Origin of the sequence: Kribbella sp. DT2 (assembly GCF_049844575.1) — a bacterium.
Lineage (GTDB): Bacteria > Actinomycetota > Actinomycetes > Propionibacteriales > Kribbellaceae > Kribbella.
In genome coordinates, this window is the sequence record NZ_JBNCLH010000014.1 from 56,394 (window position 1) to 111,819 (window position 55,426).

Here is a 55,426-nt window from a genome sequence, read left to right on the forward strand (position 1 = left end):
AGGACCTCCGGACCGCGACCGTGCCGCTGGTGCAGGACCTGGTGAACGTCACCGGCACGCTGACCGATCCCGTCCGCGACGTCCGCTTCGACGGCATCACGTTCGCGTACTCGACCTGGCTGGCGCCAAGCAGCGACGACGGCGTCGTCGAGGGGCAGGCCGGCTTCCGGATCGTCGGCACCGGCCACCCGGACTTCGACGAGACCCGGCCGCACTGGCAGAAGACGCCCGGCGCGGTGAACGTCGGCTACAGCCGCGACGTTGCCTTCACCAACAGCACGTTCACGCACCTCGGTGCCGTCGGCCTCAACCTGAACACCGGCGCGCAAGGCACCGTTGTCCGCGGCAACATCGTGCGGGACGTCGCCGCGACGGGGATCCAGGTCGGCGGGACCGACGTCGTCGACCACCACCCGGACGACGTACGGGCGATCACCAAGGACACGCTGGTCAGCAACAACCTGATCACCAAGGCCGCGGCCGACTACAGCGGATCGCTGGCGATCCTGGCCGGGTACACCGAGCACACGGTGATCGAGCACAACGAGATCCGCGACCTGCCGTACTCGGGGATCTCGATCGGCTGGGGCTGGGGACTGACCGACCAGGGCGGCAACCCGGCCTACCCCGGCAATGCCGGGATCCCGGTCTCCCCGACCCCGACGACCGCGAAGAACAACGTGGTCCGGGACAACGCGATCAGCGACATCATGAAGAACCAGGCCGACGGCGGCGGGATCTACACGCTCGGCGCGCAGCCTGGGAGCGTGGTGTCGGGCAACTACATCCGGAAGACACCTGGACCGGCGTACGGCGCGATCTACCACGACGAGGGCAGCAAGGGGTTCACGACCACCGGCAACGCGCTGTGCGAGGTCGCGGAGCGGTGGATCTTCCTGAACCACGCGCTCGGGATCGATGCCCGGCGCAACTTCACCAGCACGCCGGTGTTCCTGGCCCAGGCCGGGACGGTCGACTCGACGATCGCCGACAACACGGTGGTGCCGGGGTGCGAGCAGCTGCCGGCGTCGATCGTGAACACCGCGGGGCTCGAACCGGCGTACCAGCATCTTGATCCGCAGCCTGTGCCGGGCGATCGCGTTGCGCCGACGAAGCCGGGGAAGCCGACGGTGACGACCAGCTTTCCGATGGTCGCCGACGTGAGCTGGCCGTCGGCGACCGACGCGGTCGGAGTCACCGGCTACACGGTGTTCCTGGACGGTCGGCCGGTCAGCGCTTCGGATGGGCTGAGTGCCCGGGTCACGGGGCTGCAGACTGGGCGCCGGTACACCTTCAGCGTGTCGGCGCGAGATGCTGCGGGCAACGAGTCCGGGCGGAGTGTCAGCGTCGGCGTGACGATGCCGGCGGCGGTGAACCTTGCGCTGGGCAAGCAGGTCACGGTGTCGTCGTACTCGGAGCCGAACGTGCCGGCGCTGGCCGTCGACGGGAAGCTGTCGACGCGGTGGGCGCAGGGGCTCGGACTGCCGGATCCGTCGTGGATCCAGGTCGACCTCGGGGCGCTGTACGACGTGAGCGGGGCGGTCACGACCTTCGAGCTGCCGCGCGGATACCAGTACAAGCTGGAGGTGTCGCCGGATGGCGACGACTGGACGCTCTTCGAGGACCACACCCGCGAGGCGACGACGCAGCCGGACAACTACGCGTCGGCGCCGGGGGTGGTGCGCGCGCGGTACCTGCGGCTGACCGTCACGGGGTCGAGCGGCAACGGCGGCAGCATCTACGAGCTGCGCATCTATGGTGGTTCCTGATGAACGACACCTACCGGCCGGGCTACGAGACGGTCGCCGAGCGGTTGCTGGCCTACATCGCCGAGCAGGGTCTGCAGCCGGGTGACCGGCTGCCCACCGAGAAGGGCCTGGCCGAGATCCTCGGCACCGGGCGGTCGGTGACGCGCGAGGCGATCAAGGTGCTCGCGGCGGTCGGTCGGCTCGCCGTACGGAAGGGCGCGGGGATCTACGTGTCCGTGCCGTCGAACCAGGACGCCGACAACCAGGTCTCGTACTTCCAGCCGACCGATCTCGCGCATGTGGCGATGTTGTTCGATCACCGCCGGCTGATCGAGTCCGCGTCCGCGCGGCTGGCCGCGTTGCAGGCGCGGCCCGCGCTGGTGCACGCGATCCGTACGGCGGCCGAGGCGTCGGTCGCGGCGGCCGGGGACGCGGAGGCGTTCCGGCTGCACGACCGGGAGTTTCACGACGCGGTGGCCGAGGCCTCCGGCAACGTTTTCCTGCGCGCCGCGGTGACGTCGCTGCGGGACTTCAAGGAGCAGTCGGACCGGCTGCTGTTCGCCGGCGCCCTGCCCGGGTCGCTGGAGGTCGCGGCCGAGCAGCACGTGCAGATCGCTTCCGCGATCGCGGCGGGTGACGGCGACAAGGCGGCGACGGCGATGGTGCAGCACATCGACACGACGCAGGCGCAGTTCGAGCTGCGGATCCGGGACCGGCTGAAGGGCGGAGTGCGGTGAGCAGGATCGAACGCGTCGAGGTCGAGCTGGTCGAGATCCCGGCGGCTTTTCCGTTCCGCTGGCGCGACGGGCTGCCCGGGTCCGAGCCGGCGCTGCAGGGCGGCGTACTGACGATCACGACGTCCGACGGCGTCGTCGGGCGTGCGCCGACGCCGCGCGGGGTGATCGCCGCCGACCTGGTCGAGCGGCGGGTGCGCGACGAGCTGATCGGCCAGGACTCCTTGCACCGCGAGTGGTTGTGGCACCGGATCTGGGAGCTGGACCGGATCGAGGAGTTCCCGCTGTACTTCCTCGGGCTGGTCGACATCGCGCTGTGGGACATCGCCGGGCAGGTCGCCGGACTGCCTGTGCACGCGCTGATCGGGACCTACCGGACCAGCCTTCCGGCGTACGCGTCGACAGTGACGTACTCGTCGGTCGAGGAGTACCTCGACATCGCCGACCAGTGCCTGGACCGCGGCTTCACCGCGATCAAGCTGCACGCCTGGGGCGACGTACGGCGTGACGCTCAGCTCGCCACGAAACTTCGCGAGCACGTCGGCGACGACGTCGAACTCATGTACGACGGCTCCGCCGGCTTCGACCTGCCCGACGCGGTCCGCCTCGGCCGCGTGCTCGGCGACCTCGGCTTCCGCTGGTACGAGGAACCGATGCGCGAGTTCAACCTGACCAGCCACCAGTGGTTGTCCGAACGCGTCGACATCCCTTTGCTGGTGGGCGAAACCAGCGACGGCGCCCACTTCAACACCGCCGACTTCATCCAGTCCGGCTGCGCGACGTACGTCCGTACGTCGGCCGCCCTCAAGGGTGGTATTACCGGAGCGTTGAGGATCGCCCACCTCGCCGAGAGCTTCGCCCTCCGCGCCGAGGTCCACGGCATGGGCGTCCCCAACCAGCACCTCTGCATGGCGATCCCCAACACGACGTACTACGAGGCCCTGGTCTGGGGAAACCCCATCATCACCGATCCGTCGGTCGGCCCCGACGGCCTGATCACCGCCGGGACCGCACCAGGGCTGTCCTAGGCCTTGCCGACCAGGACCCACATGTAGTCGTGGTTCTTGACCGGGAAGGTGGCGGTCTTGTTGCTGACGTCGGTGGTCTTCTTGCAGTCGGTGGTGGTGTAGCGCCAGCGGACGACCTGGACGCGCCAGGACTGCTTGAGCTGGTGGAGGCGGCGGACCTTGTTCTTGGGGACCTCGGCGGTGTAGGACCAACTGTCGGAGACCGAGTGGGACTTGCCGACGGTCTTGGAGTACTCGGACCTGATCTCGGCGATCACCGCGTCGATGCCGACGCCGAGGGTGCCGCTGACCGACGAGTTGGATTCCGACGTCGCGGTCTTCTGGTACGTGATCCGGCCCGGGCCTTCCATCCAGTCGCTGTAGAGGTTGGTGCCGATGTAGACCTCGTGGCCGCCGCGCACGAACCAGTTGATCTCCTTGGTGTTGCACTTCTTCGCCGCGGCGGCCGGTGCCGCTTCGGCGCCCAGGGCAACCATCCCGGGCGCCAGCAGACCGGCCGTCGCCGCCGTGATCCCCAGCATCGTGCGAACACGCATCGCGAACTCCTACCTCGAGGTGAACGTCCTTGGTAGGAAACTTACGAACTTTCATCGTTGTATAGACATTATATTGCGGTCACGATGCGTCACAGTCGTGTTACTTGTCCAACGCTGAATCAGTGACCAGGGCGATCACCTGCGCCTTGGTGATCCCGCCGGGCTGCCGCTGCCGGCCGGGGTTCTGGATCACCACCGAGGCGAGGTTCCCGTCGGGCTGCAGGTAGGCGGCGGCGAGCATGTACTTCTGCTTGCCTCTCCCCTTCGGCGGCACGCCCTCCGCGTACCAGACCTTGCGCCCGTCGGGCGTTGTCGTCTCGGTGCACGTCAGGCCGCCGAGCTGGTCGGAGCACTTGCTCACGAAGTACGCCGAGTCGACGCTGATCAGGACGGTCTGCCGGGCGGCACCCGACTGCCAGGTCTCGGTCAGGCCGAACTGCGCCGGCACGGTGCTGCTGTACTCCTGCTTAGTCGTGCCCCCGGTGAGCACCCGGACCGCGGCGGCGTGAACCTCGGCCGCACCCGGCTTGAACGTGCCGAGCTCCTGCTCGACGATCCGCTCCTCCTCCGACCTCGGTGGCAGTGTGACACGAGGGTCGGTGACCAGCGCGAAGAGCTTCGCGTCGGTGATGCCCATGTCGTGCACGGGCGTGCTGGAGTTGTTGCCGAACAGCGGGTTCACCGACGCCGAGACGTACTCTCCGTTCGGCTTCACGTAGGTGAGCTCCACGGAGTCACCCCGGCGCCCGAGCAACGCGGGACGGCCGTTCGGCAGGGTGACCGTGCGGCAGATCAGCCGCGGGGTGAAGGCGAGCGACCCGCACCGGTGACTGACCGACGCCATCGACGCCGCGACCGCGATGCTGGCGTAACCCACACCCTCCTGCCCCGCGATCTTCCAGCCACCCCGGAGACTGCCGCGCCGCAGTCCCTGATCGTGGTAGAGCGTCGCGCCACCGTTGCTGGTGTAGTCGAGATGCTTCCGGGCCGGATCGAGATGCTGCTCGAGGGCGCCGCGCAGCGCGCGGTCGAACGCCCGGTCCTGCGCCTGCCGAGCGGCGGCGATGCCGGCCGAGGTGATCGCCTGGGGGGGCGTTGCCGTCGACGTCGCGGTGGTCGTTGTGGTCTTCGCCGCCGGCAGGTCGCCGGTCACCGGGCCCGCGTTCGGGCTCAGCCACCCGGCCATCCCCACCGTGATCGCACCGACCAGCGCGGTCACCCCCACGCCACCGAGTCCGGCCAGGGCACGCCGGCGACGCAGGCGGCGCTGCCCGGCCAGCAGGTCGTCATCCATCGCACGCGGCAACAGGTCGTCCTGCCACGCGGCGGCCTCGGTGAGCTGGTGGCCCAGCTCCTTCTCGTCGATCATCGGTCCTGCCCTCCTACCGTCCCGAACTGGGGAGTCAGCAACTCGGTCAGCCGGGCGAGCGCCCTGGCGTTCTGGCTCTTGACCGTTCCCGGACTGCAGTGCAGGTCCGCGGCGGTCTCGTCGATCGACATCCCGAGAAAGTGCCGGAGTACGACGACCCGGCGCTGCCCGAGCGGCAGGGTCGCCAGTGCGGCCAGGACGGCGCTGCGGTCCTCGACCGGGTCCGGCGGCACCGGCACCTCGTCCAGCCCGTCCAGCCCAGGGGCCTCCCGGCGCCACGGCCGCCGGCTCTCGTCGATCCCGGAGTTCACCAGGATCCGCCGGACGTAGGCGTCCACGTTCCCGGCCCGCTGCACCCGCGGCCAGGCGACGTACAGCTTCATCAGCGCGGTCTGCACCAGGTCCTCGGCCTTGTGCACGTCACCACAGAGCAGGTACGCGATCCGGCGCAGCTGTGTCCGTCGTTGCCCCACGTACTCGCTGAACTCGTCGTCCCGCGAAGCCATCCGGTTGTCCCCTCACTCGGTCTGTCACCGGTGAATACGAGACGGGCGACTCCCAGGTTGTCAGACCGCCGGGTGACCGACCGGTAATGCCATGATGTGCGGCATGGAGCTGAAGATGTCCGCGTCGTACGACGCCACCCCTGAGGAAGTCTTCGCGATCGTCACCGACGCCACCTTTCGCGAGCAGGCCTGCGAGAAGACCAAGGCGCTGTCGTACGACGTCAAGGTCAGCACGACCGGCGACGACACCGTGGTGCGGGTCGAGCGCAAGATGCCGGCGGACGACGTACCGGACATCGCGCGCAAGTTCGTCGGCGAGACGCTGACCGTGGTGCAGACCGAGACCTGGCACGCGGCGAAGCCGGACGGGTCGCGGGACGCCGACGTGCGCGGCGAGATCGCCGGGACGCCGGTGACGCTGAAGGGCAACGCGACGATCCGGTCCGAGGGTGGCAAGACCGTGCAGGCGATCACGCTGGACGTGAAGGTCGCGGTTCCGCTGATCGGCAAGAAGATCGAGCCGTTCGTCGTCGAGGCGATCCGGAAGGGGCTGGCCAAGGAGCACGAACTCGGCCGCGCCTGGCACGACGGCACCAACTGACCCGTGTCGTTACCCGGCGGGCGCCGGCTCCGGTGGCACTCTGGAAGCGGACTGTCACCGGAGGTGAGCCTGTCGTGCGTACCAAGCGAAGGACTACCGCACCGTCGGCCGGCGAGGACGCGCAGTACTGCGTGTTCTGCGAGGCGACGGTGCTCTTCGAGCGGGTCGAGGCCGGGGACCACCCCGTCGACGACCCGGCCGGCGAGTGGATCTGCGTCAGCTGCGGCTCGGCCCTGCTGATCGGCCCACCGCTGCAGCACCTCGAACACACTGCCTGACCAGCTCGTACGCCGCAACGGTCGGTTGCCCCGGCCCGGGGCGGCGGCCGGGGCGACCTGGCGGCCCCCAGAACCGGGAGCGGATGTCGGCTCCCCTGCTGTCGACATCCGCTCCCGTACGTCCGAAGAAACTCGATGCGTCCGAAGGACCGAGCGCTATAGCCTCGGCTTCTTCGGACGCATGGCGGTTCTTCGGACGCAACGGGCTACAGCGGCGGGCCGAAACCACACAGGACCGGGCGGGCCCGGGCAGGATCCAGCGCGTTGGCCACGAGCTGCGCGACGGTCGGGTCGAAGGCCAGGCCGACGTGCCCGACCGGGTCCAGCGGGCAGGTGTCCTGGACGAACTGGTTCTTCACGCCGGTCTCCCGGACGAACGAGGTCTCGTGCGGCGTCACCAGCGCGTCCCACCGCGACGCGATCACCGTGTACTTGACGCCCGGCTGGGCGATCGGGCCGGCGTTCAGCCTCGTCACCTCGGAGCCCCCGACGATGATCTCGTCGCAGGCCGGGCAGCCGAAGTCGCGCAGCACCCGGTCGACCAGCGGCCGGAGCCCGAGGTAGTCGCCGACGCTGACCAGCCCGGCGAACGTCGTACCGTGCGTCGGCGGCGCCAGCGCGACGACCTTGCCGACCTTGCCGGCGTACCCGCGGACCTTCGGCCCGTAGAGGCTCTGGAACCCGCCCTCGGAGTGCCCGACGAGGTCGACCTTCGCGGCGCCGGTCGTGCTCAGCACCCGGTTCACGAACATCTCGATCTCCGCGGACGACTGCACGATCGAGACCGTGCCGCCGACCGGGATCGCGGGCGTGGCCTGGCCGTAGGTGAGCGTGAAGGCGCAGTAGCCCTTGGCCGCGAGGTACGGGCCGAGGAACGAGTAGTTGCCGGGCCCGTTGCCGCCGAGACCGTGCAGCAGGACCAGCGGGTTCGGGTGGGCGGCGGACGGTTTGCAGGCCCAGTTGTCGAACCCTGAGGACGGTGCCGCGGCGGCCGTCGTGGTGGTGCCGACGGCCAGCAGTACGGCGGTCAGCAGGCCGGCGCCGGCGCGTCGGAGGAGATGGGGTTTCATCGCGGCTCCCGAGGGGCAGTGTCATGGCGTGACGACAACGTGACCGACAGTGGAGCACGTCCACCGGTTCCCGACAAGAGTTCGTGTTCAGAAACATCCGCGCTGGTTACCGTCCGGGCGCACAGGGTAACGTCCAGCGCATGGGGCGAGTGATCAGAGGGTTGGACGCCGAGCAACGCCGCGCCGAGCGGCGGGAGCAGCTGCTCGACGCCGCCCTGAACCTGTTCGCCGCGCAGGGGTACCTGAACACGTCGATCGAGCAGATCTGCACCACGGCGTACGTCGGGACGAAGAGCTTCTACGAGGTCTTCGACAGCCGCGAGGCCTGCTACGTCGCGCTGCTGAAGCGCACGTCCGAGCGCCTCGAGGAAACCATGATCAGCCTCGCCGCGACCAACGCCGGCGGCAGCGAGCGCGAGGTCGCGCCCGGCCTGCTCTCGGCGTTCGCGCACGCGCTCGTCGACGACCCGCGGGTCGCCCGGGTCACCTTCGGCCAGGCCGGCGGGATCTCCGAGACCGTCGAGCGGCAGCGCCGGACCAACCGCCGCTGGGCGGCCGGCTTCCTCGAACAGCTCTGGGACCGGTACGACGGCCCGCCGTCCGAGCTCGACCGCCGGACCCGTCACGGGGTCGCGATCGGTCTGGTCGGCGGCCTGTTCGACCTGATCTCCGACTGGCTGCTCGACGCCGACCTGCGCGACAAGCTGCAGCTCGAGGACCTGATCGACGACCTCACGTCGTTCTACATCACGGTCCGGCGCGGCCTGATCGCGCGGAACTGAGTTGCCGGTCCGGCCCGGACAGGGTTCGATGGACCCCCGTGAGGAAAGCGCAATCCACGCCGTCGCCGCCCGCCGCTGAACCCAGCGCCGCGTGGTCGTACCGGCCGTTGATCTGGCTCGCGGTGGCGACGTTCTCGACGGGGATCGACGGCTACGTGCTGGCCGGTCTGCTGCCTGCCATCGCCGACGACCTGCACGTCGAGGCAGCGCTCGCCGGGCAGCTCGTCTCGGTGTTCGCGCTGACCTCCGCGCTCGCGGGCCCGGTGCTCGGCACGGTGACGAGCCGGTGGGAGCGGCGCGGCACGATCGGCCTGTCGCTGGCGGTCTTCGTCGTCGGCAACCTGATCGTCGGACTCGCCCCGAACTACCCGATCGCTCTCGGCGGTCGCGTCGTGGCCGCGCTCGGCGGTTGTCTGCTCAACGCCGCGGTCACCGGTTACGTGATCGCGCTGACGCCGGTCCAGCACCGGGGCAAGGCGTTGTCGTTCGTGCTCGGCGGCTGGATGACCGCGACCGCGCTCGGCGTACCGGTCGGCCTGGCGCTCGGGCAGTCGAGCTGGCGCTTCCCGCTGATCCTGGTCTCGATCGTCGGCACCATCGCGCTGGTCGGCATCCTGCTTCGGCTCCCCCAGCTGCATCTGCCTTCGGGAACGCTGGCCGAGCGGTTGCGCCCGCTGCGTCAGCCACGGCTACTGGCCGGGCTGCTCGTCACGACCGGCATCCTCTGCAGCAGCTACACGTGCTTCACGTACGCGACCATCATCCTGGCTCCGGCGTACTCCGGCGGCTGGGTGATCATCGTGATCATGTTCGGGTACGGCGTCGCGAGCATGCTCGGCAACGCGGTGACCGGCCGGCTGGTGGATCGCTTCACCGCGCTGCGGGTGCTGACCGTCGTCCTGATCGGCCTGCTCCTGAACGGGATCCTGGGCCTGGTCACGTTCGCGTTCGCCCCGCTCGGCGTGGTGGCGGTCCTCGGCCTGGTCTGGTTCTTTGCCGCAGGCATCGGAAACGGCGGAGCGGGCGTTCCTCAGCAGGCGCGGCTCGGCGCACTCGCGCCGGACTCCGCGGCGATTGTGATGGCCTTGAACGGCAGCGCCATCTCGCTGGGCTGCGCGCTCGGAGGCGGGCTCGGCGGCGTGACGCTGGCCGCCGTACCGACGTACGGGCTGCTGGCGGTGGCCGCGGTCATCCTGGCGATGACGTTGACGCTGCACCTGGTGGTCGCGAGGTCGCGGCCGGAGGAAGTGGTGCCCGAGACGGCCTGAGTCCCGGGCACCACCTGACCGGGGGTCAGCCCTGGTGCGGGTACCGGTAGTCGGTCGGCGCGGCGAAGGTCTCCTTGATCGACCGCGGGCTCGCCCAGCGGATCAGGTTCCACATCGAGCCGGCCTTGTCGTTCGTGCCGCTCGCGCGAGCGCCACCGAACGGCTGCTGGCCGACGACCGCGCCGGTCGGCTTGTCGTTGACGTAGAAGTTGCCGGCCGCGAAGCGCAGGTACTCCGCCGCGGTGGCGACCGCGTGCCGGTCCTGCGCGATGACCGCGCCGGTCAGCCCGTACGGCGCCGCGCTCTCCATCTGCTTCAGCACGGTCTCGTAGTCGCCGTCCTCGTAGACGTGCACGCCGAGGATCGGGCCGAAGTACTCGGTGGTGAAGATCTCGTCGGTCGGGTCGTCGGAGACCAGCAGCGTCGGGCGGACGAAGTAGCCCTGGCTGTCGTCGTAGGTGCCCCCGGCAAGGACCTCGATCGAGTCGCTGGCCTGGGCCCGGTCCAGCGCCGCCTTGTGCTTGGCGAACGCGCGGTCGTCGATCACGGCGCCGATGAAGTTCGACAGGTCGGTCACGTCGCCCATCGTCAGCGAGTCGGTCTCGGCCGCGATGTCGTCACGGATCTGGTTCCAGACCGAGCGAGCGACGTACGAGCGCGAAGCCGCGGAGCATTTCTGGCCCTGGTACTCGAAGGCGCCGCGGACCATCGCGGTCTTCAGCACGCCCGGGTCGGCCGACGGGTGCGCGAGGATGAAGTCCTTGCCGCCGGTCTCGCCGACCAGCCGCGGGTAGGTCTTGTACGACGAGATGTTGGTCCCGACCGTGCCCCACAGCGAGTGGAACGTCTTGGTCGAGCCGGTGAAGTGGATGCCGGCCAGGTCCGGGTGGGTCAGCGCGGCCTGGCTCACCTCGAGGCCGTCACCGGTGACCAGGTTGATGACGCCGGCGGGGAGCCCGGCGGCCTCGAACAGCCGCATCGTCCAGTGCGCCGCGAACTGCTGGGTCGGCGACGGCTTCCAGACCACGGTGTTGCCCATCAGCGCGGGCGCGGTCGGCAGGTTGCCGGCGATCGCGGTGAAGTTGAACGGGGTGATCGCGTAGACGAAACCCTCGAGCGGCCGGTAGTCGGTGCGGTTCCAGACGCCGGGCGAGGAGATCGGCTGGTCGCTGATGATCTGCCGGGCGAAGGAGACGTTGAAGCGCAGGAAGTCGATCAGCTCGCAGGCGGCGTCGATCTCGGCCTGCTGCACGGTCTTGGACTGACCGAGCATGGTGGCCGCGTTCAGGGTGTCGCGCCACGGGCCGGCCAGCAGGTCGGCGGCCTTGAGGAAGATCGCGGCCCGGTCGTCGAAGGACAGCGCGCGCCACGACGGCGCCGCCGCGAGCGCCGCGTCGACGGCCGCCTGGCCGTCGGCCTGCGTCGCGTTGCCGAGTGTGCCGAGCACGTGGGCGTGCTTGTGCGGCTGGACGACGTCGATCCGCGCGCCGCCGCCGAGCCGCTGCTCCCCGCCGATCGTGCAGGTCAGGTCGATCGCACCGGCGGCGTTGAACTCCTTGAGCTTCGCCTCCAGGCTGCCCCGCTCGGGCGAACCCGGCGCGTAGCCCCGGACCGTTTCGTTGGCGGGGGTGGGGACGGCGGTGACGGCATCCATGCTGCGCTGCTCCTCGATCGACTGGGGTGGGTACGCCGGTACGTGGCTGCGGGAGCGCGGTCCGGCCCGATCGGGGCTCGGTCGCGACTCGTTCGCGTCTTGCTCTATGACACAGCATGCTGCCACGAGCGGGCCTGGGACCACGAACCCGACTGGTCTTCCCTGTGGGTAGCGATTGATACAGATCAACCTAGTTTGGATTATTCGTTACGACTGGAGACTACGCGGTGGCCGCTCGGTCGAACAAGGTCGCCAGTTCGTCGGCGTAGATCTCACCGTCCAGCTCCGGATCAGCGTCGAACGCGGCCGGCAACGCGTCGACGGCGGCCCGCACCGTGATCGCCATCGGTCGGGCCGCGAAGGCCCGGAACTCCCCCGCTTCCTGACCGTCGCGCAGCAGGCTCTCGACGAAGTCGAGCATCGGCGCGTTCTCCGCGACGCCGTACCGGGGTGTGCCGTCGGGGCGCCGAAGGTTCGCGAACACCTCCGAGACCGCCCGCAGTTCGGTCCGGTGCGTCCAGGCGTATCGGACACAAGCGGCGACGTACACCCGGAGCCGTTCCCGCGGCCCCGACGCCTCGTCGAGCGCCGCCGCGACGACCGGCCCCGCCTCGCCGTACACCTGCTCGACGACCGCCTCCAGCAGTTCGGCCTTGGACCGGAAGTGGTAAAGCACGACGCTCTTGGTGATCTCCGCCCGGTCGGCCACCGCCTGGATCGTGGTCGCCGCGAAACCACTGTCGGCCAGCACCTCGATCGCGCAGCCCACGAACTGCCGCCGCCGTCCGGCCTCCGTGAACGACCTGGGCCGCCCGCCCTCCTTCACCATCCGCCGAACCTACCAATCCACCGCTGTTAGACCCGATGGTCTAAGATTAGACCAAGCGGTCGACTCGAAGGGACGGACCCCATGCGCAGCTCACGACGCACCCTGCTCCGCGGCCTGCTCGGCGGTGCCGGGCTGACCGTTGCCGCACGACCCGCCTGGGCCGGGCGACGGCGACCGACGTTCGTCCTGGTTCACGGATCGATGTCGACCACCGGATTCTGGGCGCCGCTGGTCCGTGAACTGGCCGAGCGCGGTCACCGGTCGCTCCCGGTCGAGCTGCCGGGGCACGGCATCCGGTCAACCCTGGCACCGGCGTACCAGGCACCTCAGGACGCGGATGCCTTCGCCCGCGCTCCTTCCAGCACGGCGGCGCTGACGCTCGAGGACCACGTCGAGCACGTCGTCGAGCTCATCCGGCAGGTGGCGCGCCACGGTCCTGTCGTCCTGGTCGGGCACAGCCTGGGAGGCAGCTCGATCACCCGGGCGGCCTGCGCGGTGCCCGATCTCGTGGACCACCTGGTGTACGTCTCCGCCTTCTGCTGCGTCGAGCTGAAGAGTCCGCTCGACTATCTCGGGACGGCCGAAGGCCGGAGCGGTGCAGCACCGGCCGTCCCCGCGACCGTTGACCAGAGCATGGTTCCGTCCGGTGTCTCCAGGACGAACTTCAGGAGCGGCGATCCCGCGTTCCTGCGGGCCCTGAAGGCGGCGGTCCTGGCCGACGTGCCGGCGGACCGGTTCCTGGCCGTCCTGAACGCGGCGACCCAGCCGGACGAGACGATCGGCGTCAGCCTTGCCGACGCCCGGATCGACCCGACGACCTGGGGCCGGATCCCGCGGACGTACGTTCGGCTCACCGCTGACCGGCTGGTGACGCCGGCGCTGCAGGACCGGATGATCGCGGAGGCCGATCGGCGAGCGCCGCGGCACCGGTTCGCCGTACGGGAGATCCGGACGAGTCATCTCGGCGTCATGCTCAAGCACGGTGAGCTCGGCCGGATCCTTGGGCAGGTGTCGGCATGAACGGCCAGGATCTGGCGAACTACGCGTTGTTCCCGATCGGGCTGGTGCTCGGCATCTTCGCGTGGCGCGCGGGGCGAGTGCGGCCGGCCATCGCGTGGCGCGGGCGGGAGGCCGGGCTCGGTCTCCTGATCGGCACGGTCGCGATCGTGGCGATCTTCGCGATCGAGGTCGCCGCCGGGCTCGCTAGGGTGACGGGAGCCTCCGGCGCGGTCGGCGAGATCCTCGTACTGCTCGTCTACCTGGCGATCCTGGGCACTGTCGAAGAACTGATCTTCCGAGGACTGCTGCTGGCCGGACTGCTCGAGCTGACCGGTCGCGCCTGGCTGGCCACAGGCATCACGGCCCTCCTGGTCGCACTCCCGTACACGCTAGCCGAGGGCGCGAACCCGCTGACCTTCCTGAGCGCGTTCCTGGCCGGCGTCATGTACGGCGTCGCCTACCTGCGGACCGGGCGGATCTGGCTGTCGGTCGGCCTGCGCACGGCGTGGAACTTCGTCCAGGGCCCGGTGCTCGGATTCACCGTCAGCGGCACGAGCATCGGCTCGGACAGCATCCTGCAGCTGGACACCGACGGCCCGACCTGGCTCGCCGGCGGCGCGTACGGGCCGGAAGGCGGCCTGATCGCGATCGCGGTCCGGCTTGCGGTGATCGCGTTCCTCGTCGTCGCGGTCAGACGATCTTTACCGTCCCCGTGATCGCGTGGGTCGGGCCGGTCCACCAGCGCAGCGTGCCGCCGGCCGGCTTCACCCAGGTCGACACGTGGACCAGCGACTGGTTGTCGTCGCGGGACACCTTGTACAGCACGCCGGCCGGCGAGGCCCCCAGGACCTCGACGTACGGGCGGTCGAACAGGACACGGTCCAGATCCTGTACTCCCGCCGCGCCCGCCGAGATCGGTACCGCCCCCAGTACCAGAACCACCCCGGCCGACCAGCGTGCTTTCATCCCGACCCCTCCCCTTGCCCACCTCGATGCACGGGAAGGCCGAGAAGTTGCGCCTTCAGTCGAACAGCTGCACGCTGCCCGTCGCCCAGCCGGGATCGCCGGTCCGGGCAAACGCGATCCATGCCTGGTGCATGCGGGTGGCGAGCCCGGCCGGTGGTTCGTCGGGGCCGAGCAGGCCGGTGGGTCCGTGCAGCCAAGGCTCGTCGGCGAGGTCGAAGACGAACGGGAGCTCGACGGTGTGGGTGGCTCCGAGCTTCCCGCCCAGAGCGGTCGAGCGGTAGCCGAAGCGGTAGGCATGAGTGCGGCCGGCCGAGAGCCGGCGATGCGCCTCGGTCAGTCGCGCGGTCCCGGCACCGAACAGCGTTTCACCGAGCGTGGCGGAGCGGACCTTGTCGAGGTTGCCCTGCGGGACGAGGTACAGGTTTCCCTCCTCGAGGTTGGTCCCGATCAGGAGGTCCACGTCGGCAGCCGGGCCGTTGGCCAGCGAGTCGGCGGGCTGCTCAGCCAGTACGACGCTGAACGGGCTGAGCCCGGCCAGCGGGTCGTCGGCGGTCTCGGTCCGCAGGTCCAGGCCCGCGAGCTTCGGGAGGATCTCGAGGAAACGCTCGTCGGAAATCTCGGCGAACGCGGCGGCCGTCGGCTCCAGACCGAGCGCTTCGGCGGCCGCCTGGGTGACACGGTTCGCCTGCTCGGGGGTGAAGGCGCCGGTCCCGCTGCCGCTCTGGACGATCGCGCGCTGGAAGAGGCCCTTGGCCTCCGGCGTCGCGAGCAGGGCCCCGACCAAGGTGGCTCCGGCGGACTGGCCGAACACCGTCACGTTCGCGGGGTCGCCGCCGAACGCGCCAATGGAGTCGCGGACCCACTGCAGGGCAGCGATGACGTCGAGCAGGCCGCGGTTGGCGGGGGCGCCTTCCAGGTCGAGGAAGCCGGGGATGCCGACGCGGTAGTTCAGCGTCACGAGCACGACGCCGTCGCGGGCGAACGCCCGGCCGTCGTACAGGGGGGCCTGGGTCGAGCCCGTGACGAAGCCGCCGCCGTGCACGAAGACCATCACCGGTCGCGGTGTGCCGCCGGCGGCCGGCGTACGGACGTCGACGGTCAGGTACTCGTCGCCGCGCACCCAGCCGGGTCCGAAGTACGGGGTCATGTCGAGCCGGCCGAAGTCGCGGGCCGGCTGCGGCGCGGTGGGCGAGGGTTGGGTCGCGTCGCGGACGCCGTCCCAGACCTGGTACGGCGTGGGTGGTGCGAAGCGGGCCGCGCCGACGGGAGCCGCGGCGTACGGGATGGCGCGGTAGCGCTCGCCGTACTGGTCGCGGACGCCGCGGACGGCGCCGGCAGGGGTCTGGATGATCGGGTCTGTCACGGCCGTTCCTTTCAGGAGATGCGGGCGAAGCCGGCCCAGTCCTTGATGGCGAACCTCGCGCCGTCGCGGACCACCTCGGCCGCGCCGTGGCCGCCCAGGTGGGCCGGCAGGACGAGCGCGTTGTCCTCGGCGGCACGGCCGAGCAGCTTGTGGCGGGTGGCACGGGACTCGACCGGGTTCTCGCAGAAGCAGCTGTTCGTCTCCGGCTCGACGATCTGCAGCGCGGTGTGCACGAGATCGCCGACGAAGATCGCGCGGTCGCCGCCGGAGGCCAGGTTCAGCACGGACGAGCCGGGGGTGTGCCCGGGGGCCAGCTCCAGCGTCAGGTTCTCGTCGATCCGGTAGGCGTCGTCCCACAGGTGGGTCAGCCCGGCCTCGTGGACCGGCGCCACGCTGTCCTCGAACACGTTCTGGTTACCGCGACCGAGCAGCGGCTGGTGACCGTTCGCCGGGTTCCAGAAGTCGAAGTCCCGTTGGGTCATCAGGTACGTCGCGTTCGGGAACGTCGGCACCCAGGTCCGCCCGTCGAGGCGGGTGTTCCAGCCGACGTGGTCGATGTGCAGGTGCGTGTTGACCACCAGGTCGACGTCCTCGGGCCGTACGCCGGCCGCGGCGAGGTTGTCCAGGTAGCCGGTCTCGAGGCGGCTCCACACCGGCGCGTACGGCCGGTCCTTGTGGTTGCCGACGCCGGTGTCGACGAGGATCGTTCGGCCGCCGCTGCGCAGCAGCCAGGTCTGGATGGCGGAGATGCACTCGCCGGTCTCGGGGTTCCAGAAGTCCGGGGCCAACCAGTCCCGGTGCTCGTCCCAGGAGCCGTCGGGGCTCTCGGGGAAGAAGGTGGCAGGGTCCATCTCGACCGTGCCGTAGTACTCCTTGACGCGGGTGACGGTAACGTCGCCCAAGGTGATCTGATCCATGCCGCCGAGTCTTGGGCGGGATCTTTCGAGCGACCAGACCCGTCCTGTCCTACCCCTCGCAGGGTGTGGTTCGGGTTTGGCCGGTCACGCACACTGGACCGATGGACGGACCTGGACCGCTCGGCGACTTCCTCGGCGCACGGCGCGCGCGGCTGCAGCCTGAGGACGTGGGACTGCCCGAAGTCGGGCCGCGCCGGCGGGTGCAGGGCCTCCGTCGGGAGGAGTTGGCGCTGCTGGCGGGTGTCAGCGTGTCCTACTACACCCGGCTCGAGCAGGGGCTGTCGCGCGGGGCGTCGCCGGAGGTGCTGCAGGCGATCGGCCGCGCGCTCCGACTGGACGCGCACGAGCAGGACCATCTCGAACGGCTGGCCGAGGCCGGGCGGCGGGCACCGCGGGTACGGCGGCCGCGGACCGAGAAGGTCACCGCCGAGACGCTGGATCTGATGCGGGCGCTGGACGGAGTGCCGGCGCTGGTGCTTGGGCGGCGTACCGACGTACTGGCGTGGAACGAGTTGGGGCACTCGCTGCTCGCGGGGCATGTCGATCGGGCGTCGGCCGACGACTCGGCGCAGCGACCGAACGTGGCGCGGCTGATCTTTCTCGACCCGCACAGCCGCGAGCTCTACACGGACTGGGACCGCAAGGCGCGGGCCGTGGTGGGCAACCTTCGGATCGTCGTCGGGCGGCACCCGGAGGACCCACGGCTGGCGGCGCTGATCGGTGAGCTGTCGATGAAGAGCCCGGAGTTCGTGGCGTTGTGGGCGGACCACCGGATCACGCCGTGCGACGCGGCGTCGTACGAGCTGCATCACCCGCTGGTCGGCGCGGTGACCGTGACGCAGCAGACGCTGGCCATCGCCCGGTCCCCGGAGCAGAACCTGATCGTGGTGACCACAGCCGCCGGCTCACCGTCGGAGGCTGCGCTCACCCTGCTGCGTCAGTTGCCGGCTACGACGGGATCGCTCATGCCGACTTCTTCGTAGCCTTCTTGGCCGCCGTCTTCTTGGCCGGCGCCTTCTTCGCGGCCGCCGTCTTCTTCGCCGGCGCGGCCTTCTTGGCGGCCGTCTTCTTCGCCGGGGCCGACTTCTTGGCCGGTTCCTCCGAGGACGATCCACCACCCGCACGACGCGCCTTCGCGGCCTCGACCGACGCCCTCAAGGCGGCGACCAGGTCGACCACCTCGGCGCCCTCGGTCTCCTCCTCCTCGGCCTCCGCCGGCAGCGGCACCCCCGCGGCCTTCGCCTCGACGACCTGCTCCAGCGCGTGCCGGTACTCGTCGTGGTACTGGTCCGGGTCGAACTCGCCGCGCAGGGTGTCGATGTACGACGCGGCCATCGCCTTCTCCTGCTTGCGGATCTCGATGTCCTCGTCCGGAGCGGCGAACGACGCGTCACGCACCTCGTCCGGCCAGAGCATCACCTGCAGGATCAGCACGTTCTCGTGCGTGCGCAGCAGCGCGAGGCTCTCCCGCGAGCGCAGCGCGACCTTCACCAGCGCGTACAGCTCTGATCCCTCGAGCGCGTCCCGGAGCAGCACGTACGGCTTCCCGCCGGGCCCGCCGTCCGCGGCCAGGTAGTACGACTTGCCGAGGTAGAGCGGGTCGACCTGGTCGGCCGGCACGAACTCGAGCACGTCGATGACCTTCTTGCTGGACAGCGGAAGGTCGGCGAAGTCGTCCGGCTCCAGCACCACCATCCGGCCGTCGGCCATCTCGTAGCCCTTGCCGATGTCGGAGTACGGGACCTCTTCACCGTCGATCGAGCAGATCCGCTTGTACCGGATCCGGCCGCCGTCGGCCACGTGCACCTGCCGGAAGGAGATGTCCTTCTCCTCCGTCGCGGAGTACACCTTGATCGGGATCGTCACCATCCCGAACGAGATGGCCCCCTTCCAGATCGCCTGTGCCATCGCCATCAGCTCCCTGTCAGCTCAACCGTCAAGCCTTGCCCCGCCGGCCTTCCGCGGCCAGGAGATCGGGGATCTCCTGCGTCGCGTACCACAGCAGGTCTTCACCTTCGCACGAGTCGAGGGCGAAGACAGCGTCTTCGTGATCCGGATTCGCGGTGTCACCGCGCGCCACGTCCCAGAGGTCGGCCGCCTTGCCGACGATCTCGGCCGCGCTCTCCGCGTCCAGGTGCACCGCCGCGACGGCGCTCCACGGGATCACCACGTGCAGCTCCAGCCGGGCGTCGCCCAGGTGGACGCTGCCGTCGGCGGGCGGCACGGCCGCCACCTCGCAGGCGATCACCACCCGTTTGCGCGGCGCGCCGGGATCGGCGGACAGCAGACCGACCGAGGCCTTCGCGGCCTGCGCCATCGCGGCGTACTCGAGCTCCTCGTCGTCGCCCTGGGTGTACCACTCGCGCAGCGCCGGCGTCACGGCGTACACCGTCATCGGCGCCGGGCCGACCTCGGCCGCGTGGCAGGCCGCGTCGAGCAGCGGCAGCGTGGACGGTACGTAAACCCTCATTGGCCCGCCTTCTTGGTGCTCCGGGGCTTCTTCCGGCCGCGCGTGGCCCGGTTCCGGCTGCCCTTGGTGGTGTCCAGCAACTCGTCCAGCGCGTCGGTGACGCACTGCGCGAACACGGCCAGGTCCGGCATCGCCGTCCGGTCCGCGTTCAGCCCGAACGAGACCTTGCCGTCGTACGACGTGACGCCGACCGACAGCCCCTGGCCGGGCATCAGCGGGACGACGGGGTACGACGCGAGCATCGGCGCGCCCTGGGCGTAGAGCGGGAACTGCGGCCCCGGCACGTTGGTGATCACGACGTCGTCGATCGGCCGGACCGTGGCGGTGGCGACCCGGGCGGCGAGCGCGTGCAGGGTGGTCGGGGCGAAGCCGGCGATGCCGACCAGCGAGCGGGCGCTGACCGCGCGCCCGGTGTCCTTGTGCACCTTGGTCTGGTACGAGATCTGGTGCAGCCGCATGACCGGCGAGTTCTCCCCGACCGGCAGGGTCACGGTCGAGGCGATCACCGACGAGCCGAGCGAGGTCGGCTCCTCGTCCTCGTCGTCGCGGATGCTCACCGGGACGACGGCGCGCACGCTCCGGGTCGGGCCGACACCTTCGCCCCGGGTCATCATCCAGGCCCGGAACGCGCCCGCGACGACGGCCAGGACCACGTCGTTGATCGTGCCGCCGTGCATCGCGCGCACGGTCCGGAAGTCCTCGAGATCGGTCTGCACGGTGGTGAACCGGCGCTGCCCGGAGGTCTTCACGTGCAGCGAGCTCTCCTGCGCGTGCCGCTGCGCGACCAGCGAGCCGACCACGTCGCCGATCACCTCACGCACCGAGGTCGACCCGGTCAGGCTGGCCATCTCGGCGCGCGCCAGCTCCAGCACGGCGGTCGGGTGCCGGGTCGCGTCGGCGAAGACGCCGGCCAGCAGCTCCAGCGCGGACGGCGGGTGGTCGGGCTGCCAGGTGTCGGTGGGCGTCTCCCGCGGGTGCGCGGTCGAGTCGAGCACGACCTGACCGATGTCGACCGTGCTGTTGCCGTCGACAAGGGCCTGGTGGGACTTGGAGATGATCGCGAACCGGTCGCCCTGCAGGCCCTCGACCAGGTACATCTCCCAGAGCGGACGCGCCCGGTCGAGGCGCCGGGACATGATCCGGGCGACCAGCTCGAGCAGCTGCGCGTGCGTGCCGGGGCGCGGCAGGGCGGAACGCCGTACGTGGAAGGTGATGTCGAACTCTTCGTCGTCGACCCAGACCGGCCCGGCGAAGCGGCCCGGCACCTGCTGGACCCGCTGGCGGTAGCGCGGCACGAAGGCGATCCGGTCGCGGATCAGCGCGACCAGGCTCTCGTAGTCGAACTCGTCGTCGGAGTGCACCGGCGGCTCGAAGATGTCGACCGTGCCGACGTGCATCGGCGTGGCCGGGGACTCGGCCTTGAGAAAGGTCAGGTCGAGCGACGACAACCGGTCCGGCATCCGCGGGTCCTTCCTTCCTCTGGGTGGTCCGCTCACCCTAGCCGCCCGCGCCGACAGTGAGCTGCGACACTACTGAAGGCGATCGTGACACGACTGATGGTCCTGGGCGGGAACCCGGCGCGGCCGGTGTTCGTAGCACCCAGTGGGCGTGTTCGGCGCCCGACAGTGTCCTACCTTGCCTGAAAGGCTCCTCGCATCATGCGTTCGACGTTCTCCCGCGGTACCGCTCTCGCGCTCCTGCCCGCCCTCGGCATGCTGGTCCTGGCCGGCTGCGGCGACGACTCCAGCGGCGGCTCGCCGTCGCCGAGCGCACCCGTGACGACGCCGAGCGACACGCCGTCGGTGACGCCCAGCGAGACCCCGGCCGACCCGAAGAACACCCCGTCGAACACCACGGACCCGTCCGGCGAGCAGGCCGACGTGACCATCAACGTCACCGTTGCCAACGGCAAGGTCAACCCGAGCGGCGACAGCATCAAGGTGACCGCCGGCCAGACCGTCCTGGTCACCGCGGTCAGCGACGCGGCCGACCAGCTGCACATCCACGGGTACGACAAAGAGCTCGAGCTGGCGCCGGGCAAGCCGGCCTCGGTCAAGTTCACCGCGAACATGAAGGGCACCTTCGAGGTGGAGACGCACGAGAGCGGCAAGCTGGTCGCCAAGCTCGTCGTCTCCTGACCTGATGACACCTCTTCTGCTGCCGCTCCACGGGATCGGCGGCCGGCAGGACCTGCCCGTCCCGTTCGGGCTGGCCGTCGGGGGCGCCGCGGTCGCGATCGCGCTGTCGTTCGTCGTACTGGGGCTGGCCTGGCGTACGTCGAAGTACCGGGGCAACGCCTCGGGCCGGCCGCTGCCGGACGGCGTCACCCGGACCGTTGACGCCGGGTGGTTCCGCTGGGTCGTCCGGCTGATCGGGCTGGCCGTCTTCCTGTACGCGATGGTCTCGCTGCTGTTCGGCGTCGACCGGCTGACCAACCCGATCTTCGGGTTCGTCTACATCCTGGTGTGGGTCGGGCTGGTGCCGCTGTCGCTGCTGCTCGGCCCGGTCTGGCGCACGCTCAACCCGCTGCGCACGATCCACCTGCTGATCTCGAAGCTGCTCCGCCAGCCGGCGTCGCAGGGTCTGCTCGAGCTGCCGAAGTGGGTCGGGCTCTGGCCGGCCGCGCTCGGCATCCTGGCGTTCACCTGGCTCGAGCTGGTCGCGCCCGACCGCGCGACGCTGCCGGTGCTGCAGGCCTGGATGGCCTTGTACGTCGTGATCACGCTGTTCGGCGCGATCCTGTTCGGCGACCGCTGGTTCGCCGCCGGCGACCCGTTCGAGGCGTACGCGACGCTGATGTCGCGGCTGTCCCCGTGGGGCCGGCGTGACGACGGCAAGATCGTGTTCCGCCGCCCGCTGGAGAACCTGGACGGCCTGAAGGTCCAGCCCGGTCTGGTCGGGCTCGTCGCCGCCCTGCTCGGCAGTACGGCGTACGACGGCTTCTCGAACTCGTCGGCCTGGATCGGCTGGGCGCAGAACTCCGGCTACTCGATGACCCTGCTCGGCACGGGGATGCTGATCGTGTTCATCCTGTTCGTGCTGGTCACGTACTCCGGCGCGACGCTGCTGGCCGGGCGGTTGTCGGACAGTTCCCGTTCGTCGCTGCCCGGGTTGTTCGCGCACTCGGTGGTCCCGATCGCCTTCGGGTACGTCGTGGCGCACTACCTGACGCTCTTCATCCTCGAGGGCCAGCGGACGCTCATCTACCTGAGCGACCCGCTGAGCAACGGCGCCAACGTCTTCGGCACCGGGCTGCTCGCGGTCAACACCGGGATCACCAACCACAGCACGACGATCTCGGTCATCCAGGTCCTCGCCGTGGTCTGCGGCCACCTGCTCGGTGTCGTCTCGGCCCACGACCGGGCGGTCGCGTTGTTCCCACGCCACAAGGCCTTGGCCGGCCAGATCCCGCTGCTGGTCGTCATGGTCGGCTACACGGCCGGCGGACTGCTGCTGCTGTTCTCGTCCTGATGTTCACGCCCGCGGAACGTTCGGCCCTCCGCGACCAGTTGGTCGCGGAGGCACGTTCCGACGCGCGGATCACCGGTCTCGCCCTGACGGGATCGGCGGCCGCTGGGGCTGAGGACGAGTGGTCGGACATCGACCTGTACCTGGGCCTGGCCGGCGATCCTCAGGACGTGCTCGACGAGTGGACCACACGCATGTACGCCGAGCACTCGTGCGTCGCGCACCTGGACCTGCGGGTGCGGCGTACGACGTACCGGGTGTTCTTCCTGGCCAGCACTCTGCAGGTGGACGTCGCCTTCGCGCCGGCCGCGGAGTTCGGTGCGCTGGGGCCGGCGTTTCAGGTCGTCTTCGGGGACGCCGTCGAGCAACCGGCGGGCGCCCCGCCTGATGCCGCCGGGCTGATCGGCATGGGCTGGCTGTACGCCTTGCACGCCAGGTCGAGCATCATGCGCGGGCGCGGCTGGCAGGCGGAGCACATGATCAGTGGTCTACGGGACCAGGTGCTCATGCTTGCTTGCCTTCGGCATCAGGTGCCTGCGGGCGATGGGCGTGGCTACCACCTGTTGCCACCGGCCCTGCTGCGACCGCTGGAGGCCACGCTCCTGCGGGCGATCGACCCCGCCGAGCTCGACCGGGCGTTCGGGGCGGCGATCCAGGTCTTCCTCGACGAGGTTGCCTTGGTGGACCCTGCTCTCGCTAGCCGGCTGAGCGCTCCGCTGCGGGAGCTTTCGCTCGCGACGTGATCGCCAGGACGACGAACGCGATCATTCCCAGGATCAGGTGTGAGTTGCCCGGGATGGACTGCCAGAAGGACCAGCTGAGCTCGCGGTCGTCGCGGAACGGGACCCACCAGATCGAGCGGAGCACGAACAGCCCGTACCAGAGCACGGCGGTGACGATCGCGGGGCGGCGACCCCACTGGCGGTCGACCGCGCGGATCAGGCTGATGCCGAGCGGGATGATCCAGACCCAGTGGTGGCTCCACGAGACCGGGGACGCGTAGAGCACGGCCAGCGCCATCACCGAGATCGCGGTGACGCGTTCGTCGGCCAGCCAGTAGCGGCGGGCCAGCCAGAGCACGAGCAGGCCGAAGACCGCGGACAGGACGAACCAGACCGGCTGGATCCAGCCGGCGTCGTCGCCGAGGCGGCTGAGGAAGCCCATGAACGACTGGTTCGCGGTGTAGGCCAGTCCGCCGACGCGGTTGGCGTTGCGCACGACGACGGTCCAGTACTCCCACGACTGGTTCGGTACGACGGCGAAGCCGATCGCCATCGTCGCGAGCAGCCCGAGCAGCGCGTTGCGGAACGCCCGCCACTGCTTGGTGACCAGCAGGAACGCCAGGAACGGCAGCGGTGTCAGCTTGATACCGATCGTCACGCCGACCCAGAAGCCCCGCCAGCGCGCGTTCTGCGGCCGGACGAGGTCGAGCAGGATCATTGCTGTCAGCAACAGGTTGATCTGGCCGAACTGGATCGTCTGCCAGACCGGTTCGAGCAGCAGCGACGCGAGCGTCAGGGCGGCCAGTACGGCGATTCGCCTGTTGCTCAGGTGTTCTGGCAGCAGGTTCCACGCGCTGTTGGGGAGCGCTGTGCGCCAGATCGCCGCGATGCAGAGGACGGAGATCGTCGTCCAGACCACCAGTGCGACACCCCACGGCACCGCGGCCAGCGGGACCATCGCGATCGCGGCGAACGGCGGGTAGGTGAACGGCAGGCCCGAGCCGGGCAGCTGCGCGTCGTACAGGGAGGCCCGGTCGAGCAGCACGGAGCCGCCCATCCGGTAGACGCGGAGGTCGATCATGCCGCCGAACAGACCGTACGCCCAGGCGCCGAGGGCAACGAACGCGGCGCAGCCGAGCACGGCGACGACGATCCAGCGGCGATCAGTCCGGTGGATCTCGGGGGAGGTCGTGGTCACGTGAGGTCGACTCCGAACAGGGTCTCCAGCTCGCGCAACGTGTCGTCGTACGCGGTGTGGTGGATCGCGGTCATGCCGAGCTTCCGGGCGGCCTCGACGTTCAGCTCGAGGTCGTCGACGAACACGCACTCGGCCGGCGGAAGGCCGATCCGCTCGGCGGCGAGCAGGTAGATCTCGGGCTCGGGCTTGCGCAGCCCGACCTCACCGGAGATCACCAGGTCGTCGAACATGCCTTCCCAGGTGTCGACCGGGTAGCTGTTGCCCCACGAATTGGACAGCAGGGCGGTCTTGATCCCGTGCCCCTTCGCCCGCCGTACCAGCGCCGTCATCCGCGGCTCGTGCTCGAAGTGCGCGAACATCCGCTCGATCAGCCCTTCGGCCCGCAACGGCGTCCCGTCCCGCGTCAGCAGCAGCGCCGCAAGCTTCCGCTCGAAGTCCGGTACGGCGATCTGCCCACGCTCCAGCGCGTGAATCGGGTTGATCTCGGCCTCGGCCGGGTCGGCCCCCAACCACTCCACCACAGCCTTGAAGTAGGCCTCGAAATCAAGGTTGTCCAACTCGGCCCACCGCCCGAGCGCCACGTCGAGCCCCGACGTCAGCACCCCACCCCAATCAACCAGCAGCCCCCGCAACACCTTGTCGTCAGACATGCGCGCAAGACTACTCACGCCCCCGCCTGCCCCCGGCATCCAGCCCGGCGGAAGGTCAGTGAGCGTATTCGACCGTCACGTCGCCCGACGAGGTCTTCGCGGTGATCGTCCGGGTGGCCGCCGGATCCGTCCTGACCTCGGCCTGCTCGTCGCCCGACGACGTGTCGGTATCGACCTTGTAGGTCTCGGTCCCCTCCGGAACCACCACGGTGACATCCCCCGAAGTCCCCTGCGCCCGCACCTCGTCCGGCGCGGCAGCGAACGTCAGGTCGACCTTCCCCGAGGTCGTCTTCCCGTTCACCTTCGTCGCCGTCAGCGCATCGCCCTCGATGTCGCCCGACGTGGCGTTCAGCGTGATCTCCCCACCGACCGCGTGCACCTCGATGTCCCCCGAGGTGGTCTTCAGCGTCCCGACCTCGGCAACGTCCGACACCTTGATCGTCCCGCTCGTGTTGTCGACCGACACCACGAGATCCTTCGGCACGGTGATCACGTAGTCCGTGTCGCACCCGAAGGACAGGAACGTGCACCCGCTCGACTTCACCTCGAGCGTGCCGTCGCGGTAGCTCTCGTCCGGGTTCCTCCCGAACACGCTCTTCTTGAACTTCCGGTCGACCTTGATCTCCGGCCCGTCGCCCGCCACCACCTCGATGTCCGAGGACTTGCTGACCACCGTCAACGAGGTCCCCTGCACCGGGTAGCTGTCCCGCGTCGTCTTGGCTTCGTCGGTCAGGTTGGTCAGCGCCCAGTAAGCGCCCCCGAGAATCAGCGCCACCGAGATCGCGATCCCGAACCGCCGCTCAGGCGTCATCGCCCCACCAGACCGCCCCTGCACCTCGGACATCGCGCTCCCTAACTGCTTCCCTGCTGACCCCTCACCCTGACACACCCCCAGCCCGCTGTCGGCGGGGTTTCCCCCCGAAAACACCCCAGTCCACCCTGAGTCCCCCCACTCGCGGCCCGCTCCCCCGCCGGTCCCCACCCAGCCGCCCCACCTCGCCAGTCCTCACCCCGGCCGCCCACCCAGCCGCCCCACCCCGCCAGTCCTCACCCCGGCCGCCCCACCCGCCAGTCCCACTCCGCACCCTCATCCCGTGCTGCGCACCACCTCGTACGCCGCCCACCCCACCGTCACCCGACCGGAAGCAGTCCCCGCTCGGCGAAGACCTTCTTCGCGGTGAACGTCGCGTTCAGGGCGCGCGGGAACCCGCAGTAGACGGCCGAGTGCAGCAGCGCCTCGCTGATCTGCTGCGGGGTGAGGCTAGACGTTGCAGCGCGCTCTAACTCAACCCCCGGAGCTCAGATGGTCCTTCTCGACCCCGGCGGCCAACTGCTGGAAGGCCTTGCGAAGCTTGCTGGACTTGGCGGTCTCGAGCAGGCTCCGGCCGTGCGTGAGCGCGGCATCCGTCGCCGCCAGGTCCAACGGCAGGAGCGCCGCCGGCCCCACCCCCGCGTACTGGACGAGCGCCTCGGCAGCGGCATCCGCCGGGGAGCTACCGAGCGATCCCGAGCGCACGCGGTTCACCACCACGCGGGTAGTTGCCGACGGCACCATCGCTCGGAGCTCGTGCAGTGCGCGGATCAAACGAGTCAGCCCGACCGGATCCGCCGTACCGACGACGATCACCTCGTCGGCCTCCTCCAGCGTCGCGAGCGTCGCGCCGTTGCGCCGCGGCGCGAGCGTGTCGAACGAGATCTCCTCGTCACTCTCGATGCAGAAGCTCACGTCGACCACCGTGCACGGCGCCAACTGCCGTGCCGTCGACCAGACCGACTCCAGCGCCGTCGGCCGCAACTCGGTCCACCGGTCAGCGCGACTCAACCCCGTCAGCACCAGCAGGTAGTCAGCAACACCCCGCGCGTGCCGAGCCAGCAGTTCCACATCGAGCGAACCACTCCCCGCCGACCGCGCAGCAGCGGCCAGCCCCGACGTCTCGTCGAGAATCCCCAGCATCTGCGCCACCGACCCGCCGTACACGTCGGCGTCGGCCAGCAGCGTCGGGATCTGCCGCGCCGACAGCTCAGTCGCCAACCCGACCGCGACCGTGCTCCGCCCCGGCGCCCCCGTCGGCCCCCAGACGGCGAGCAGCCTTCCCTTGCCCGACGGGTCGTAGTGCCGCTCGGGCGGCGTTGTCCCCGGCGGCACCGGAATGAACCCACCGGCGAAGTGCGAGACCGTTGTCGGCGGCCCCGAATCGACCGCGTCCGTGATCGCGCGCCCGAGGTCCTCCCCGCTCACGTCGGCCGGCAGGATCCGCTCGATCCCCATCCGCGCCAGCCGATCCTCGGCACCACTCGGCTCACCGTTGTCCGACGGATCGACCAACGCCAGTACGACGATCCGCCGCGCGTGCAACGCGGCCACCGCGTCCGACGTGAGCCGCGGCAGATCCTCCGCGAGCAGAACAGCCCGAGCCTGCCCACTCGCGGCCGCGGCCATCACGTCAGCAATGTCCACGCACCGACGCACGATCCGAATCCCCGGCGCCTGCTCGGCACGCCGTACGACGTCCGCCTCCCACGGCGCACCAGTCACCGCCAGCAGCACGGGTACAGCCATCAGCGGCCCCGTCGTACGAGGACTGGTTCGCCGGAGCTCATCGCGGCGAGCGCGGCGGGCAGTTTGGGAAGGTCAGCGGGGTCCAACCCGACCAGCACCTGCCGGCGCGCCGACCCGCCTGCGACGCCCTTGACGGCGTCGATCTGGCTGACGCGGACGGTGTCCCAGAGCTTCCGGGCCGGTTGGGCGGCGTCCTTCGGGACGACCCAGATGTCGACCTGGTCGCCGACCGCAGTGTCGGCTGGCAGGCGGCCGGCGGCGATCGCCAGCGGGAGCTCGGTGCGGTCGTTGTCCGTCTGAGTCACCGCTGCCTGACGCGGGACGAACTCGCCGGCCTTCACCGGGCGAACCATCACCAGGCCCTGCAGGTCGGCGTCGGCCGTGACGTACTGGCTCGCGGCATCGCTGCTCGTGAAGCGGACCCGGACCGTGGTCAGGTCTTCCGAGGTCAGCTTCGTACCGGCCGGGAGGTCGCGGTCGGCGGCCCAGATCGCCGTGGTGTCGTCGGCGGACGACAGCAACTTGGCGCCCGCCAGCGCGGTGATCGCGACCAGCAGCACGCCGAGCACGAGCCGGCCGTCCCGCCACCGGGCTCGGCGGTTGCGCTGCGGCGGCGCCGACGGCACCGCGAACCCGCTGCGAACTGGACTCTGCACCACGTCTGACTCTTTCCTGTCACCTGTCGGTCGCGCTCCGGAGCCGCCCATTGTGCCAACTCCGTCGCCCTGCGTGCTTTCGGTTGTCCACAGCGTCGCCGCGCAGCTGCGACCTGGGGACAAACTCAATCGTCCGGGGGCCAACCATGGCAAACTTAAGGAACCGGAACTGCAGGAAGTTGCAGTTCCCACCCCTCCACGTCGACCAGCGAAAGGGCGTCAGGACGAATGCCTGCACCGCGCTTCCTCCAGCTCTCCGACGTCGCCGAGGTCCTGAACATCTCGGCCAACCAGGTCTACGCCCTGGTCCGCCGCGGCGACATCCCCGCCGTGAAGATCGGCGGCCGCGGTCAGTGGAGGGTGGAGGCGACCGAGCTGGAGAAGTACATCGAGCGGCTGTACACGGAGACCCGCCAGTTCATCACCAGCCACCCGTTCGGCGAGGAAGCCGAGCAGTCCGAGGACGTCAACCAGTAGCCGACACTCGTCGCTCTGGTGTGAGGACGATCCGGGCGGGGAGCCGCGGCAGGCTCGGCTAGCGGCGTCTGAGGGCCGAGAGGGCCTGCGTGGGGACCAGTCGGGTGTTGTAGACCTCGGTACGGCGACGCGGCGCGTCCAGGGGATGCTCGGCGATCTCGAGGAAGTCGGCGCCGACGCGGTCGACGGTGCCGGTGATCGGGTGGGCGTGCGGCCCGGCGCAGAAGAGCGTGACCGGCGAGCGGTCGCGGGCGATTCCGCGGAGTAGGTGAGCGAGGCCCAGCTTGCCGGCGACGGCACCTTCGGCCGGCTCGGCCCAGGGGCCCAGGCCGTGCACCGAGGTGAGGGCCTCGACGGGGATCAGCCATTCCTCGAACCGCTCGGCCTCCACGAGCAGGCAGTCCTTGCCGACCCGGACCAGTTCGCCCTGAACCGGCTCGGCGTGCGTCAGCTCGACCCGGACGATCGTGCCGACCGCCCCACGGAGGCGGTCGAGCAGCGTGATCTTGCCGACCTCGGCCCGGATCCGCTCGGCGACCTCGCCGTACAGGTCGCCGTCCTGCAGCGCCGCGAACTGCGACTCCAGGTCCTCGAACAGAGCATCCAGACGCATGCGCTCGAACCTACCCGCTCGAGCGTTCATCAGCACTCTCCGTGCTCGACTTCTACTCTCCGTCGTCATGCTGTCGGCCTTTGACTTGCCAAACCCTGCTGAGAGCGGTCTATATTGGTCAAGCCAACGCAAACTCACGCAAACGCATAGGTCGAGGACGAAAGCAGGTGAACGCGATGATCCGGGGGCTCAAGGCGGTGATCGCGCTGGGTGCACTGGCCGGCGCCGGCTTCGCCCTGCGCTGGGTGACCGCCGGAGCCATGGCCGAGGCGTCGACGCGCGACCTGATCTCGATGGCGTTCGTCACCGTCGCCGCGGTCGCCTGGACGGCGTACGCGTGGCTGCTGCTCGCGGTCGTCGCCACGGCGCTCGAGCAAGCGCCCGGCGTACTGGGTCGTGCCGGGGCTGCGCTGGCTGGGCGGATCACCTCGCAGACCTCGCGGACGCTCCTGCGCTCGGCGCTGGGGGTCGCCGCTGTCACTCCGCTGACCATCGGGGTCGCGCATGCCTCACCTGCCAACCCGCCGCAACACTCGACGACCTCCGGCGCTGCCGCTTGGCGCGCGACCGAGCCGGCGTCGACTGTCCGGCTCGATCAGCCGACCTCACCGAACGAGTGGCGGCTCACGGAGAAGCCTTCGAGCGTGCGCCTGGCTGATTCGCCGGCGGAGGCCGCGGGGCGCCCGCAGTACGAGCCGAGCTCGAAGATCGAGATCGGCCAGCCGGGCGGCGACGCCGGCACGAACCGTCCCACCGGCCCGGCGACTCCTGCCCCGGGCGATTCGTCCAACACCCGTACGAGCGAGCAGGCAGTTCCCCAACCGGGCGGCGAGGCAACTCCCCGTCCAGGTGGCCAGACAACTCCTCGTCGGGGTGATCAGGCCAGGCCCGGTTCTGGCGATCAAGCTGCATCCCGTCCGGGTGACCCGACCGCTACCCGCGGGGAGCCGGAGATTCGGGTGCCGGATCGGCCTACCGATGGGGCTCCGGTTCGGTACACGGATCTCGGGAGCGGGCGGCACGTGGTGCTGCGGGGCGAGTCGCTCTGGTCGATCGCCGCTGCCGAGCTCGGCGCCGGAGCTTCGGACTCAGCCGTCGCCGCCCGGTGGCCGCAGTGGTACGCCGCGAACCGCGCGGTGATCGGCCCCGACCCCGACCTGCTCCTCCCCGGCCAGGTGCTCCACTCCCCGCCCTCCCTCGACCGTCCCGTGCCGCAGACCCCTCAGGAGAAGTGACATGACCACCAGACGCAACCTCACAGCCGTCCCCCACCCGTCCACCTCCACGAGCCAGGCGCCGGCCGAAGAAGTCCTCACGGACGGCACCTCTCCAGCCGCTGCACGCGAAGCAGGTACAACCGAGCTCACAACCGCAACCGACCGTGGCCCCGTGAGCACGACCGCCCCGACGGGTGTCGTAGGTGGAACAGCTGTCGCGGGGTCCGAGGGCCGCGGTCGATCAAGCAACGCGGGAGCCGATGGCCGGCGTGGAGCGGCGGAGGGTGGCGGGCCTCGGACTTATCCGATGGGGGCTACGGGGATTCGGGCGAGGCAGGAGGCTCTGCCCACTCATGGGGCCTTGGCGCTGCAGTACGAGGTGGATGAGGTGGAGGTACAGGCTCGGCCGGTACTGCGGCTGGTGCCGGCGGGGCCCGCGGTGCCGGACGTGCGGGATTGGGCGGCCCGGTTGGTGCAGGCGATCGCGGAGACGGTCGGTGGGGATCGGCCGGTGAGTCAGCTGCTGCGGTGGACGGACACGGCGGTGTACGTCGACGTGCATCGGCGGGTGCGCCTGCTCGGCCTGACGACGACCGCGGGGAAGCGCGCGGCGAAGGGTCGGAGCGCTGTGCGGTCGGTCCACGTTTGCCAGCCGGACCGAGGAGTGGCCGAGGTCGCCGCCCATCTGCGGACCGGCGGACGCTCTCGTGCGATGGCATTGCGACTGGAGATCCGCCGAGGCCGTTGGGTTTGTACGGCGCTGGAGCTCGGCTAACCAGCCGGTGACCACCAGCTTGCTGGTTGGATGGGTGGGGTGAGCGAGCAACCAACTGCCCGTACGCCGCTGCGGCACAACCCGCTGAATGCTGTGACCGCTTCGGTCGAGCGGATGACGGATGGGGCCGGCAGGTCGGTTGTTCGCAAGGAGCTTCGGGCGCCGACGCCCGGGGTGGGGAGTACGGGGATCGCGGCTTCCTGGGCGGGGTCTCTGGATCCTCGGCACTGGAACTACTGGCGTCGAGAGGTCGAGGTCTACCGGGACGACGCTTTGCGGGAGCAGGTGAGGGCGGCTGGGCTTTGGCTGCCCGAGGGGGAGGTCGAGGAGTTCGACGGCGGGGCGGTGTTGGTGCTGGAGGATGTTGAGGGTACGCCGGGGACCGCGTTCTCACTCGAGGACCATGCGGCGCTGGCTCGGGGGTGTGGGCGGTGGCAGGCGCGGCCTGGTGACGACGTCGGGTGGACGTCCGTCGGGTTCTTGCGGGATTACTCGACCAGCCGCGTGGTGCCCTGGGAGTTGCTGGACGACGACTCGGCGTGGGCGCAGCCGTTGGTGGCCGAAGAATGGCCCGCTGGGTTGCGGCAGAAGTGGTGGCAGCTTGTTGCCAACCGCAACGAATTGATCGGGTTGGTGGAAGGTTCGCCGCGACGGCGGTGCCACTTGGATCTCTGGGTGAGCAACGTGATTCGCCGGGAGAGTGGGGAGATCGCCTTGCTGGACTGGGCGTTCACCGGTGACGGCGCGCTCGGGGAGGATCTCGGCAATCACATCCCGGATGCCGTGTTCGACCTGTTCTGGCCGGCTGAGCGGATCCAGGAACTGGCCGAGACCTGTGCCGACGAGTACGTCGCGGGGCTTCGCGAGGGCGGGTGGAGTGGCGAGGGTGACCAGGTGCGCCTGGCGATGATGGCGTCCGGGGTCAAGTACGCGTGGTTGTTGCCGGCGCTGCTGGGGCAGGCGGGAGACAAGTCTCATCGCGCTTACCACCAGCAGGCCGACAGTCGGCAGCTCTTCCAGCAAAGGGGGTTGGCGCTGGAGTTCGTGGCTGACTGGTGCTTGGAGGCGCTTACTTCAGTACGACGGTGAAGCCGCCCGGCAGCACTTCCACGCGGCCGTTCGCCGGTCGGCGGGAGTGGAGCTGGCCGGAAGAGGTGTAGGAGTAGGCAGTCCCGCGGTGCGAGACGGGTACGGATCGGGGCTGCCGGTCCACGCTGACCAGCAGGTCGTTGGCGCCGAGTTGGAGTTTGCTGATCAGCGGGAGAAGCAGGACCGCGTCGACTCGGACGTTGGCGCCGCTGGAGGTGGTGGTGAGGGTTGTCGCCGCGGCGGGGAGGACGCCGACGGAGACCGGGAGCAGTGCGCCGGGTGCTGCGGAGACTCCCTGCGGGCCACCGGAGCCGTGGTGGATGACGCCCCCGGTGGACCAGGTGCTTCGGCCGGCTGTCCGGTCGGGGACGAGGTCGACGACGGGGAGGACCAGGCGGGGTTCGGTGGAAGCAGGCAGAGTCCACGAAGCGCGGGAACCAGCGGGGAGGGTGACGTAGGAGCCGTTGCTCCATTGGGATTCGCCGGTCCACGCGGAGGGTGGGGTGACGACCGTGGCACCGGAGGAGAGCTGAGCGGATTCTGCCTCGACCACCTGCAGTCCGGACGACACTGGTCGAGTGGCCAGTGCTTGGGCTTGGCGGGCGACGGCGGGGTCAGCGTCCAGGGCCAGCATGGAGAGCAGACCGTGGATGGTGGACTCGGCGCCGGAGTTGCGGTTGATGACGCCTTCGCCGGAGATACCGTCGTACGTGCGGCCGGTGGCCGCGTCGTACGCGGGTTCGCCGGCGCGGTTGGCGCCGAAGTACCAGGCGGCGACGAACGCGGCGACCTGGCGGAGGCCGGGGCGGTTCGCGGCTGACGCCACACCGAGCAGGGCCTGCAGGCGGGCGTCGACGCCGTACGCGATCTGGGTACGGTCGATGGGCGCCGGGAGCCAGCCGTTGTCGGGGCCGCCGGCGGTGAGGAGCAGTGGGGTGAAGCCTGCTGTGTCGCCGATGGCTGGGGTGAGTAGGCGCGGGTTGCGCAGGGCTGTCGACGCCGCGGCGAGTGCGGACGGCATCTGCGCGCCCCAGGCGTGCCAGTCGGAGATCGACTCGCCCCAGGGCAGCAGTGCGCGGAAGGGCCACTCGCGGATGCCGCCGGCGCTCATGGCGGCGATGGCTTCGGCAAAACGGGCGAGCGAGCGCCGGGCACGGGCAGCACCACCACTGGAGGAGGCATCAGCTCCGGAGGCGCCAACTCCCCCGCCACCGGCCGCTCCAGCTCCAGCTCGAACGTACGCACTCAACCCCAGCACAGCCTCGGAAGTCGCGTCGGCACCAGCAACGATGAGCCAAGCAGGAACCCGCCGCCCGTCGACAACATTCCAGCGGCCGTACTTGACCAGCACCTGGCGATCGAGAGCGTCGAGGGCCAGCTCCATCCGCGTGCGGAGGAACCGCGCAAACCCAGGGTCGACCCGCAGGAAGGCCTCGTACCCCTCCCCCAGCGCCCAGACCGTCCGTGCCAGCCAGTACGACGGCCCGCTGTCCGACGGATCCGGAAGCTCGACCGGCTCGGCACTCGGGTTGAGGGCGCCATCCGGCTGCATCCACAGCACCACGTTGCCGGCGTTCGGCCCGCTGGTGGTCTGCAGGTACGTCAGACCACGCAACAGGTTGTACGCCGCCGTGCGGCTGTGGGCGTCTCGGTGCAGTCGGTAGTGCCGCAGGTACACGACGGCAGCCCGGGCCAGGTCGTCGGCGTTGAAGGCGCCTTGGCCGTAGGTGTCGGTGGCGGCGTCGTACGGACCGCCGCCGATGCGGGCGTAGGTGCCGTCGTCGCGACGGTCGGCGTACGTCCAGAGGACGCCGAGGGGACCGGAGCCGTACGTCGAGTGCCCAGGGACGGACAGAGGTGAGACGGAGTCACCCAGGAAGTCGAGGTGACCGAGGTTGACCAGCTGGGACCTGGATGCCGAAGCAGGTAAGGAGAAACCGGAAGAGGCAGCCAGTGCCAGCGATCCACCGAGGACCACCCGTCGCGAGACCGTCATGCCAACCGGTCCAAGCGTGCAACGCCGATCTTGGCGTCAGCCATGCCGTAGAACACGTAGTGCACTCCGTCGACCTCCTCGATCGCCGTCGGGAAGACCACGTTCCCGACCGTCCCGATCCGCTCTTCCTCGGTCTCCGGCACCAGGATCGGCTCCGCCGTCCGGTCCAGCACCTTCGTGACATCGTCGAAGGACAACAGCAGCGCCCCCGCCGCGTAGCTGACCTTCTGCGTCGTCGGGTCGAAGCCCTTCGGCTGCTCCCCGGTCACGCCGTGGTGGATCACCAGCCATCCCTCCGGCACCCGCAAAGGTGCGGGACCGGCGCCGATCTTCAACTCCTCGAAGGGATGCTCCGACATCGCGACGAGCCGGTGGTGCCGCAGGTGCACCAGGTTCTCCAGCCCCCGCTCGACCTCGGCAACCGGCACGAACGACACCCAGATCCCCGGCCGGTCATCCGTCACCCCCGCCGGCAGGTGCACGCCCTCACCCTCACGGAACCACCCCAGGTCCCACATCGGCCGGTGCAGCATCGCGTACGACGGTTCGCCGTCCGGCCCGGGCACGGGCTCGGGGAAGAACACCGTGTCCTTGTTCGGAAACAGGTTGAGATCGGTGTCCAGGTCAGCCTGGTACTCGAAGTGCAGCGGCCCCAGCCGCGTCCAGGTCCGCAGGTCGTCCGACACCGCGAGCGCCGGCTTCGGCCCGAGCGGCCCGTACGCGACGTACGTCATCACGTGCTTGTCCAGCGACGGGATCCACGTCACCCGCGGGTCCTCGACGCCGGCGTTGTTCAGCCCGCGCTCCCAGCCCTCGTCCGGAGCCAGTACGACGCCCTCACGTTCGACCCCGACCGGCACTCCGTCGGTCAACGAGACGCGCGCCAGCCCGACCCGAGAAATGTTGCCCGGCGCAACCAGTCGCGGCAGGAGGTACAAAGCACCGTCCGGGGTGTGCCCGGACGCCGGGTTCAGCACGCCTTCGGACTCCAGCTCATTGCCCGGCTCAGGTGTCATCACGACGCCGAGGCGGGTCAGCGTGTACGGAACAGTCACAGTCACAAACCTTTCAGAACAAGCTCAGCCCTTGACTCCGGACTCGAGGCTGGAGGAGATGAAACGGCGCTGGAAGATCACGAACAACGCGACCGCCGGAGCGGCCAGGACACAGGCCCCCGCCAGTACGGCACCGAACGGGTTCGCGGCCCGCGCCGACACGGTGGTCAGATAGTTGGACAGCGAGACCGCGAGCGGCTGCAGGTCCTGCTGCTTGGTGATCAGGAACGGCCAGAGGAACTCGTTCCACGGCCCGATGAACGTCAGCAGTACGCCGGTCAGCAGCGCCGGCTTCACCAACGGGATCGCCACCCGCCACAGGATGGCCAGCTCGCCCGCGCCGTCGATCCGGGCCGCGTCGAACAGCTCCTGCGGCAGCTGCAGGAAGTACTGCCGGAACACGAACACCGCGGTCGAGTTGATCGCGAACGGCAGGATCATCCCGAGGTAGGAGTCGGCCAGCCCGTAGCTGCGCACGATCATCACGTACAGCGGGATCGTCAGCAGCTGGAACGGGATCACCTGGACCAGCAGCACCAGGTTGAACACGGCACCGCGCCCCCGGAACTGCAACCGCGCCAAGGCGTACCCCGCGAGCACACCGAAGACCAGCGTGCCGAGGATGACTCCCCCGGTGAAGATCCCCGAGTTCAGCAGCGACCGGCCGAGGTGGATCGCGGCGTTGATCTCGGCGTAGTTGTGCCCGGTCAGGTTCCCCGGCGAGGGGAACGCGCCACCGACGGACGGGTCCGGCTCGGTCTGCAGGCTGCCGACGAGCATGTAGTAGAAGGGGAACAGGAAGACGAACGCCCCGACCAGCAGGCCGAGGAACTTCCACGGGCTCCTCATCGATCCTCTCTCCCCACGAAGCGTCGTTCGACCAACGCCAGAATCAGTACGCCGATCACCAGCAGCACTCCGATCGCGGACCCGACGTCCGGGTTGCCCTGCTCGATCCCGCGCTGGTACATGATCAGGACCGGCGACGCGGACGCGCCGTCCGGACCACCACCGCCGGTCAACAGGTACGGCTCGGTGAACAGGTTCGCTCCGGTCACAGTGGCCAGCAGTACGACGAGCGTCGTGGCCGGCCGGACTCCCGGCACCGTCACGTTCCAGAACGACTTGATCCGCCCGGCGCCGTCCATCGACGCCGCCTCGTACAGGTCCTTCGACACGTTCTGCAGCGCGGCCAGGTACAGCAGGATGAAGAACCCGAGCTGTTTCCAGGTCACGTAGATCGCGACCGTCGGCATCGCCAGCTGGGAGTTCACCAGCCACGACGGATCAGGCGCGAGCGGCCCGAGCACGGAGTTGACCAGGCCGTTGGAGTTGAACAAGAACAGCCAGACGCCGACGACAGCGACACTCGCGGTCACGTACGGCACGTAGTAGCTGACCCGGAAGAACCCGCGCCACCGCACGGCGCCGTTGAGCGCGTACGCCAGCAGCAGCGACAGCACCACGGTCAGCGGCACGTTGATCAGCAGGAAGATCCCGACGTTGACGAACGACCGCCGGACCGCCGGGTCCGAGAGCACGGTCACGTAGTTCTCGAACCCGACGAACGGCCGCTCGACGATCGCGCCGGGCGCGGTGAAGAAGTAGTCGTGGAAGGACATGTAGACCGCGAACCCGAGCGGGTAGGCGAAGACCGCCGCCAGGAACACGACGTACGGCGTGACGAACAGCGACCCGATCGGGTGCTTGCCGAGAACCTTGCCCAGCGCGCCGGTTCGTGTGCTCATGACTGTTTGGCTAGTTGGTCGACCTTCTGGACGGCGCCGTCGAGGGCCGCGCCCGGGTCTTCCTGGCCGAAGATCACGGACTTGGAGTAGGCATCGCGGAAGGTCTGCCAGATCGTGATCGAGTTCGGCACGTTCGGCACCTCGACCGTGCGGGCCGCCTGGTCGGCGAACTGCTGGTAGTCGGGGTTCTTCTGGAAGTACTCCGGGTACGCCGCGGCGACGCCGTCGCGCAGCGGCATCTGGCCGGAGGCCTCGAGCAGCTTGCCGTCCTGCTCCTTGCTGGTGGCGAACTTCAGCACGTCCCACGCGGTCCCGCGGTTCTTGCAGGCCGAGTACATCGCGACGTTCTTCGCGTCGCTGAACGTGTAGGTCTCGGCGGCGGGCTTGCCGGCCGACGTCGGGACCGGTACGGCGCCCCACTCGACCTTGTTCTTGTACGTCGCGACCGCCCACGGGCCGACGATCGCCATCGCGGCGGTTCCGTCGACGAACGAGTCGCCGGTGTACTTCTCCTGCGAGGCCAGTTTGTCGGCGTACATGGTCCGCCAGAACGCCGCGACCTTCTTGCCCTCGTCCGAGGCGAACTGCGCCTTGCCGTCGGCAACCAGCTGCTTGCCCCCGGTCTCGGCCGCGAACAGCGGGTAGAAGTCGAACCAGGACTGGTAGAACTCGTTGCTCGGCGCCGGGTAGATCGCGAACTTCGCGGCCTTGGCGGCGACCAGCTTGCGCGAGGTGGCCAGGAACTCGTCGTACGTCGCCAGCGGCGGTTTCGCGGTGTCGATGCCCGCCTTGGCGAAGGCCTTCTTGTTGTAGAAGATCATCACCGGGTTGGCTTTCCACGGCATCTGGTAGTACTTGCCGTCGGTCGACTTGTACTGCTCAGCGGTCTTGCCGGTGCGACTCTCGAGGTAGTCCTTGCCGCCGTCGAAGCCGTCGAGCGCCACCAGGCCACCCTGCTTCTGGAACTGCGACACCGAGGCCGGCGAGGTGTTGAAGATCAGGCAGGGCGCGTTGCCCGCCGTGATCGCGGCACCGATCACTTCCTCGGAGCTCTTCCCGGTCGGGATCTCCTGGGCGGTGACCTTCTCCTCCGGGTGCGCGGTGTTCCAGGCAGCCACCATCTGCTTGCCCCAGGCCACTTCCTCGGCGTTGTTGGACAACCAGACGGTGATCTCGCCGCGCGCCTGCGCGGCCGCGTCGGCATCACCTCCGCCGTCACTGCCGCCGCAGGCTGCGGCGACCCCGGTCAGCCCCAGCGCCAGCAGCGCCGCGGTCAGCTTGCGTCGTTTCATGACTCCTCCAGACGTGCGGTCGAACGGCGTACGACGAGACGGGCCGGTGGGAGCTCCACGTCGGCCACGTCACCGGTCCCGTCGATGAGTTGGTTGAGGGTGGTCGCGGCGGCCTCACCGAAGGCGTAGGGATCGGCGCGCACGGTGGTCAGGCCGGGATGGACGAACTCGGCCAGCTCGCTGTCGTCGAAGCCGGCGATGCTCAGGTCGGCGGGCACGGTCAACCCGGCCTGCTGCGCGGCACCGAGCCCGGCAATGGCCATCCGGTCGTTGGCGTAGACGATCGCGGTCGGGCGGTCCGGCAGCGCCAGCAGCCGCCGGGTCGCCTCGATCCCGCCGGCCGCGGTGAAGTCGCTGACCTCGAGCCCGCCCGGTGCCAGCCCCGCGTCGGCCAGCGTCGCGACGAACGCGTCGGCACGAGCCGTGGCGTGCACGAACGTGGGCGGACCGGCGACGTGCGCGATCCGGCGGTGGCCGAGCGCGATCAGGTGCTCGACGACCTCGACCGTGCCCGGACGGTCGTCCAGACAGACGGCCGGGAACGGTGACGAGCCGACCGGCCGGTTCAGGGTCACGGCAGGCAGACCGAGCTCGCGGCACAGCTCGATCCGCGGGTCCTCGTGGCGGAGGTCGGACAAGAAGACGCCGTCGACCCGGCCGTCCTGCGCGAGCCGCCGGTACCCGGCCGCCTCGTCGTCGCCGGCGGTGACGACCTGCAGAACGAGCGCCTGACCACCCCGCGAGAGCACGCTCTCGACACCCGCGATGAACGCCGGGAAGAACGGGTCCGACGACAGGACGGCGGGGTCTCGCGTGATCACCAGGCCGAGGGCGAACGCCTTCGAGACCGACAACGAGCGGGCCCGGTTGCTGGGCCGCCAGCCGAGCTCGTCGGCGGCGGCGAGGATCCGGTCGACGGTGGCCTGGGCCAGGCCCGGCCGGCCGTTCAGCGCGAACGAGACCGAGCCCTTGGAGACTCCGGCCCGGGCCGCCACGTCGGCGATCGTCGGTCGGTCCTTGACCACGCACGGCTCCTAGTCTGAGTGTTTAAACCGGTTTAAAGAGTCACTAAACCGGTCAAAACCCGCGTCGTCAAGGGTTCAGGTCACCTGTTCGGGAACGCGCTCAAGGGCGGGTAACGCGCACTTTTCTGCAGTTGGTCCTTGACGCTTCCGACTCCCCGTTGCTCTACTGACTGACCAGCACCGGATGCCGGTGCGACAGTGACGCACCCAGCCGGTAGCACTTTGGGAGTCCGGTTGTCAGGCGCCAGGGCTCGAGCCCGAGGCGGGGAAAGCGTCCGCGGGACCCGATGGAGCAGATCGTGTCCGACCCCCGCACCGCAGCACCGTCCCGCCGCGACGTCCTGCGCGCGGCCGCCGTACTGGCCGCCGCGGCCGGTCTCGCCGGTTGTGGCAAGTCCGACGAGGAGGCCACCGGTGGCCAGGTCACCGTCGATCTCTGGCACGGCCAGACCGACTCCGGGAAGAAGGCGCTCGACACCCTGATCGCCGAGTTCAACCGGACCCATCCGGGTATCACGGTGGTCGGCGGTGGTGGCGGCGTGACGGCCGACAGCATGCTGCAGAAGGTCACCGCCGGTCTGGCCGCTGGGTCCTACCCGGACGTCGCGTACATCTTCGGCTCGGACCTGGCCAGCATCACCCGCAGCCCGCAGGTCGCCGACCTCACCGGCCGGCTGCAGCTCGACGCGGTGTGGCCGGCGGCGAAGGCCGCGATCACCGTCAAGGACAAGGTGCGCGCCGCACCCGCTCTGCTCGACTCGCTCTGCGTTGTCTACAACAAGAAACTCTTCGCCGCCGCCGGTCTCCCGGCACCGAAGGCCGGCTGGACGTGGGACGACTTCGTCGCCACCGCGGCGAAGCTGACCGATCCCGGCAAGGGCGTCTTCGGCACCGGCTGGCCGGGCGTCGGCGACGAGGACACGGTCTGGCGGCTCTGGCCGATGATCTGGGACCTCGGTGGCGACGTGGTCACCGAGGACGGCAAGAAGGTCGGTTTCGAGCAGGTCGGCGAGCAGGCCCTGGCCACCCTCGACAAGCTGCGCACCGACAAGTCCCTGTACGTCGACCCGAAACCCGGCGGCGAGCAGCTCTACCAGGTGTTCCTCGGCGGCCGGATGGGAATGGTTGCCACCGGCCCCTGGCAGCTGCCGGACATCCTCGACCGCAAGCTGGACTACGGCGTCGTGCCGCTGCCGTCGTACTCGGGCAAGGCGGTGACGATTTCCGGGCCGGACACCTGGACCGTGTTCGACAACGGCTCGGCGCGCACGAAGGCGGCGACCGAGTTCGTCGGCTGGATGCTCGACGCGAAGCAGGACGTGCGCTGGGACCTCGAGGGCGGCAGCCTTCCGCTCAGTACGACGACCGCCGCGCTGCCGGAGTGGAAGAAGCACGCCACCGAGACGAACGGTCTGCAGGTCTTCGTCGACGCGCTGGAGACGGCCCGGGTCCGGCCGACCATCACGGCGTACCCGCAGATCTCCGAGCATCTCGGCACCGCGATCGTGTCGGTGCTGCTGGGCAAGAAGTCGCCCGCGGACGCGCTGAAGGAGTGCGTCGAGCAGTCGAACGCCGTGCTGGCGGTACCGAGCTGATGGCCAGCGTGGTCGGCACGTTCACCGTCGATCCACGGGCCCGGGCCGCGGCCGCCAAACGCCGCAACCGCGGCGAGGCCCGGACCGCCTGGGCGTTCGTCAGCCCGTCGGTGCTGATCATCCTCGGGCTCAGCGTGGTCCCGGTGCTCTGGTCGTTGCTGTTGTCGTTCCAGGCCAGCGACCTGGTCTCACCGAGCCGCTGGGTCGGGCTCGCCAACTACCGCACCCTCGCGGCCGATCCGTTGTTCCGCGAGGCCGTCGGGCACACCGTCGTCTACACCGCGCTCTACGTACCGCTGAGCGTCGTCGGCGGACTGGCGATCGCGCTGCTGCTGGACCGCAAGATCCGGCTGATCGGGCTCTACCGGACGCTGGTCTTCGTCCCGTTCGTGGTGTCGGCGGCCGCGCAGGGCGTGCTGTTCTCCTTCGTGCTCGACCCCGAGTTCGGGGCGGCGAACTCGTTGCTGCACCAGCTCGGCCTGCCCGCGCAGGGGTTCTTCAGCGATCCGTCGCAGGCGCTGTACCTGCTCGTCGCGATCTCCTTGTGGAGCGGGACCGGCTTCTGCGTGATCGTCTACCTGGCCGGGCTGCAGAGCGTCGAGCCCGAACTGGTCGAGGCGGCGCGGATCGACGGCGCCGGGCGGTCCGGCGTACTGCGGCACGTCGTCCTGCCGTCGCTGACGCCGGTCACGATCTTCCTGGTGCTGTTCCAGGCGATCAACGCGCTGCAGGTGTTCGACCTGGTCTTCGTCACCACCAAGGGCGGCCCGCTCGGGGCGACCACGGTGATCGTGTACTTCATCTGGGAGAAGGCGTTCAAGAGCTTCACCGCCGGCTACAGCGCGGCCGCGGCGTACGCGCTGGCGGTCTTCCTGCTGATGATCGGTATCGCGCTGCAGGTCTACCAACGGAGGGTACGCCGGTGAAGCGCCTCCCCTTCAGTCCTTGGCACCTCGTGCTCGCGCCGCTGGCGCTGCTCTTCGCGCTGCCGCTGCTATGGCTCGTGGTCAGCTCGGTGATGAGCAACTCCGAGATCAACCGGTTCCCGCCCGCGCTCTGGCCGAGCAGGATCGACCTCGACGGTTACCGGTTCGTGCTCGGCAACGCGTTGTTCCCACGCTGGTTCCTGAACTCGTTGCTGGTGTCAACGGTCGCGGTGACCGCGAACCTGGTGCTCGGCTCGCTCGGCGGCTACGCCTTCGCGCGGATGCGGTTCGCCGGGTCGAAGCCGCTGCTCGGGCTGATGCTGGCCACGATGGTGATCCCGTTCCAGCTGACGATGATTCCGACCTTCCTGGTGATGAAGCAGCTCGGCCTGATCGACACGCTCGGCGCGCTGATCGTGCCGTCGCTGGTGACGCCGTTCTCGGTCTTCCTGTTCCGCCAGTTCTTCGTCTCGCTGCCGCGCGAGCTGGAGGAGGCGGCCTGGATCGACGGCTGCGGGCGGCTGCGGATCCTGGTCTCGATCGTGCTGCCGCTGGCCCGGCCCGCGCTCAGCACCGTCGCCGTACTGACGTTCCTGAGCACGTGGAACGACCTGACCTGGCCGCTGATCGCGATCAACCACGACACCAACTACACGCTCCAGCTCGGCCTGACCACCTTCCAGGGTCAGCACCACACCCAGTGGGCCGCCGTGATGGCCGGCAACGTCATCACTGTCTTGCCGGTACTGCTCGGCTTTCTCCTTGCCCAGAAGGCGTTCATCCGCTCGCTGGCCTCCTCCGGACTCAAAGGCTGACCCTATGTTTGATCTTCTTGTACTCGGTGACGCCAACCCTGATGTCGTGATCGGGCCCGTCAACCAGCCGCTGGTCTTCGGGCAGCGGGAACGGCTGGTCCCGACCGGATCGCTGTGCCTGGGTGGATCCGCGGCGATCATGGCCTGTGGGGCCGCTCGGCTCGGGCTCAAGGTGGCCTTCGCAGGCCGGATCGGCGACGACCCGGCCGGGACCTTCGTCCGGTCAGCGCTCGAGGAACGCGGCGTCGACACGTCCGCGCTGGTGGTCGATCCCGAGCTGCCCACTCCCCTGACCACAGTGCTCACCTCGGGCTCGGACCGCGCGATCCTCACGGCGTCGGGCTGTCTGACTGCGACCAGTTCGAACGACGTACCGCGGGCGCTGCTGCGTTCCGTGCGGCACGTGCACGCGGCGTCGTTCTACCTGATGCCGGGCCTGGCCGCGGGGCTGGCCGAGCTGTTCAAGGAGGCACGGAACGCGAAAGCGACCACGTCGCTGGACACCAACGACGACCCGGCCGACCGGTGGGAGCGGGTGGTGCTCGACCCGGTGTTGCGGGTCACCGACTATCTGCTGCCGAACGCGGCTGAGGCCCACGCGCTGACCGGGCATCCGGTACTGGCCGAAGCGGCCGGGATCCTCGCGCGCCGCGGGCCGCTCGTCGTGGTCAAGAACGGAGCCGACGGCGCACTGGCCCACGACGGCACATCGTTGCTCACCGCACCGGCCCTCGCGGTCGAGCCCGTCGACACCGTCGGCGCCGGGGACAGCTTCGACGCGGGCTTCGTAACCGCCGTACTGCGCCGTACCGGCCGGGCGCGCGCGCTGGCGATCGCGGCAGCCTGCGGCTCGCTGTCGACCAGAGCAGCAGGCGGTACGGCGGCGCAGGCCGACTGGGACCTGGCCGTGGAGCGTGCGGGATGACCCGGATCGCGTTCATCGGCGCGGGAAGCGTCGTGTTCACCCAGGGGCTGCTGGCCGACCTGTTCGGCTTCGACGACCTCGGTGAGCTGCACATCGCCTTGCACGACATCGATCCCGAGCGCCTCCGGACGGCGGCGTCGGCGGCCGCGGTGATCGCGAGCGACCGCGGCGCGCGGCCGACGATCAGCGCGCATCTGGACCGTCGGGCCGCCCTGGAGGGCAGCGACTTCGTCGTCAACATCATCCAGGTCGGGATGAACGACGCGACCCGGATCGACTTCGAGCTGCCCGCCCGGTACGGCGTACGGCAGACGATCGGCGACACCCTGGGCGTGGGCGGAGTGTTCCGCGCGCTGCGCACGTTCCCGGTGCTGCGCGGGCTGGCCGCCGACATCGCCGAGGTCTGCCCGGACGCGTGGCTGCTGAACTACACGAACCCGATGGCGATGAACGTCTGGTACCTGTCCGCGCTGGGGGTGCGGAACGTGGTCGGGCTGTGCCACTCGGTCCACTGGACGATGTACGACCTGTCGGAGCTCGTCGGCGTACCGTTCGAGGAGGTGCGGTACCTGGCCGGTGGGGTGAACCACCAGTCCTGGGTGCTGCGGTTCGAGCACCGCGGGGAGTCGCTGTACCCGGCGCTCGACGAGGTGATCCGGCGCGACCCGGAGATGCTGCGGCGGGTCCGGGTCGACATGTACCGGCGGCTCGGGTACTACCCGACCGAGACCAGCGAGCACTCCTCGGAGTACGTGCCGTGGTACCTGCCGCACGACTCCGAGATCGAGCGGTTGCGGCTGCCGGTCGGCGAGTACCTGCGGATCGTGGAGGAGAACGTCGCGTCGTACGAGCGGACGCGGGACGCGGTGAAGACAGGCGACCCGGTGCCGGTCGAGGCGACGATGGAGTACGCGCCGCAGATCGTGCACAGCATCGTGACCGGGGTCCCGCGGACCGTCTACGGCAACGTGGTGAACGACGGGCTGATCAGCAACCTGCCGAGCGGATCGGTCGTCGAGGTTCCTTGCCTGGTGGACGCCTTGGGCGTGCAGCCGACGGCGCTCGGGGCGCTGCCGGCGGCCTGCGCTGCCGTCAACGCGTCGTACGTGAACGTGAACGCGCTGGTGGTTCGTGCCGCCCTGGACCAGGACCCGCGGGCGATCCGGCAGGCGCTGATGGCCGACCCGGCGACCGCGGCGACGCTGACGGTCGAGCAGATCTGGGCCCTGTGCAACGACCTCGTCGTGGCCCACAGCAACCTTCTGGACCCGGAGCTGCGGGCCGTGCTGTAGGAGTGGGACCTCAGGCTCAGGCGTAGAACCCCTGGTTCCAGTCGATGCCTCCAGGGCCGTTCCACTCGATCTCCAGCAGGTAGGCGCGCTTGTCGATCAGCGTCACCGACTTGGTGTTGCAGCCTGCGTCGATACCGTCGGAAACCTCGACCTTCACGATGGCACCGGTGCGGACTCTTCCGGTGACCGAGTACCCGTCGTTCTGCGTGTCGCAGATTTTGACTTTGTCGGTCGCATCCGTGAAGGACACGTAGCCGAGCTGGCGTCCGTCGAGATCGCTCAGGAAGACTGTTTGGTTGTCGGCGTGGGCCGTCGCCGGCACACCGAGGACGATCGCCATGCTTGCGGCAGCGCACAGGATCGTCGCGCGCTTCGTGGATTTCGAGAACCTCGTGAACATTGCGGTTTCCTTCCGGTGATTGAGCCCGGAGAGAAACGTTAGGGGTCGTCGCTTGCACAGCGCTGCCCGTACTTCGCCCGTACCAGGTCACTCGTTGCCCTTGAACATGACGAAGGCCGCCCCCACCTGCTGGGAGCGGCCTTCGTCCTGTGGCTACTTGTAGACGTCCGCCTGCGGGTCGCCGTGGCAGCGCTTGTACTTCTTGCCGGAACCGCACGGGCAGGAGACGTTGCGCGGGGTGCCCGGGTACAGCAGGCCGCTCGCGTCGGCGCCGTCCTCGGTGCGGACCGCGATCTCCTCGTCACCGTCGATCGTCGGCGCGGAGTACGACAGCCGCTGCGGCGGGCGGTTCTCCTTGCCGAGGCCCTTGGCGAGCAGCTTCGGCCGGTCGGTCAGGCGTGGGCCGTCCTGCGGGCGGTCGGCGTCGCGGCCGGGGAACTCCGCGACCGGGGCGCCCGGGGTGAGGATGTCCTCGGCCTCCTCGACGACCTCCGCCGCCGCGGCCTGCTGGGCGCGCATCGCCTCGACGTCGACCTCGACGTTGAAGATGAACGCGACCGACTCCTCCTTGATGGACTCCATCATGGCGGCGAACATGTCGTAGCCCTCGCGCTGGTACTCGACCAGCGGGTCGCGCTGCGCCATCGCGCGCAGGCCGATGCCCTCCCGCAAGTAGTCCATCTCGTACAGGTGCTCACGCCACTTGCGGTCCAGCACGTTCAGTACGACACCGCGCTCGAGCTCGCGCATCGGCTCGGTGCCGAGCAGCTCCTCGCGCCGTGCGTAGGCCTCGCGCGCGTCGGCGACGAACTTCTCCACCATGAAGTCCTGGGTCAGGCCGGAGCGCTCGCCGCCGGCCTCCTCGATCAGGTCCTCTTCGGTGACCGTCGTCTGGTACAGCGTCTTCAGCGCGGTGAACAGCGGGTCCAGGTCCCAGTCCTCGGCGAAGCCGTCCGCGGTCGCGCCCATGACGTAGCCGGTGACGGTCTCGTCGAGCATGTCGAGCACCTGATCCTGCAGGTCGGCGCCCTCGAGCACGCGGCGGCGCTCGTCGTACACGACGTGGCGCTGACGGTTCATCACGTCGTCGTACTTGAGGATGTTCTTCCGGGTCTCGAAGTTCTGCGCCTCGACCTGGGACTGTGCCGACGCGATCGCCTTGGTGACGACCTTGTTCTCCAGCGGCACGGTGTCGTCGTCGTTGCGCGACATCGCCCAGTCGACCATCTCGCGCTTGAACAGGCGCATCAGGTCGTCCTCGAGCGACAGGTAGAAGCGCGACTCGCCCGGGTCACCCTGACGGCCGGAACGACCGCGCAGCTGGTTGTCGATCCGGCGCGACTCGTGCCGCTCGGTGCCGAGCACGTACAGACCGCCGGCCTCGCGGACCTCGACCTGCTCGTCCTTGACCTGCTGCTCGAACTTCTCCAGGACCTTCGGGTACTCCGCCTCGTACTCCTCCGGCGTCTCCACCGGGTCGAGGCCGCGCGCGCGCAGGTCCTTGTCGGCCAGGAACTCCGGGTTGCCGCCGAGGATGATGTCGGTCCCACGGCCGGCCATGTTGGTGGCCACCGTGACCGCGCCCTTGCGACCGGCCTCGGCCACGATCGCGGCCTCCCGCGCGTGCTGCTTCGCGTTCAGCACCTCGTGCGGGACGTTCTCCTTGCGCAGGTGCGCGGACAGCCGCTCGGACTTCTCCACGCTGGTGGTGCCGACCAGGATCGGCTGACCGGTCTTGTACTTGTCGACGATGTCCTTGACGACCGCGTCGAACTTGGCGTCCTCGGTGCGGTAGATCAGGTCGCGCTGGTCGGCGCGGACCATCGGCTTGTTGGTCGGGATCGGCACGACGCCCAGGCCGTAGATCTTGCTGAACTCCGCGGCCTCGGTCATCGCCGTACCGGTCATGCCGGCCAGCTTGCCGTACTGACGGAAGTAGTTCTGCAGCGTGATCGTCGCGAGGGTCTGGTACTCCTCCTTGATCTCGACCTTCTCCTTGGCCTCGATCGCCTGGTGCAGACCCTCGTTGTAGCGGCGGCCGTGCAGCGTCCGGCCGGTGTGCTCGTCGACGATCAGCACCTCGCCGTCGACGACCACGTAGTCCTTGTCCTTGCGGAACAGGTCCTTGGCCTTCAGCGCGTTGTTCAGGTAGCTGATCAGGGGGGTGTTGGCCGACTCGTACAGGTTGTCGATGCCGAGCCGGTCCTCGACCTTCTCGATCCCGCGCTCGAGGATGGCGACGGTGCGCTTCTTCTCGTCGACCTCGTAGTCGGCGACCTTGCGCTTCTTCTCGTCGATCTCGAGGTCGGTGACGCCGCGCCGCTCGTTCTTCAGCTTCTGGTCGTCGGCGTTGGTCCAGGCCTGCAGGGTGGAGGCGATCTGGGCCATCTCGACGTACCAGCGCTGGGAGTCCTCGGCCGGGCCGGAGATGATCAGCGGCGTCCGGGCCTCGTCGACCAGGATCGAGTCGACCTCGTCGACGATCGCGTAGTTGTAGCCACGCTGCACGCAGTCGGCGATGTCGTTGGCCATGTTGTCGCGCAGGTAGTCGAAGCCGAACTCGTTGTTCGTGCCGTAGGTGATGTCCTTGGCGTAGGCGATCCGGCGCTCGGCCGGGGTCATCTCCGGCAGGATCACGCCGTAGTCGAGACCGAGGAAGTGGTACACCCGGCCCATCCACTCGGCCTGGAACTTGGCCAGGTAGTCGTTCACCGTGACCACGTGCACGCCCTTGCCGGACAGCGCGTTCAGGTACGTCGGCAGCGTGCCGACCAGGGTCTTGCCCTCACCGGTCTTCATCTCGGCGATGTTGCCCAGGTGCAGCGCCGCGCCACCCATGATCTGGACGTCGTAGTGGCGCTGGTGCAGGGTCCGCTTGGCCGCCTCCCGGACGACCGCGAACGCCTCCGGCAGCAGCGCGTCGAGCGACTCGCCGTTGTCCACCCGCTCCTTGAACTCGGCCGTCTGGGCCCGCAGCTCCTCGTCGGACATCGCGACGAAATCGTCCTCGATGGAGTTGACCACCTTCGCGATCCGCTGGAGCTGACGCAGCGTCTTGCCCTCGCCGATGCGCAGGACCTTGTCGACAACCTTCATGGTGGGCAGTTCTCTCCTTGCTGCTGAAGCCTGGTTGCGGCGGACTTGCCGGCGTCGTACCCACACTGGGCACGGCACGGTCCACCCGCCGGGCGGCGTGCGTCACCTATCGTACGGGGCCGGGTGAGCCAAGCCACGTCGGCTGCGTTTCCTGACTCACGCGCGGCGGCGCCGAAAAGTTCCTTCGGGGTTCCGGGCCGTCACTGTCCGCGCAGGGCGTGACTGAGCGCAGGCGCCAGATCGCCGGGGCCGGCCACCCGGACGTGGTCGAGCCCGAGCCAGCCGGCCAGCTGGACCAGCTCGGCCGCCAGCTCCTCCGGAGTCTCCGCGGGCGCGCCGTCCTCCGCGTGCGCGGACTGCACCAGCAGTACGCCGGCCGTCCGGTCCGCCTTCAGGTCGACCCGGGCCACCAGCCGGTCGCCGAGCAGGAACGGGAGCACGTAGTACCCGTAGACCCGCTTCTCGGCCGGCACGTAGATCTCGATCCGGTACCGGAAGTCGAACAGCATCTCGGTCCGGGTCCGCTCGTAGACCAGCGAGTCGAACGGGCTGACCAGGGCGCGCGTGTTCACCCGGCGCGGCAGCCGGGCGTCGCGGTGCAGGTACGCCGGGCGCTTCCAGCCCTCGATGCCGACCGGCAGCAGCTCACCCTCCTCGACCAACTCCTGGATCGCCTGGGTGGTCGGCGCCGGCGCGGTCCGGAAGTAGTCCTTCAGGCACTGGGCGGTCCCCACCCCGTGAGCCTTCGCGGCGATCCGGATCAGCTCGCGGTGCGCCTCCTCCGGCGTCGGGACCGGCGTCGCCAGCACGGCCGCGGGCAGGACGCGCTCCGGTACGTCGTACATCCGCTCGAACTGCTGGTTGCGTTTGGCGACGGTGATCTCGCCGGCGAAGAAGAGGAACTCCAGCGCGCGCTTCACGTCCGACCAGTTCCAGCCCCAGTTGTCCTTCTGGCGCTCCACGTCGTCGTCGATCTCGCGGGCGGTCAGCGGGCCCTGGGCGGTGACGTCGGCGAGCACCTGCTTGACCAGGTCGGGCCGCTCGGCCGCGATCGAGCGCGGGCCGCCCCACGCCTCGGTGGTCGCCCGGGCCATCCGCCAGCGCATCAGCGGGTGGGTCTCGACCGGGATCAGCGAGGCCTCGTGCGCCCAGTACTCCACCAGGCGGCGCGGGGCCTTGCCGGCGGCGCGGTCGAGCAGGTCGCGCGGGTACGGCCCCAGGCGGGAGTAGAGAGGTAGGTACTGCGCGCGGCTGAGCACGTTGACCGAGTCGATCTGGAGCAGCCCGATCCTCCCGAGCACCCGGCTGAGCGCCCGCATGTCGGGCACGCCCTTGGGCCGTGGGTCGGCAAACCCCTGGGCGGCCAGTCCAACCCGCCGAGCCTGAGCCTGAGACAGCACCTGAGTCGTCACCCCCAGCATTCTGCCGGGCCCCACCGACAAGCCACCCCCGAAGCCCAACAAGTACCAGCCCCCCAAGCCCCTCCGCCTTCTCCCCCATCCCGTCCCTACACCTTCTTTCCTTCCCTGTCCTTCCCTTGACCCATTCCCCCGTTCAGGTCATAACTCTTGAGTTACCGAAGGTGAGAGGTGCGCTACCCACCGTGGCAGTGGACGCTGCTAGGTAGGCCGCGACGCCCGCGCGGCCTCATACACCTGTGGAGCGTGAGGCAATGACAGGAAGAATCCAGCTGGTTCGAGCGACCTTGGCGGCCGTCGCACTGACCGGCGCGTCGCTCGGCGTCGTGTCCACCGCGTCGGCGACCCCGGCGCCGGAGCCGCCGCACACCCGGATCGTCGGTGGCGAGATCGCCCACACCGCCGACACCCCCTGGGCGCTGGCGCTGAACAACAGCGGATCCCCGGTCCCCAGCGGCCAGTACTGCGGCGCCACGCTGGTCGCGGCCAACAAGATCGTCACCGCCGCGCACTGCGCGACGGAGGCCGCGAGCACGTACACAGCCGTCCAGGGCCGCGACGTGCTCTCGGGGTCCAGTGGTCAGACCTCGAAGATCACCGACATCTGGGCGGACCCGGCGTACGGGTCGCAGCCCGGTCACGACGTCGCGGTGATGACCCTGGAGACGCCGTTCACCGGCGTACCGACGCTGCCGCTGGAGACCGACACCGCCGCCGACACGGCCGGCGCTGAGTCGGTCGTCTACGGCTTCGGCAGCACCGAGGGCACCGGCCCGGACGACACCTTCCAGAAGGTGACCGTCCCGGTGCTCGGTGACTCCTACTGCGCCGACGTGTACGCCAGCCAGGGCTACACCGGCGACGGCGAGATCTGCGCCGGCTACGAGGACGGCGGCAAGGACTCCTGCCAGGGCGACTCCGGTGGCCCGCTGGTCCTGAACGGCCGCCTGTTCGGGGTCGTGTCGTGGGGCATCGGCTGCGCCGACGCCGGCAACCCGGGCGTGTACGCCGAGGTCGCGACGTACTCCGCCGAGCTGCAGGCGCAGATCGGCAGCTAGCACCTTTAGGCAGTAAGAGGGGCCCGGGCTTTTTCAGCCCGGGCCCGTCTTGTGTGCTCGTTGGGTCAGACGGCCAGGCGGATCACGCCGTAGTCGTAGCCCCGGCGACGGTAGACGACGCTCGGCTGGTTCTCCTCGGCGTCGACGAACAGGTAGAAGTCGTGGCCGACCAGCTCCAGCTCGTAGAGCGCCTGGTCCAGCGACATCGGCTTGGCGGTGTGGGTCTTCTCGCGCATCACCAGCGGGCCGTCTCCGGTCACCGTCAGCGATCCGAACTTCTGGGTCGGCACCTCGTCGTCGGCGGTCTCCTCGACCACGACGTCGGCGCCGTTGAACGTCTGCTTGGCGTTGACGTGCCGCAGCCCCTCGGGCGCGTGCTCGCCGCGGTGCACCCGGCGACGGTCGGCGGCCTTGCGGACCTGCGCCCGCAGCCGGTCCAGGCTGACGTCGAACGCCGCCTGCTTGGTCTCACCGCACGCCTCGGCCCGGACCACCGGACCCTTGGTGTACATCGTGAGCTCGACCCTCATCGCGCGATCGTGCTGTCGCGGGTTCTTCTCCTGACTGACTTCCACTTCACAGCGCAGCACCCGGTGATCGACCTTCTCGATCCTGGCGAGCTTTTCCTCGACGTACTGCCGGAAGCGGTCACTGACCTCGCAGTGATGACCCTTGACAACGACGTCCACGGAAACCTCCATCGCTCGGCGACTTCTTTTACGTCCCGGAACCTCCGTAGCCATCCTGGCGGGGCCCGAAACGCGAACACCCGCTGTCAAGCCGGTCGGACTCCGTGGCCAGGATTCCGGCTGATCCGGTCCTGCACCACTTCACTGCCCGACAAGCCCTAGCGGGTGTCATAGGCCAACGCTAGTCGGCTTCGGCGAAAACCGGTAGGGAAGTTCTCATGAACCGGGCGTCGCGTAACGCCGGGTCGCGGCCAGCACGGCGGATCCGAGCACCGCGACTCCCGTTGTTTCCAAGGCGACGGCCGCCTGCGTGAGCGTGGAACCGGTCGTCAGCACGTCGTCCACCAGCAGGACAGGTTGATCTGTCAGCGTTTCAGCCCAGCGCGAACGCACCCCGAACACGCCGTCCACGTTGGCGATCCGCTCCCGCGCCGAGAGGCCGGCCTGGTCCTGCGGGCGGCGCAGAAGTCTGAGGGCGTCTGCCAGACGGACGTCGTACCCGCTTTCGCGGAGGTGGCGGACGGCAACTATCGCGATCCGCCGCAGGGGTTCGTGCCCGCGGGCCCGGACGGTCGCCGGCGCCGACGGGATCGGACAGATCCAGGCCGCGCGACCGGGCTCGATCGCTGCGGCTATTGAGATTGCGAGGGCCTTGCCGAGCGGCCGGGCCAAGGTGTACCGGGCGCGCTCCTTGTGCTCGATGATCAGACGGCGCGGCATTCCGTCGTACGGCGAACAGGCGGTCGCACGCGGAAACCCCGCCGGCTCGGGCGTCGGGACTGCGGTAAACGGAGTCAACGCCGCCAGATCGGCTCGGCACCCCACGCAGAGACTGACACCCGGGCGCTCACACCCGGCGCAGGTGCCACCGAGGACAAGATCCACCCACGCGTCCCGAAGCCCCACCAGGAAACCCTGCGCTCTAGCGGGGCGGGGCTGCAAAACGGGGTTGTGGACAACTCAGCCGGGCAGCGCCCGGCCGGGCTTAGGCGAGGAGGCCGGTGATCAGGGTCATCGTGGGGATGGAGAGCAGCGTGGTGAGCAGGACCGTGCTTCGGGCGAGCTGCTGGCCGGTGCGGTAGTGCACGGCGTACACGTAGACGTTCTGGGCGGTTGGGAGCGCTGCCAGCAGGGTCGGGGCCAGCAGGGCGTGTCCCTCGAGGCCGAGGACCCAGCGGCCCACGGCGTACGCGATAGCGGGTTGGAGGACGATCTTGAGCGAGACGGCCAGGGTCAGGTCCGGACCAGGGCCGAGGCGGGTGCTGCTGGTCCGGCCGCTCAGGCTGAGCCCGTACGCGATCAGCGCGACCGGGACCCCCGCCGCACCGACCAGCTCGATCGGGCGCATCAGCAGCGTCGGCGGGTCGAAGCCGACGGCAGCGACCAGCAGGCCCAGCAGCGACGCGACCGTCAGCGGGTTGCGCAGCGGACGGGTCAGGACGGTCCGCAGTGACACCCGCCGGCCGGAGCCCTGCCGGTAGCCGTCCAGTACGGCGAACGCGACCGGCGCCATCACCAGCAGCTGGAACAGCACGATCGGCGCGACCAGGGCGCCGTCACCGAGAACATAGACGGCGACCGGGATGCCCAGGTTGCCCGCGTTCACGTACGACGCGGCGAGCGCGCTGATCGTCGCCTGCGCCCGGTCGCGGTGCCAGACCAGTCCGGAGACGGTCAGCGACAGCACCACGATGATCAGGACGCAGGACAGGCTGGTGAGCAGCACCGGCGAGAAGATCACGTTCAGGTCCGCACGGGAGATCGTGGCGAACATCAGCGCGGGCGTGGCCACGAAGAAGGCCAGCCGGGACAGCACCAGCTCGTCCTCGCTGCGGAGAACGCCGGCCCGACCGACGACGTACCCGAGAACGGCCACCGCGACGAGGGTGAAGAACGCGCTCAGAACAGAGGACACGGCGGCCGTCGGTCCTCGGAACTTGTCATTACCTACATGCTAGGGAACGTCCCGGGGATCGGTCCTCCGGAGTCCCGCATCGCGGACGACCTTCGGGACCGCACGGACGTGCGCCCTGCCACCCGACCAGGTTGAGGAACTCCACCGGCCCAGTCGCGCTGCGAACTTCCCACTACCGGTGTCCCTCCGGATCAGCGCCTGCACTACCCGACACAGAGGGGGCGGGCGGGCTCGATCAGGCTCACCACCCAACAGCATGGGGGCGCTACCGACGGGGGCAGATCAGCCCGGGTACACCGGCAGGATGTTGATGGGTTGTTCGTTTTCTTCCAGCTCCGACCAGTTGAGGTCTTTGCTTTGCCAGTGGGTGGTGCCGTCGACGTCCCGGACCACCGGGAGGGTGTCGATGTTGGGGTTCGAGGCCAGGGTTTCCGACTGGAAGGCGTTGTTGGGTGAGCCGGGGATGACGCGGGGGGCCGAGCCGTCGACGTTGACCAGCCAGGGCTGGCGGGCGCCTTGGGGAGTGGGGCGGCCGGAGACCAGGACGCCGAGCTGGTTCCAGGTCGCGTCGGTGATGTCGTACAGCGGCACCTCCAGCCGGCGGGTCTGGGTGAGCTGGAGCTTCTTCGCGTTGTCGGTGGTGATGGTGCCGGTCTCGACGGTGTTCTGGCCGTTCTTGCCGGTGATCACCAGCAGCGCCCGTACGCCGTCCGGCGCCATCCGCAGCTGGACCGGCTCGCGGCCGTCGAAGGTGGTGCGGACCTCGACGATCTTGCCGTCCTTGCTCCGCATCCGCAGCCTCGGCGCCGAGCTGTCGGCGCGGTCGACGATCCACAGGTTCTCCTGGGCGTCGAAGCTGGGTCGCAGCACCTTGCCGTCGGTCGGGATCAGGTCGACCTTGTCGCTGTCGTCGACCGCCTCGACCAACGGGCCGTAGGCAATCACGTCGTTGCCGTCGACCACGGTCTCGACGGCGCCGGCCTCGCCGGTCAGGCTCACCGCGAAGCTGGTCGCGGCGTACTTGAAGAGCAGGCTCTGGTCCAGCCGGGTGATGCCGATCGTGGTGGCGCTGTCCAGGTTGCCCCGGACGATCTTCTTGCCGACGATCCCGTACAGCTCCTTCATCTGCGGCGTCGGGACGGTCGGGTCGAACTGCGCGTAGTTGGCGAACTGGAGGGCGTCGGAGGTGTTGACCTCCAGGCCGGCACCGTCCACGGTGATCTTCACCCGGGTGCTGATCGGGCGGAGCGTCCACATGATCTGCGCCGCCAGCACGCTCCGGTCGGCGTTGGACAGACCGGCCGCCGACTTGCTCAGCTCGACGGTCGCCTCACCGAGCTCGACAGGCACCGAGACATTCACCTGCGTCCCGGGCGGGGCGGCGGTGCCGACCCCGTTGCCGAGCCGGTCGGTGGGGCCCTTCAGCAGCTCCTGGACGAGCCGGGTCGCGACCTGCCCGGGCGGCAGCTGCGGCAGGTAGATCGGGTCGGGGACGAGCATGTTGCGGTCGCGGTTGGCGAAGTACAGCGCGTACGGCTCGAGCCGCGACTCCAGCTGGTTGTTCGGCAGGAAGGTCCCGTTCGGCACGCTGGAGACCCGGAACTGCCCGTCGGCCTGCTGCACGGTGAAGGAGAAGTC

Annotated in this window: 54 protein-coding genes and 1 pseudogene (2 of these 55 only partly in view); 23 read left to right on the forward strand and 32 right to left on the reverse strand. The window is 69.5% G+C overall.

The features are described 5' to 3' along the window. The 3 genes in view from ACLQ2O_RS39120 to ACLQ2O_RS39130 are tightly spaced (each overlapping or abutting the next) and all read left to right on the forward strand, a layout consistent with a single transcriptional unit that may run on beyond the window. Positions 1-1,769: the 3' portion of a discoidin domain-containing protein gene (locus tag ACLQ2O_RS39120; RefSeq protein WP_425842544.1), read on the forward strand. The gene continues 787 nt to the left of window position 1, outside the view; 1,769 of the gene's 2,556 nt are visible here — the last part of the coding sequence; the start codon falls outside the window, past its left edge; the stop codon is at positions 1,767-1,769. Next, entirely contained in the window at positions 1,769-2,485 is a 717-nt protein-coding gene (locus ACLQ2O_RS39125) for a FadR/GntR family transcriptional regulator (RefSeq protein ID WP_425842545.1), read from the forward strand. The genes ACLQ2O_RS39120 and ACLQ2O_RS39125 overlap by 1 nt, the downstream gene beginning before the upstream one ends. Beyond that, entirely contained in the window at positions 2,482-3,510 is a 1,029-nt protein-coding gene (locus tag ACLQ2O_RS39130) for an enolase C-terminal domain-like protein (RefSeq protein ID WP_425842546.1), read from the forward strand. Before ACLQ2O_RS39125 ends, ACLQ2O_RS39130 begins: the two co-directional genes overlap by 4 nt. Here ACLQ2O_RS39130 and ACLQ2O_RS39135 read toward each other — a convergent pair. The 3 genes from ACLQ2O_RS39135 to ACLQ2O_RS39145 all read right to left on the reverse strand — a co-directional run bounded on the left by ACLQ2O_RS39135 (position 3,507) and on the right by ACLQ2O_RS39145 (position 5,921). After that, entirely contained in the window at positions 3,507-4,046 is a 540-nt protein-coding gene (locus ACLQ2O_RS39135; protein ID WP_425842547.1) for a hypothetical protein, read from the reverse strand. The genes ACLQ2O_RS39130 and ACLQ2O_RS39135 overlap by 4 nt on opposite strands. 100 nt (positions 4,047-4,146) lie before the next feature. Next, positions 4,147-5,415 (reverse strand): hypothetical protein, encoded by a 1,269-nt coding sequence (locus tag ACLQ2O_RS39140; RefSeq protein WP_425842548.1) that lies wholly within the window; start codon positions 5,413-5,415, stop codon positions 4,147-4,149. Beyond that, positions 5,412-5,921: a SigE family RNA polymerase sigma factor gene (locus ACLQ2O_RS39145; protein WP_425842549.1), complete on the reverse strand. Its 510-nt coding sequence runs from the start codon at positions 5,919-5,921 to the stop codon at positions 5,412-5,414. Before ACLQ2O_RS39145 ends, ACLQ2O_RS39140 begins: the two co-directional genes overlap by 4 nt. A gap of 103 nt (positions 5,922-6,024) precedes the next feature. On the opposite strand from ACLQ2O_RS39145, the gene ACLQ2O_RS39150 reads away from it, so the two are divergent. Together ACLQ2O_RS39150 and ACLQ2O_RS39155 are read left to right on the forward strand one after the other, a co-directional pair. Beyond that, positions 6,025-6,522 carry a DUF2505 domain-containing protein gene (locus ACLQ2O_RS39150; RefSeq protein ID WP_425842550.1) on the forward strand — a complete coding sequence of 166 codons (498 nt, stop codon included), beginning with the start codon at positions 6,025-6,027 and terminating at the stop codon, positions 6,520-6,522. 74 nt (positions 6,523-6,596) lie between these two features. Beyond that, complete coding sequence (locus ACLQ2O_RS39155) at positions 6,597-6,800, forward strand: hypothetical protein (RefSeq protein ID WP_425842551.1); 204 nt, start codon at positions 6,597-6,599, stop codon at positions 6,798-6,800. Positions 6,801-7,006: 206 nt separating this feature from the next. Here ACLQ2O_RS39155 and ACLQ2O_RS39160 read toward each other — a convergent pair whose 3' ends face one another. Next, the gene (locus ACLQ2O_RS39160) at positions 7,007-7,870 is read right to left on the reverse strand and encodes an esterase/lipase family protein (RefSeq protein WP_425842552.1); all 864 of its coding nucleotides are present in this window, start codon (positions 7,868-7,870) and stop codon (positions 7,007-7,009) included. Positions 7,871-8,010: 140 nt separating this feature from the next. Between ACLQ2O_RS39160 and ACLQ2O_RS39165 the strand changes: the two genes are divergently transcribed. Both ACLQ2O_RS39165 and ACLQ2O_RS39170 read left to right on the forward strand, forming a co-directional pair. Next, complete coding sequence (locus ACLQ2O_RS39165) at positions 8,011-8,652, forward strand: TetR/AcrR family transcriptional regulator (RefSeq protein ID WP_425842553.1); 642 nt, start codon at positions 8,011-8,013, stop codon at positions 8,650-8,652. 38 nt (positions 8,653-8,690) lie between these two features. Continuing rightward, positions 8,691-9,920, forward strand: a complete 1,230-nt coding sequence (locus ACLQ2O_RS39170; RefSeq protein WP_425842554.1) for an MFS transporter — start codon at positions 8,691-8,693, stop codon at positions 9,918-9,920. A gap of 25 nt (positions 9,921-9,945) precedes the next feature. Here ACLQ2O_RS39170 and pruA read toward each other — a convergent pair whose 3' ends face one another. Together pruA and ACLQ2O_RS39180 are read right to left on the reverse strand one after the other, a co-directional pair. After that, positions 9,946-11,574 (reverse strand): L-glutamate gamma-semialdehyde dehydrogenase, encoded by a 1,629-nt coding sequence (gene pruA, locus ACLQ2O_RS39175; RefSeq protein WP_425842555.1) that lies wholly within the window; start codon positions 11,572-11,574, stop codon positions 9,946-9,948. A 220-nt stretch (positions 11,575-11,794) separates the two neighbouring features. After that, the gene (locus ACLQ2O_RS39180) at positions 11,795-12,403 is read right to left on the reverse strand and encodes a TetR/AcrR family transcriptional regulator (protein WP_425842556.1); all 609 of its coding nucleotides are present in this window, start codon (positions 12,401-12,403) and stop codon (positions 11,795-11,797) included. A gap of 81 nt (positions 12,404-12,484) precedes the next feature. Here ACLQ2O_RS39180 and ACLQ2O_RS39185 point away from each other — a divergent pair, with 81 nt between their 5' ends. Both ACLQ2O_RS39185 and ACLQ2O_RS39190 read left to right on the forward strand, forming a co-directional pair. Further along, complete coding sequence (locus tag ACLQ2O_RS39185) at positions 12,485-13,423, forward strand: alpha/beta hydrolase (RefSeq protein ID WP_425842557.1); 939 nt, start codon at positions 12,485-12,487, stop codon at positions 13,421-13,423. Then, the gene (locus ACLQ2O_RS39190; protein WP_425842558.1) at positions 13,420-14,118 is read left to right on the forward strand and encodes a CPBP family intramembrane glutamic endopeptidase; all 699 of its coding nucleotides are present in this window, start codon (positions 13,420-13,422) and stop codon (positions 14,116-14,118) included. Before ACLQ2O_RS39185 ends, ACLQ2O_RS39190 begins: the two co-directional genes overlap by 4 nt. Here ACLQ2O_RS39190 and ACLQ2O_RS39195 read toward each other — a convergent pair. Genes ACLQ2O_RS39195 through ACLQ2O_RS39205 form a run of 3 tightly spaced genes read right to left on the reverse strand, consistent with a single transcriptional unit; the run spans position 14,093 to position 16,648 of the window. Next, positions 14,093-14,368 carry a hypothetical protein gene (locus tag ACLQ2O_RS39195; protein WP_425842559.1) on the reverse strand — a complete coding sequence of 92 codons (276 nt, stop codon included), beginning with the start codon at positions 14,366-14,368 and terminating at the stop codon, positions 14,093-14,095. The genes ACLQ2O_RS39190 and ACLQ2O_RS39195 overlap by 26 nt on opposite strands. Positions 14,369-14,423: 55 nt before the next feature. Beyond that, positions 14,424-15,731, reverse strand: a complete 1,308-nt coding sequence (locus tag ACLQ2O_RS39200; RefSeq protein WP_425842560.1) for a carboxylesterase/lipase family protein — start codon at positions 15,729-15,731, stop codon at positions 14,424-14,426. 11 nt (positions 15,732-15,742) lie between these two features. Then, positions 15,743-16,648, reverse strand: a complete 906-nt coding sequence (locus tag ACLQ2O_RS39205; RefSeq protein ID WP_425842561.1) for an MBL fold metallo-hydrolase — start codon at positions 16,646-16,648, stop codon at positions 15,743-15,745. Between the two features lie 101 nt (positions 16,649-16,749). On the opposite strand from ACLQ2O_RS39205, the gene ACLQ2O_RS39210 reads away from it, so the two are divergent. After that, a complete protein-coding gene (locus ACLQ2O_RS39210; RefSeq protein ID WP_425842562.1) occupies positions 16,750-17,631 on the forward strand; it encodes a helix-turn-helix domain-containing protein in 882 nt (293 codons plus the stop codon). On the opposite strand, the gene ACLQ2O_RS39215 is transcribed toward ACLQ2O_RS39210, so the two are convergent. The 3 genes from ACLQ2O_RS39215 to ACLQ2O_RS39225 are packed head-to-tail and all read right to left on the reverse strand — an operon-like array spanning position 17,612 to position 20,578. Next, positions 17,612-18,556 carry a Ku protein gene (locus ACLQ2O_RS39215; protein WP_425842563.1) on the reverse strand — a complete coding sequence of 315 codons (945 nt, stop codon included), beginning with the start codon at positions 18,554-18,556 and terminating at the stop codon, positions 17,612-17,614. The two genes, ACLQ2O_RS39210 and ACLQ2O_RS39215, sit on opposite strands and share 20 nt — an antisense overlap. A gap of 28 nt (positions 18,557-18,584) precedes the next feature. Further along, on the reverse strand, positions 18,585-19,118 hold the full coding sequence (locus tag ACLQ2O_RS39220; RefSeq protein ID WP_425842564.1) for a DUF6912 family protein: 534 nt from the start codon (positions 19,116-19,118) through the stop codon (positions 18,585-18,587). After that, positions 19,115-20,578, reverse strand: a complete 1,464-nt coding sequence (locus tag ACLQ2O_RS39225) for a WS/DGAT/MGAT family O-acyltransferase (protein WP_425842565.1) — start codon at positions 20,576-20,578, stop codon at positions 19,115-19,117. The genes ACLQ2O_RS39220 and ACLQ2O_RS39225 overlap by 4 nt, the downstream gene beginning before the upstream one ends. 198 nt (positions 20,579-20,776) lie before the next feature. Between ACLQ2O_RS39225 and ACLQ2O_RS39230 the strand changes: the two genes are divergently transcribed. From ACLQ2O_RS39230 to ACLQ2O_RS39240, 3 genes are read left to right on the forward strand one after another with little or no spacing between them, the layout of a single operon-like run. Further along, positions 20,777-21,256, forward strand: a complete 480-nt coding sequence (locus ACLQ2O_RS39230) for a cupredoxin domain-containing protein (RefSeq protein WP_425842566.1) — start codon at positions 20,777-20,779, stop codon at positions 21,254-21,256. Positions 21,257-21,260: 4 nt separating this feature from the next. Beyond that, the gene (locus tag ACLQ2O_RS39235; RefSeq protein ID WP_425842567.1) at positions 21,261-22,589 is read left to right on the forward strand and encodes a hypothetical protein; all 1,329 of its coding nucleotides are present in this window, start codon (positions 21,261-21,263) and stop codon (positions 22,587-22,589) included. After that, a complete protein-coding gene (locus tag ACLQ2O_RS39240) occupies positions 22,589-23,329 on the forward strand; it encodes a nucleotidyltransferase domain-containing protein (protein ID WP_425842568.1) in 741 nt (246 codons plus the stop codon). The genes ACLQ2O_RS39235 and ACLQ2O_RS39240 overlap by 1 nt, the downstream gene beginning before the upstream one ends. Here the strand turns inward: ACLQ2O_RS39240 and ACLQ2O_RS39245 are convergent. The 6 genes and pseudogenes from ACLQ2O_RS39245 to ACLQ2O_RS39270 all read right to left on the reverse strand — a co-directional run bounded on the left by ACLQ2O_RS39245 (position 23,283) and on the right by ACLQ2O_RS39270 (position 28,375). Continuing rightward, positions 23,283-24,506 carry a glycosyltransferase 87 family protein gene (locus ACLQ2O_RS39245; protein ID WP_425842569.1) on the reverse strand — a complete coding sequence of 408 codons (1,224 nt, stop codon included), beginning with the start codon at positions 24,504-24,506 and terminating at the stop codon, positions 23,283-23,285. The genes ACLQ2O_RS39240 and ACLQ2O_RS39245 overlap by 47 nt on opposite strands. Beyond that, positions 24,503-25,156, reverse strand: coding sequence for an HAD family hydrolase (locus tag ACLQ2O_RS39250; protein WP_425842570.1), 654 nt, complete (start codon positions 25,154-25,156; stop codon positions 24,503-24,505). The genes ACLQ2O_RS39245 and ACLQ2O_RS39250 overlap by 4 nt, the downstream gene beginning before the upstream one ends. Positions 25,157-25,211: 55 nt before the next feature. Next, entirely contained in the window at positions 25,212-26,000 is a 789-nt protein-coding gene (locus tag ACLQ2O_RS39255) for a DUF4097 family beta strand repeat-containing protein (RefSeq protein ID WP_425842571.1), read from the reverse strand. A gap of 287 nt (positions 26,001-26,287) precedes the next feature. Then, a pseudogene (locus tag ACLQ2O_RS39260) lies at positions 26,288-26,425 on the reverse strand (carboxymuconolactone decarboxylase family protein); the annotation flags it as partial. 16 nt (positions 26,426-26,441) lie between these two features. Then, entirely contained in the window at positions 26,442-27,716 is a 1,275-nt protein-coding gene (locus ACLQ2O_RS39265) for an AAA family ATPase (RefSeq protein ID WP_425842572.1), read from the reverse strand. Further along, positions 27,716-28,375, reverse strand: coding sequence for an SAF domain-containing protein (locus ACLQ2O_RS39270; protein WP_425842573.1), 660 nt, complete (start codon positions 28,373-28,375; stop codon positions 27,716-27,718). Before ACLQ2O_RS39270 ends, ACLQ2O_RS39265 begins: the two co-directional genes overlap by 1 nt. A gap of 225 nt (positions 28,376-28,600) precedes the next feature. Here ACLQ2O_RS39270 and ACLQ2O_RS39275 point away from each other — a divergent pair, with 225 nt between their 5' ends. Beyond that, positions 28,601-28,849, forward strand: coding sequence for a helix-turn-helix domain-containing protein (locus tag ACLQ2O_RS39275; protein ID WP_425842574.1), 249 nt, complete (start codon positions 28,601-28,603; stop codon positions 28,847-28,849). Between the two features lie 58 nt (positions 28,850-28,907). Here ACLQ2O_RS39275 and ACLQ2O_RS39280 read toward each other — a convergent pair whose 3' ends face one another. Then, entirely contained in the window at positions 28,908-29,462 is a 555-nt protein-coding gene (locus tag ACLQ2O_RS39280) for a hypothetical protein (RefSeq protein WP_425842575.1), read from the reverse strand. A 167-nt stretch (positions 29,463-29,629) separates the two neighbouring features. Here ACLQ2O_RS39280 and ACLQ2O_RS39285 point away from each other — a divergent pair, with 167 nt between their 5' ends. From ACLQ2O_RS39285 to ACLQ2O_RS39295, 3 genes are all read left to right on the forward strand, one after another. Then, the gene (locus tag ACLQ2O_RS39285) at positions 29,630-30,697 is read left to right on the forward strand and encodes a LysM peptidoglycan-binding domain-containing protein (RefSeq protein ID WP_425842576.1); all 1,068 of its coding nucleotides are present in this window, start codon (positions 29,630-29,632) and stop codon (positions 30,695-30,697) included. Positions 30,698-31,067: 370 nt separating this feature from the next. Then, the gene (locus ACLQ2O_RS39290; protein WP_425842577.1) at positions 31,068-31,454 is read left to right on the forward strand and encodes an Rv3235 family protein; all 387 of its coding nucleotides are present in this window, start codon (positions 31,068-31,070) and stop codon (positions 31,452-31,454) included. A gap of 39 nt (positions 31,455-31,493) precedes the next feature. Continuing rightward, complete coding sequence (locus ACLQ2O_RS39295) at positions 31,494-32,543, forward strand: aminoglycoside phosphotransferase (RefSeq protein WP_425842578.1); 1,050 nt, start codon at positions 31,494-31,496, stop codon at positions 32,541-32,543. Here ACLQ2O_RS39295 and ACLQ2O_RS39300 read toward each other — a convergent pair. From ACLQ2O_RS39300 to ACLQ2O_RS39325, 6 genes are read right to left on the reverse strand one after another with little or no spacing between them, the layout of a single operon-like run. Then, on the reverse strand, positions 32,524-34,539 hold the full coding sequence (locus ACLQ2O_RS39300) for a hypothetical protein (RefSeq protein ID WP_425842579.1): 2,016 nt from the start codon (positions 34,537-34,539) through the stop codon (positions 32,524-32,526). The two genes, ACLQ2O_RS39295 and ACLQ2O_RS39300, sit on opposite strands and share 20 nt — an antisense overlap. After that, positions 34,536-35,594, reverse strand: coding sequence for a glycoside hydrolase family 130 protein (locus tag ACLQ2O_RS39305; RefSeq protein WP_425842580.1), 1,059 nt, complete (start codon positions 35,592-35,594; stop codon positions 34,536-34,538). Before ACLQ2O_RS39305 ends, ACLQ2O_RS39300 begins: the two co-directional genes overlap by 4 nt. Before the next feature lie 24 nt (positions 35,595-35,618). Further along, entirely contained in the window at positions 35,619-36,443 is an 825-nt protein-coding gene (locus tag ACLQ2O_RS39310) for a carbohydrate ABC transporter permease (RefSeq protein WP_425842581.1), read from the reverse strand. Beyond that, complete coding sequence (locus ACLQ2O_RS39315) at positions 36,440-37,342, reverse strand: carbohydrate ABC transporter permease (RefSeq protein WP_425842582.1); 903 nt, start codon at positions 37,340-37,342, stop codon at positions 36,440-36,442. The genes ACLQ2O_RS39310 and ACLQ2O_RS39315 overlap by 4 nt, the downstream gene beginning before the upstream one ends. Further along, positions 37,339-38,634 carry an extracellular solute-binding protein gene (locus ACLQ2O_RS39320; protein WP_425842583.1) on the reverse strand — a complete coding sequence of 432 codons (1,296 nt, stop codon included), beginning with the start codon at positions 38,632-38,634 and terminating at the stop codon, positions 37,339-37,341. The genes ACLQ2O_RS39315 and ACLQ2O_RS39320 overlap by 4 nt, the downstream gene beginning before the upstream one ends. After that, on the reverse strand, positions 38,631-39,659 hold the full coding sequence (locus ACLQ2O_RS39325; RefSeq protein ID WP_425842584.1) for a LacI family DNA-binding transcriptional regulator: 1,029 nt from the start codon (positions 39,657-39,659) through the stop codon (positions 38,631-38,633). The genes ACLQ2O_RS39320 and ACLQ2O_RS39325 overlap by 4 nt, the downstream gene beginning before the upstream one ends. A gap of 299 nt (positions 39,660-39,958) precedes the next feature. Between ACLQ2O_RS39325 and ACLQ2O_RS39330 the strand changes: the two genes are divergently transcribed. The 5 genes from ACLQ2O_RS39330 to ACLQ2O_RS39350 are packed head-to-tail and all read left to right on the forward strand — an operon-like array spanning position 39,959 to position 45,212. Then, positions 39,959-41,254, forward strand: coding sequence for an ABC transporter substrate-binding protein (locus ACLQ2O_RS39330; protein WP_425842585.1), 1,296 nt, complete (start codon positions 39,959-39,961; stop codon positions 41,252-41,254). Beyond that, positions 41,254-42,180 (forward strand): carbohydrate ABC transporter permease, encoded by a 927-nt coding sequence (locus ACLQ2O_RS39335; RefSeq protein WP_425842586.1) that lies wholly within the window; start codon positions 41,254-41,256, stop codon positions 42,178-42,180. Before ACLQ2O_RS39330 ends, ACLQ2O_RS39335 begins: the two co-directional genes overlap by 1 nt. After that, positions 42,177-42,995, forward strand: coding sequence for a carbohydrate ABC transporter permease (locus ACLQ2O_RS39340; RefSeq protein WP_425842587.1), 819 nt, complete (start codon positions 42,177-42,179; stop codon positions 42,993-42,995). The genes ACLQ2O_RS39335 and ACLQ2O_RS39340 overlap by 4 nt, the downstream gene beginning before the upstream one ends. A 4-nt stretch (positions 42,996-42,999) precedes the next feature. Beyond that, positions 43,000-43,920, forward strand: coding sequence for a carbohydrate kinase family protein (locus ACLQ2O_RS39345; RefSeq protein ID WP_425842588.1), 921 nt, complete (start codon positions 43,000-43,002; stop codon positions 43,918-43,920). Continuing rightward, entirely contained in the window at positions 43,917-45,212 is a 1,296-nt protein-coding gene (locus ACLQ2O_RS39350) for an alpha-glucosidase/alpha-galactosidase (RefSeq protein ID WP_425842589.1), read from the forward strand. Before ACLQ2O_RS39345 ends, ACLQ2O_RS39350 begins: the two co-directional genes overlap by 4 nt. 16 nt (positions 45,213-45,228) lie before the next feature. Here ACLQ2O_RS39350 and ACLQ2O_RS39355 read toward each other — a convergent pair whose 3' ends face one another. The 3 genes from ACLQ2O_RS39355 to ACLQ2O_RS39365 form a co-directional block, all read right to left on the reverse strand. Continuing rightward, positions 45,229-45,612 (reverse strand): hypothetical protein, encoded by a 384-nt coding sequence (locus tag ACLQ2O_RS39355; RefSeq protein WP_425842590.1) that lies wholly within the window; start codon positions 45,610-45,612, stop codon positions 45,229-45,231. Between the two features lie 153 nt (positions 45,613-45,765). Next, positions 45,766-48,708, reverse strand: a complete 2,943-nt coding sequence (secA, locus tag ACLQ2O_RS39360; protein WP_425842591.1) for a preprotein translocase subunit SecA — start codon at positions 48,706-48,708, stop codon at positions 45,766-45,768. A gap of 200 nt (positions 48,709-48,908) precedes the next feature. Continuing rightward, positions 48,909-50,120 carry a winged helix-turn-helix domain-containing protein gene (locus ACLQ2O_RS39365; protein ID WP_425842592.1) on the reverse strand — a complete coding sequence of 404 codons (1,212 nt, stop codon included), beginning with the start codon at positions 50,118-50,120 and terminating at the stop codon, positions 48,909-48,911. Positions 50,121-50,380: 260 nt separating this feature from the next. Here ACLQ2O_RS39365 and ACLQ2O_RS39370 point away from each other — a divergent pair, with 260 nt between their 5' ends. Beyond that, positions 50,381-51,184, forward strand: a complete 804-nt coding sequence (locus ACLQ2O_RS39370; RefSeq protein WP_425842593.1) for a S1 family peptidase — start codon at positions 50,381-50,383, stop codon at positions 51,182-51,184. Positions 51,185-51,249: 65 nt separating this feature from the next. Here ACLQ2O_RS39370 and hpf read toward each other — a convergent pair whose 3' ends face one another. The 4 genes from hpf to ACLQ2O_RS39390 form a co-directional block, all read right to left on the reverse strand. After that, the gene (gene hpf / locus ACLQ2O_RS39375) at positions 51,250-51,873 is read right to left on the reverse strand and encodes a ribosome hibernation-promoting factor, HPF/YfiA family (RefSeq protein WP_425842608.1); all 624 of its coding nucleotides are present in this window, start codon (positions 51,871-51,873) and stop codon (positions 51,250-51,252) included. A 216-nt stretch (positions 51,874-52,089) separates the two neighbouring features. Continuing rightward, positions 52,090-52,593, reverse strand: coding sequence for a ComF family protein (locus ACLQ2O_RS39380; RefSeq protein WP_425842594.1), 504 nt, complete (start codon positions 52,591-52,593; stop codon positions 52,090-52,092). Positions 52,594-52,858: 265 nt separating this feature from the next. Next, positions 52,859-53,788 (reverse strand): AEC family transporter, encoded by a 930-nt coding sequence (locus ACLQ2O_RS39385; protein ID WP_425842595.1) that lies wholly within the window; start codon positions 53,786-53,788, stop codon positions 52,859-52,861. A gap of 282 nt (positions 53,789-54,070) precedes the next feature. After that, positions 54,071-55,426, reverse strand: the 3' portion of a protein-coding gene (locus tag ACLQ2O_RS39390; protein ID WP_425842596.1) for an LpqB family beta-propeller domain-containing protein. 432 nt of this gene lie beyond the right edge of the window; 1,356 of the gene's 1,788 nt are visible here — the last part of the coding sequence; its start codon lies beyond the right edge, outside the window; its stop codon occupies positions 54,071-54,073.

Coding starts and splice junctions, on each gene's coding strand:
- ACLQ2O_RS39125 (WP_425842545.1), top strand. CDS start 1,769: ATGAACGACACCTACCGGCCGGGCTACGAGACGGTCGCCGAGCGGTTG.
- ACLQ2O_RS39135 (WP_425842547.1), bottom strand. CDS start 4,046: ATGCGTGTTCGCACGATGCTGGGGATCACGGCGGCGACGGCCGGTCTG.
- ACLQ2O_RS39140 (WP_425842548.1), bottom strand. CDS start 5,415: ATGATCGACGAGAAGGAGCTGGGCCACCAGCTCACCGAGGCCGCCGCG.
- ACLQ2O_RS39145 (WP_425842549.1), bottom strand. CDS start 5,921: ATGGCTTCGCGGGACGACGAGTTCAGCGAGTACGTGGGGCAACGACGG.
- ACLQ2O_RS39150 (WP_425842550.1), top strand. CDS start 6,025: ATGGAGCTGAAGATGTCCGCGTCGTACGACGCCACCCCTGAGGAAGTC.
- ACLQ2O_RS39160 (WP_425842552.1), bottom strand. CDS start 7,870: ATGAAACCCCATCTCCTCCGACGCGCCGGCGCCGGCCTGCTGACCGCC.
- ACLQ2O_RS39165 (WP_425842553.1), top strand. CDS start 8,011: ATGGGGCGAGTGATCAGAGGGTTGGACGCCGAGCAACGCCGCGCCGAG.
- pruA (WP_425842555.1), bottom strand. CDS start 11,574: ATGGATGCCGTCACCGCCGTCCCCACCCCCGCCAACGAAACGGTCCGG.
- ACLQ2O_RS39180 (WP_425842556.1), bottom strand. CDS start 12,403: ATGGTGAAGGAGGGCGGGCGGCCCAGGTCGTTCACGGAGGCCGGACGG.
- ACLQ2O_RS39185 (WP_425842557.1), top strand. CDS start 12,485: ATGCGCAGCTCACGACGCACCCTGCTCCGCGGCCTGCTCGGCGGTGCC.
- ACLQ2O_RS39190 (WP_425842558.1), top strand. CDS start 13,420: ATGAACGGCCAGGATCTGGCGAACTACGCGTTGTTCCCGATCGGGCTG.
- ACLQ2O_RS39195 (WP_425842559.1), bottom strand. CDS start 14,368: ATGAAAGCACGCTGGTCGGCCGGGGTGGTTCTGGTACTGGGGGCGGTA.
- ACLQ2O_RS39205 (WP_425842561.1), bottom strand. CDS start 16,648: ATGGATCAGATCACCTTGGGCGACGTTACCGTCACCCGCGTCAAGGAG.
- ACLQ2O_RS39210 (WP_425842562.1), top strand. CDS start 16,750: ATGGACGGACCTGGACCGCTCGGCGACTTCCTCGGCGCACGGCGCGCG.
- ACLQ2O_RS39215 (WP_425842563.1), bottom strand. CDS start 18,556: ATGGCACAGGCGATCTGGAAGGGGGCCATCTCGTTCGGGATGGTGACG.
- ACLQ2O_RS39220 (WP_425842564.1), bottom strand. CDS start 19,118: ATGAGGGTTTACGTACCGTCCACGCTGCCGCTGCTCGACGCGGCCTGC.
- ACLQ2O_RS39225 (WP_425842565.1), bottom strand. CDS start 20,578: ATGCCGGACCGGTTGTCGTCGCTCGACCTGACCTTTCTCAAGGCCGAG.
- ACLQ2O_RS39230 (WP_425842566.1), top strand. CDS start 20,777: ATGCGTTCGACGTTCTCCCGCGGTACCGCTCTCGCGCTCCTGCCCGCC.
- ACLQ2O_RS39235 (WP_425842567.1), top strand. CDS start 21,261: ATGACACCTCTTCTGCTGCCGCTCCACGGGATCGGCGGCCGGCAGGAC.
- ACLQ2O_RS39240 (WP_425842568.1), top strand. CDS start 22,589: ATGTTCACGCCCGCGGAACGTTCGGCCCTCCGCGACCAGTTGGTCGCG.
- ACLQ2O_RS39250 (WP_425842570.1), bottom strand. CDS start 25,156: ATGTCTGACGACAAGGTGTTGCGGGGGCTGCTGGTTGATTGGGGTGGG.
- ACLQ2O_RS39255 (WP_425842571.1), bottom strand. CDS start 26,000: ATGTCCGAGGTGCAGGGGCGGTCTGGTGGGGCGATGACGCCTGAGCGG.
- ACLQ2O_RS39265 (WP_425842572.1), bottom strand. CDS start 27,716: ATGGCTGTACCCGTGCTGCTGGCGGTGACTGGTGCGCCGTGGGAGGCG.
- ACLQ2O_RS39275 (WP_425842574.1), top strand. CDS start 28,601: ATGCCTGCACCGCGCTTCCTCCAGCTCTCCGACGTCGCCGAGGTCCTG.
- ACLQ2O_RS39280 (WP_425842575.1), bottom strand. CDS start 29,462: ATGCGTCTGGATGCTCTGTTCGAGGACCTGGAGTCGCAGTTCGCGGCG.
- ACLQ2O_RS39300 (WP_425842579.1), bottom strand. CDS start 34,539: ATGACGGTCTCGCGACGGGTGGTCCTCGGTGGATCGCTGGCACTGGCT.
- ACLQ2O_RS39310 (WP_425842581.1), bottom strand. CDS start 36,443: ATGAGGAGCCCGTGGAAGTTCCTCGGCCTGCTGGTCGGGGCGTTCGTC.
- ACLQ2O_RS39315 (WP_425842582.1), bottom strand. CDS start 37,342: ATGAGCACACGAACCGGCGCGCTGGGCAAGGTTCTCGGCAAGCACCCG.
- ACLQ2O_RS39320 (WP_425842583.1), bottom strand. CDS start 38,634: ATGAAACGACGCAAGCTGACCGCGGCGCTGCTGGCGCTGGGGCTGACC.
- ACLQ2O_RS39335 (WP_425842586.1), top strand. CDS start 41,254: ATGGCCAGCGTGGTCGGCACGTTCACCGTCGATCCACGGGCCCGGGCC.
- ACLQ2O_RS39345 (WP_425842588.1), top strand. CDS start 43,000: ATGTTTGATCTTCTTGTACTCGGTGACGCCAACCCTGATGTCGTGATC.
- ACLQ2O_RS39350 (WP_425842589.1), top strand. CDS start 43,917: ATGACCCGGATCGCGTTCATCGGCGCGGGAAGCGTCGTGTTCACCCAG.
- ACLQ2O_RS39355 (WP_425842590.1), bottom strand. CDS start 45,612: ATGTTCACGAGGTTCTCGAAATCCACGAAGCGCGCGACGATCCTGTGC.
- secA (WP_425842591.1), bottom strand. CDS start 48,708: ATGAAGGTTGTCGACAAGGTCCTGCGCATCGGCGAGGGCAAGACGCTG.
- ACLQ2O_RS39370 (WP_425842593.1), top strand. CDS start 50,381: ATGACAGGAAGAATCCAGCTGGTTCGAGCGACCTTGGCGGCCGTCGCA.
- ACLQ2O_RS39380 (WP_425842594.1), bottom strand. CDS start 52,593: ATGCCGCGCCGTCTGATCATCGAGCACAAGGAGCGCGCCCGGTACACC.